The organism is Caballeronia sp. 11_S32, assembly GCF_056930355.1.
The window spans coordinates 397,015-451,977 of the sequence record NZ_JBXOWH010000003.1; the positions used below are offsets into that span (position 1 = coordinate 397,015).

Annotated in this window: 55 protein-coding genes (2 of these 55 cut by a window edge); 29 read left to right on the forward strand and 26 right to left on the reverse strand. The window is 64.0% G+C overall.

The annotated features are described in order from the left end of the window. The 3 genes in view from gspL to AC1Z32_RS13420 are tightly spaced (each overlapping or abutting the next) and all read left to right on the forward strand, a layout consistent with a single transcriptional unit that may run on beyond the window. A protein-coding gene (gspL, locus tag AC1Z32_RS13410) for a type II secretion system protein GspL (protein ID WP_483479125.1) crosses the window boundary here: on the forward strand, positions 1–591 show its final stretch. Its footprint begins 756 nt before the window's first position; 591 of the gene's 1,347 nt are visible here — the last part of the coding sequence; its start codon lies off the left edge, out of view; its stop codon occupies positions 589–591. Beyond that, positions 588–1,091, forward strand: a complete 504-nt coding sequence (gspM, locus tag AC1Z32_RS13415) for a type II secretion system protein GspM (protein WP_062601558.1) — start codon at positions 588–590, stop codon at positions 1,089–1,091. The genes gspL and gspM overlap by 4 nt, the downstream gene beginning before the upstream one ends. Continuing rightward, positions 1,088–1,867: a type II secretion system protein N gene (locus tag AC1Z32_RS13420; protein ID WP_483479126.1), complete on the forward strand. Its 780-nt coding sequence runs from the start codon at positions 1,088–1,090 to the stop codon at positions 1,865–1,867. Before gspM ends, AC1Z32_RS13420 begins: the two co-directional genes overlap by 4 nt. A gap of 4 nt (positions 1,868–1,871) precedes the next feature. On the opposite strand, the gene AC1Z32_RS13425 is transcribed toward AC1Z32_RS13420, so the two are convergent. Further along, positions 1,872–3,416, reverse strand: a complete 1,545-nt coding sequence (locus tag AC1Z32_RS13425) for an efflux transporter outer membrane subunit (RefSeq protein ID WP_483479127.1) — start codon at positions 3,414–3,416, stop codon at positions 1,872–1,874. Between the two features lie 194 nt (positions 3,417–3,610). Further along, positions 3,611–3,904 (reverse strand): hypothetical protein, encoded by a 294-nt coding sequence (locus tag AC1Z32_RS13430; protein ID WP_483479128.1) that lies wholly within the window; start codon positions 3,902–3,904, stop codon positions 3,611–3,613. Positions 3,905–4,111: 207 nt separating this feature from the next. Here AC1Z32_RS13430 and AC1Z32_RS13435 point away from each other — a divergent pair, with 207 nt between their 5' ends. Further along, entirely contained in the window at positions 4,112–4,606 is a 495-nt protein-coding gene (locus AC1Z32_RS13435; RefSeq protein WP_483479129.1) for a MarR family winged helix-turn-helix transcriptional regulator, read from the forward strand. Positions 4,607–4,727: 121 nt separating this feature from the next. Beyond that, positions 4,728–6,290, forward strand: coding sequence for a DHA2 family efflux MFS transporter permease subunit (locus AC1Z32_RS13440; RefSeq protein ID WP_483479130.1), 1,563 nt, complete (start codon positions 4,728–4,730; stop codon positions 6,288–6,290). On the opposite strand, the gene AC1Z32_RS13445 is transcribed toward AC1Z32_RS13440, so the two are convergent. The 12 genes from AC1Z32_RS13445 to AC1Z32_RS13500 all read right to left on the reverse strand — a co-directional run bounded on the left by AC1Z32_RS13445 (position 6,284) and on the right by AC1Z32_RS13500 (position 19,499). Further along, positions 6,284–6,853: a hypothetical protein gene (locus AC1Z32_RS13445; RefSeq protein WP_483479131.1), complete on the reverse strand. Its 570-nt coding sequence runs from the start codon at positions 6,851–6,853 to the stop codon at positions 6,284–6,286. The genes AC1Z32_RS13440 and AC1Z32_RS13445 overlap by 7 nt on opposite strands. 136 nt (positions 6,854–6,989) lie before the next feature. Further along, on the reverse strand, positions 6,990–8,609 hold the full coding sequence (gene gshA, locus AC1Z32_RS13450) for a glutamate--cysteine ligase (RefSeq protein ID WP_483479132.1): 1,620 nt from the start codon (positions 8,607–8,609) through the stop codon (positions 6,990–6,992). Between the two features lie 229 nt (positions 8,610–8,838). Next, positions 8,839–9,921: a bifunctional DNA-binding transcriptional regulator/O6-methylguanine-DNA methyltransferase Ada gene (ada, locus tag AC1Z32_RS13455; protein ID WP_483479133.1), complete on the reverse strand. Its 1,083-nt coding sequence runs from the start codon at positions 9,919–9,921 to the stop codon at positions 8,839–8,841. A gap of 367 nt (positions 9,922–10,288) precedes the next feature. After that, the gene (gene hslU, locus AC1Z32_RS13460; RefSeq protein WP_483479134.1) at positions 10,289–11,638 is read right to left on the reverse strand and encodes an ATP-dependent protease ATPase subunit HslU; all 1,350 of its coding nucleotides are present in this window, start codon (positions 11,636–11,638) and stop codon (positions 10,289–10,291) included. Positions 11,639–11,650: 12 nt separating this feature from the next. Continuing rightward, a complete protein-coding gene (gene hslV, locus AC1Z32_RS13465) occupies positions 11,651–12,187 on the reverse strand; it encodes an ATP-dependent protease subunit HslV (protein ID WP_483479135.1) in 537 nt (178 codons plus the stop codon). A 367-nt stretch (positions 12,188–12,554) separates the two neighbouring features. Next, the gene (gene dksA / locus AC1Z32_RS13470; protein ID WP_008352366.1) at positions 12,555–12,971 is read right to left on the reverse strand and encodes an RNA polymerase-binding protein DksA; all 417 of its coding nucleotides are present in this window, start codon (positions 12,969–12,971) and stop codon (positions 12,555–12,557) included. Positions 12,972–13,535: 564 nt separating this feature from the next. Beyond that, positions 13,536–14,618: a CobW family GTP-binding protein gene (locus AC1Z32_RS13475; protein WP_483479136.1), complete on the reverse strand. Its 1,083-nt coding sequence runs from the start codon at positions 14,616–14,618 to the stop codon at positions 13,536–13,538. A 117-nt stretch (positions 14,619–14,735) separates the two neighbouring features. Further along, the gene (locus AC1Z32_RS13480) at positions 14,736–15,935 is read right to left on the reverse strand and encodes a class I SAM-dependent rRNA methyltransferase (protein WP_483479137.1); all 1,200 of its coding nucleotides are present in this window, start codon (positions 15,933–15,935) and stop codon (positions 14,736–14,738) included. 36 nt (positions 15,936–15,971) lie between these two features. Further along, on the reverse strand, positions 15,972–16,859 hold the full coding sequence (gene xerC, locus AC1Z32_RS13485; RefSeq protein WP_483481623.1) for a tyrosine recombinase XerC: 888 nt from the start codon (positions 16,857–16,859) through the stop codon (positions 15,972–15,974). Between the two features lie 95 nt (positions 16,860–16,954). Continuing rightward, positions 16,955–17,674, reverse strand: coding sequence for a DUF484 family protein (locus AC1Z32_RS13490; RefSeq protein ID WP_483479138.1), 720 nt, complete (start codon positions 17,672–17,674; stop codon positions 16,955–16,957). 15 nt (positions 17,675–17,689) lie between these two features. Next, positions 17,690–18,562, reverse strand: a complete 873-nt coding sequence (gene dapF, locus AC1Z32_RS13495) for a diaminopimelate epimerase (RefSeq protein ID WP_483479139.1) — start codon at positions 18,560–18,562, stop codon at positions 17,690–17,692. A gap of 52 nt (positions 18,563–18,614) precedes the next feature. After that, entirely contained in the window at positions 18,615–19,499 is an 885-nt protein-coding gene (locus tag AC1Z32_RS13500) for a lipid A biosynthesis lauroyl acyltransferase (RefSeq protein WP_483479140.1), read from the reverse strand. A gap of 254 nt (positions 19,500–19,753) precedes the next feature. On the opposite strand from AC1Z32_RS13500, the gene metK reads away from it, so the two are divergent. Both metK and AC1Z32_RS13510 read left to right on the forward strand, forming a co-directional pair. After that, positions 19,754–20,941: a methionine adenosyltransferase gene (gene metK / locus AC1Z32_RS13505; RefSeq protein ID WP_062601542.1), complete on the forward strand. Its 1,188-nt coding sequence runs from the start codon at positions 19,754–19,756 to the stop codon at positions 20,939–20,941. Between the two features lie 134 nt (positions 20,942–21,075). Continuing rightward, positions 21,076–22,191 (forward strand): alkene reductase, encoded by a 1,116-nt coding sequence (locus AC1Z32_RS13510; RefSeq protein ID WP_483479141.1) that lies wholly within the window; start codon positions 21,076–21,078, stop codon positions 22,189–22,191. Positions 22,192–22,195: 4 nt separating this feature from the next. On the opposite strand, the gene AC1Z32_RS13515 is transcribed toward AC1Z32_RS13510, so the two are convergent. After that, entirely contained in the window at positions 22,196–22,546 is a 351-nt protein-coding gene (locus AC1Z32_RS13515) for a hypothetical protein (protein ID WP_483479142.1), read from the reverse strand. Positions 22,547–22,862: 316 nt separating this feature from the next. Here AC1Z32_RS13515 and AC1Z32_RS13520 point away from each other — a divergent pair, with 316 nt between their 5' ends. Then, entirely contained in the window at positions 22,863–23,639 is a 777-nt protein-coding gene (locus AC1Z32_RS13520; RefSeq protein ID WP_483479143.1) for a phytanoyl-CoA dioxygenase family protein, read from the forward strand. A gap of 3 nt (positions 23,640–23,642) precedes the next feature. Here AC1Z32_RS13520 and AC1Z32_RS13525 read toward each other — a convergent pair whose 3' ends face one another. Continuing rightward, positions 23,643–23,846: a DUF3185 family protein gene (locus tag AC1Z32_RS13525; RefSeq protein ID WP_483479144.1), complete on the reverse strand. Its 204-nt coding sequence runs from the start codon at positions 23,844–23,846 to the stop codon at positions 23,643–23,645. Between the two features lie 59 nt (positions 23,847–23,905). Beyond that, positions 23,906–24,703, reverse strand: a complete 798-nt coding sequence (locus tag AC1Z32_RS13530; protein WP_483479145.1) for a mechanosensitive ion channel family protein — start codon at positions 24,701–24,703, stop codon at positions 23,906–23,908. A gap of 247 nt (positions 24,704–24,950) precedes the next feature. On the opposite strand from AC1Z32_RS13530, the gene mgrA reads away from it, so the two are divergent. The 13 genes from mgrA (at position 24,951) to AC1Z32_RS13595 (ending at position 39,678) form a co-directional block, all read left to right on the forward strand. Continuing rightward, on the forward strand, positions 24,951–25,994 hold the full coding sequence (gene mgrA, locus AC1Z32_RS13535) for an L-glyceraldehyde 3-phosphate reductase (protein WP_483479146.1): 1,044 nt from the start codon (positions 24,951–24,953) through the stop codon (positions 25,992–25,994). A 473-nt stretch (positions 25,995–26,467) separates the two neighbouring features. Beyond that, positions 26,468–27,238, forward strand: a complete 771-nt coding sequence (locus AC1Z32_RS13540; RefSeq protein ID WP_062601536.1) for a ferredoxin--NADP reductase — start codon at positions 26,468–26,470, stop codon at positions 27,236–27,238. Positions 27,239–27,580: 342 nt separating this feature from the next. Next, positions 27,581–28,444, forward strand: coding sequence for a sensor histidine kinase (locus tag AC1Z32_RS13545; RefSeq protein ID WP_483479147.1), 864 nt, complete (start codon positions 27,581–27,583; stop codon positions 28,442–28,444). Between the two features lie 11 nt (positions 28,445–28,455). Beyond that, positions 28,456–29,109: a response regulator transcription factor RqpR gene (rqpR, locus tag AC1Z32_RS13550; protein ID WP_483479148.1), complete on the forward strand. Its 654-nt coding sequence runs from the start codon at positions 28,456–28,458 to the stop codon at positions 29,107–29,109. Positions 29,110–29,268: 159 nt separating this feature from the next. Beyond that, positions 29,269–30,726 (forward strand): branched-chain amino acid transporter BcaP, encoded by a 1,458-nt coding sequence (bcaP, locus tag AC1Z32_RS13555; protein WP_483479149.1) that lies wholly within the window; start codon positions 29,269–29,271, stop codon positions 30,724–30,726. A 228-nt stretch (positions 30,727–30,954) separates the two neighbouring features. Beyond that, positions 30,955–31,431 carry a (2Fe-2S)-binding protein gene (locus AC1Z32_RS13560; protein WP_483479150.1) on the forward strand — a complete coding sequence of 159 codons (477 nt, stop codon included), beginning with the start codon at positions 30,955–30,957 and terminating at the stop codon, positions 31,429–31,431. A 55-nt stretch (positions 31,432–31,486) separates the two neighbouring features. Further along, the gene (locus tag AC1Z32_RS13565; protein ID WP_483479151.1) at positions 31,487–33,868 is read left to right on the forward strand and encodes a xanthine dehydrogenase family protein molybdopterin-binding subunit; all 2,382 of its coding nucleotides are present in this window, start codon (positions 31,487–31,489) and stop codon (positions 33,866–33,868) included. A gap of 15 nt (positions 33,869–33,883) precedes the next feature. Further along, positions 33,884–34,690: an FAD binding domain-containing protein gene (locus tag AC1Z32_RS13570; RefSeq protein WP_483479152.1), complete on the forward strand. Its 807-nt coding sequence runs from the start codon at positions 33,884–33,886 to the stop codon at positions 34,688–34,690. Further along, positions 34,690–35,583, forward strand: coding sequence for an AAA family ATPase (locus tag AC1Z32_RS13575; RefSeq protein ID WP_483481624.1), 894 nt, complete (start codon positions 34,690–34,692; stop codon positions 35,581–35,583). The genes AC1Z32_RS13570 and AC1Z32_RS13575 overlap by 1 nt, the downstream gene beginning before the upstream one ends. Then, positions 35,562–36,773 carry a vWA domain-containing protein gene (locus AC1Z32_RS13580; protein WP_483479153.1) on the forward strand — a complete coding sequence of 404 codons (1,212 nt, stop codon included), beginning with the start codon at positions 35,562–35,564 and terminating at the stop codon, positions 36,771–36,773. The genes AC1Z32_RS13575 and AC1Z32_RS13580 overlap by 22 nt, the downstream gene beginning before the upstream one ends. Beyond that, complete coding sequence (locus AC1Z32_RS13585; RefSeq protein ID WP_483479154.1) at positions 36,764–37,336, forward strand: SRPBCC family protein; 573 nt, start codon at positions 36,764–36,766, stop codon at positions 37,334–37,336. The genes AC1Z32_RS13580 and AC1Z32_RS13585 overlap by 10 nt, the downstream gene beginning before the upstream one ends. After that, positions 37,309–38,328: an XdhC family protein gene (locus tag AC1Z32_RS13590; RefSeq protein ID WP_483479155.1), complete on the forward strand. Its 1,020-nt coding sequence runs from the start codon at positions 37,309–37,311 to the stop codon at positions 38,326–38,328. Before AC1Z32_RS13585 ends, AC1Z32_RS13590 begins: the two co-directional genes overlap by 28 nt. A gap of 135 nt (positions 38,329–38,463) precedes the next feature. Further along, positions 38,464–39,678: a PepSY-associated TM helix domain-containing protein gene (locus AC1Z32_RS13595; protein WP_483479156.1), complete on the forward strand. Its 1,215-nt coding sequence runs from the start codon at positions 38,464–38,466 to the stop codon at positions 39,676–39,678. 30 nt (positions 39,679–39,708) lie between these two features. Here AC1Z32_RS13595 and AC1Z32_RS13600 read toward each other — a convergent pair whose 3' ends face one another. From AC1Z32_RS13600 to AC1Z32_RS13610, 3 genes are all read right to left on the reverse strand, one after another. Then, on the reverse strand, positions 39,709–40,437 hold the full coding sequence (locus AC1Z32_RS13600; protein WP_483479157.1) for a PepSY-associated TM helix domain-containing protein: 729 nt from the start codon (positions 40,435–40,437) through the stop codon (positions 39,709–39,711). A gap of 176 nt (positions 40,438–40,613) precedes the next feature. Further along, entirely contained in the window at positions 40,614–41,645 is a 1,032-nt protein-coding gene (locus AC1Z32_RS13605) for a serine/threonine protein kinase (protein WP_483479158.1), read from the reverse strand. A gap of 82 nt (positions 41,646–41,727) precedes the next feature. Then, a complete protein-coding gene (locus AC1Z32_RS13610) occupies positions 41,728–41,940 on the reverse strand; it encodes a hypothetical protein (protein ID WP_008352308.1) in 213 nt (70 codons plus the stop codon). Between the two features lie 326 nt (positions 41,941–42,266). Between AC1Z32_RS13610 and AC1Z32_RS13615 the strand changes: the two genes are divergently transcribed. Next, on the forward strand, positions 42,267–43,529 hold the full coding sequence (locus AC1Z32_RS13615) for an MFS transporter (protein ID WP_483479159.1): 1,263 nt from the start codon (positions 42,267–42,269) through the stop codon (positions 43,527–43,529). Between the two features lie 227 nt (positions 43,530–43,756). Further along, entirely contained in the window at positions 43,757–43,939 is a 183-nt protein-coding gene (locus AC1Z32_RS13620; RefSeq protein ID WP_041730863.1) for a hypothetical protein, read from the forward strand. Positions 43,940–43,982: 43 nt separating this feature from the next. On the opposite strand, the gene AC1Z32_RS13625 is transcribed toward AC1Z32_RS13620, so the two are convergent. After that, on the reverse strand, positions 43,983–44,687 hold the full coding sequence (locus AC1Z32_RS13625; protein ID WP_483479160.1) for a dienelactone hydrolase family protein: 705 nt from the start codon (positions 44,685–44,687) through the stop codon (positions 43,983–43,985). Positions 44,688–45,227: 540 nt separating this feature from the next. Between AC1Z32_RS13625 and AC1Z32_RS13630 the strand changes: the two genes are divergently transcribed. Continuing rightward, positions 45,228–46,373 (forward strand): branched-chain amino acid ABC transporter substrate-binding protein, encoded by a 1,146-nt coding sequence (locus tag AC1Z32_RS13630; RefSeq protein WP_062601521.1) that lies wholly within the window; start codon positions 45,228–45,230, stop codon positions 46,371–46,373. Positions 46,374–46,434: 61 nt separating this feature from the next. Here AC1Z32_RS13630 and AC1Z32_RS13635 read toward each other — a convergent pair whose 3' ends face one another. Then, positions 46,435–47,658 carry an MFS transporter gene (locus tag AC1Z32_RS13635; protein ID WP_483479161.1) on the reverse strand — a complete coding sequence of 408 codons (1,224 nt, stop codon included), beginning with the start codon at positions 47,656–47,658 and terminating at the stop codon, positions 46,435–46,437. Between the two features lie 156 nt (positions 47,659–47,814). On the opposite strand from AC1Z32_RS13635, the gene AC1Z32_RS13640 reads away from it, so the two are divergent. From AC1Z32_RS13640 to AC1Z32_RS13650, 3 genes are all read left to right on the forward strand, one after another. Then, entirely contained in the window at positions 47,815–48,495 is a 681-nt protein-coding gene (locus tag AC1Z32_RS13640) for a HugZ family pyridoxamine 5'-phosphate oxidase (protein ID WP_483479162.1), read from the forward strand. A gap of 356 nt (positions 48,496–48,851) precedes the next feature. Next, positions 48,852–49,154: an H-NS histone family protein gene (locus tag AC1Z32_RS13645; RefSeq protein WP_062601518.1), complete on the forward strand. Its 303-nt coding sequence runs from the start codon at positions 48,852–48,854 to the stop codon at positions 49,152–49,154. 216 nt (positions 49,155–49,370) lie between these two features. Beyond that, positions 49,371–50,558, forward strand: a complete 1,188-nt coding sequence (locus AC1Z32_RS13650) for a cation diffusion facilitator family transporter (RefSeq protein ID WP_483479163.1) — start codon at positions 49,371–49,373, stop codon at positions 50,556–50,558. Between the two features lie 10 nt (positions 50,559–50,568). On the opposite strand, the gene AC1Z32_RS13655 is transcribed toward AC1Z32_RS13650, so the two are convergent. The 3 genes from AC1Z32_RS13655 to AC1Z32_RS13665 all read right to left on the reverse strand — a co-directional run bounded on the left by AC1Z32_RS13655 (position 50,569) and on the right by AC1Z32_RS13665 (position 52,400). Continuing rightward, positions 50,569–51,027, reverse strand: a complete 459-nt coding sequence (locus AC1Z32_RS13655) for an Lrp/AsnC family transcriptional regulator (protein WP_008352298.1) — start codon at positions 51,025–51,027, stop codon at positions 50,569–50,571. A 96-nt stretch (positions 51,028–51,123) separates the two neighbouring features. Further along, the gene (locus tag AC1Z32_RS13660; RefSeq protein ID WP_483479164.1) at positions 51,124–51,759 is read right to left on the reverse strand and encodes a 3'-5' exonuclease family protein; all 636 of its coding nucleotides are present in this window, start codon (positions 51,757–51,759) and stop codon (positions 51,124–51,126) included. Continuing rightward, positions 51,756–52,400: an MBL fold metallo-hydrolase gene (locus AC1Z32_RS13665; protein ID WP_483479165.1), complete on the reverse strand. Its 645-nt coding sequence runs from the start codon at positions 52,398–52,400 to the stop codon at positions 51,756–51,758. The genes AC1Z32_RS13660 and AC1Z32_RS13665 overlap by 4 nt, the downstream gene beginning before the upstream one ends. Positions 52,401–53,064: 664 nt before the next feature. On the opposite strand from AC1Z32_RS13665, the gene AC1Z32_RS13670 reads away from it, so the two are divergent. After that, positions 53,065–53,664: a septal ring lytic transglycosylase RlpA family protein gene (locus tag AC1Z32_RS13670; protein WP_483479166.1), complete on the forward strand. Its 600-nt coding sequence runs from the start codon at positions 53,065–53,067 to the stop codon at positions 53,662–53,664. Positions 53,665–53,719: 55 nt separating this feature from the next. Here AC1Z32_RS13670 and rsmI read toward each other — a convergent pair whose 3' ends face one another. Next, entirely contained in the window at positions 53,720–54,610 is an 891-nt protein-coding gene (gene rsmI / locus AC1Z32_RS13675) for a 16S rRNA (cytidine(1402)-2'-O)-methyltransferase (protein WP_483481625.1), read from the reverse strand. Positions 54,611–54,657: 47 nt separating this feature from the next. Between rsmI and AC1Z32_RS13680 the strand changes: the two genes are divergently transcribed. After that, on the forward strand, positions 54,658–54,963 hold the 5' portion of the coding sequence (locus AC1Z32_RS13680; protein ID WP_483479167.1) for a YraN family protein. The gene runs 81 nt beyond the window's last position; only the first 306 of its 387 coding nucleotides appear in the window; the start codon lies at positions 54,658–54,660; the stop codon falls past the right edge of the window.

The following is a 54,963-nucleotide window of genomic DNA, read 5'->3' on the forward strand; positions in this document are numbered from 1 at the left end:
GGCTCGCGCAATGCCGCGGCGGCCGTCGCGGGCGCGCAGCCGCTCGCCTTCGAGGCGCTCGCGCGCAATGCCGTCGCGAGCCGCTTCGATCTCTGCCAGTTCGAATTCGCCGCGCAGCCGTGGCGCCTCGACCGTGTAACGATGCGGCGGCTGCGCGTGCCGATCGCGCTCGTGGCGGCGTCGATCGTCGTGTCGATCATCGGCGTCAACGTGCAATGGCTGCAGCTCGCGCGCCAGCGCGACGCGATCAGCGCGCAGGAAACCGAGCTGCTGCTCAACGCATTCCCGAAGACGACCGTCGTGCTCGACGCGCCCGATCAGATGTCGCGCAATCTGGATCGCCTGCGCGTGGCGTCGGGCGAGCTGTCGCCTTCGGATTTCCTGTCGCTCGCGGACGGCCTCGCGCGCTCGCTCGGTCCCGTGCCGGTGAACGGTGTCGCGGGGCTCGACTATCGCGACCGTCATCTGGAAGTGACCTTCAAGCCGGAAACCAAGGTCGATCCCGACCTCACGAAGCGCCTCGCCGCGAACGGCCTGAACGGTTCGATCGATAGCAACACCGGCAAATGGACGATCAGGAGCGGCCAATGAAAGCGGAAATCGGACGTTCACTGTCGGAATTCTGGGAAGTGCGCACGCCGCGCGAGAAGACGCTGCTGATGTGGGGCGGCCTCGCGCTCGGTCTCGCGCTCGTGTATCTCGTGTTGTGGGCGCCCGCGTTCGAAGGCCGCGCGCGCCTGCGTGAAAGCTTGCCGACGATGCAGCGTCAGCTCGCGACGATGACCGCGCAAGCCAACGAAGCGCGTTCGCTCGCGGGCAGCGCCGAAGGCGTGACGCCGACGGGCGGCGCGCTGCGCGATGCGCTCGCCAAATCGCTCGCCGACAACGGCATGCAGCCGACGCAGGTTCAGGTGATCGGCGCGGCGGTGCAGATCCAGTTGAAGAACGCATCGTTCCCGAACTGGACGATGTGGCTCGACGACGCGCGCAAGCAGTTCAAGGTGCAGGTGTCGGAGGCGCACGTCACGGCGCTCAAGCCGGACGGCCAGGTGGATCTGACCGCGTCGCTGCAACCGGCCGGCGTGAAATGAGCTACTGGACGCGACGAATCCGGCAGACATTGCCGGCGATTTTCGTGATGGTCATTTCAGTCGCCAGCACGCTGCTCGTAATGATGCCGGCCGCGTGGATCGTGCCGCAGTTCTCGAAGGCGACGGGCGGCCACGTGAATCTGGTCGACCCCGCTGGTTCGCTGTGGCACGGCTCGGCCACGTTGATGCTCGCCGCCGGCAGCGATGGCGCGGGCGCGACGCTTCTGCCGGGGCGCATCGAATGGACGACGTCTTTCCTGCCGCTCTTCACGGGGCGCGTGCACATGACGATGCGCCAGACCGAAGCCATGCCCGATGCCGTGGTCGTCGACGCCAGCACGCGCGGCGCGACGGTGACCGCCGGCCAGATCGCGGTGCCCGCGGCGCTGCTCGCGGGCCTCGGCGCGCCGTTCAATACGCTGGATTTCGACGGTAGCGTGCGGCTCTCGTGGACCGAATTCCGCCTGCTGAGGCGCAACGCTTACGGGCAAGTGGTCGTCACGCTCGATGACATGGCTTCGCGCGTCTCGCGCGTGAAGCCGCTCGGCTCGTATCGCGTCGCGCTGCAAGCGCAGGGCGCAACGGCGACGATCGACCTCTCGACGAGCAAGGGGCCGCTGATGCTCACCGGCAACGGCTCGCTATCGCAGGAATCGACGTCATTCCAGGGCACGGCCACCGCCGCGCCCGAGCAGCGCGAAAACCTCGCGGGCCTGTTGAACCTGCTCGGCCGTCATACCGATCCGGATACGGTCGCGCTCACCTTCATGCGCTGAGCAATCAGCGGTTCGCGGTTTGCGTCGCGCTTGCAGCCGACGCAGCCGCGGCGGGCGCTTCCACCGCGCCCGTCTCGCGATCCATCTGCGCGGCATCCCAGCCGCCGCCGAGCGCTTTGACGAGTCCCACCGACGACACCATCCGCTGCCCCGCGATATTCGCGAGCTTCTGCTGCGCGGTGAAGGCGGTGGTCTGCGCGGTCAGCACGCTGATGTACGCGACGGTTCCCGCCTTGTACTGATTGTTTATGATCGCGAGCGCCTGCTGCGCCGATGCGACCGCCTGCTGCTGCACGACGATTTCCTTCTCCAGAATGCGCAGCGACGCGAGATTGTCTTCGACATCCTGGAAAGCCGTGAGCACCGTTTGCCGGTAGGTCGCGACGTTCTGATCGTAGGCGGCGCGCGCGGCTTCGGTGCGCGCGGAGCGCAGACCGCCGTCGAAGATGGTCGCGGCGATGTCCGGCCCGAGCGTCCAGAAACGCGACGGCGCGCGCAGCAATTGCGACAGCACCGAACTTTCGAAGCCGCCTTGCGCCGAGAGCGTGAGCGTCGGGAAATACGCGGCCATTTCGATGCCGATCTGCTCGTTCGCCGCGGCGGCCTTGCGTTCCGCCGATGCGATATCCGGACGCCGCTCGAGAATCGCGGACGGCATCTGCACGGGCACGGTGGGCGGCGTCGCGTCGAGGGGAATGGGCGGAATCGAAAAGGTGGACGCCGGTTCGCCGACGAGCACCGCGATCGCATGCTCGAACTGCGCGCGCGCGACGCCGTTGTCGATTGCGGATGCCTGTGCGGACTGCAACTGCGTCTGCGCCTGAATCACGTCCGAGCGCGCGACGATGCCCTGTGCGTACTGATTCTGCGTGAGCTTGAGCGATTGCTCGTAGGCAGCGACGGTTTCGTCGAGCAGCTTTTGCTGCGCGTCGAGCGAGCGCAGCTGGAAGTAGCTTTGGGCGAGCGTCGCCTGCGCGGACAGCCGCGCGTTGGCGAGATCGGCGGCGGCGCCTTGCTGACCCGCCTTCTGCGCGTTGACCGTGCGCGAGACGCTGCCCCAGAGGTCCGGTTCCCACGACGCGTCGAGCGCAAGGCTGAACTGGTTGTTGATCGAACCCTGCTGGCCGAGGCTGGAACTGCTGGTCGACCGGTTGCCCGCGCCGGTTCCCGACCGCGAGGCCGATGCCGACGCGCCGATCGTCGGGAAATACGCCGCGCGCGCCTCGCCCACGAGCGCGCGTGCCTGGCGGTAAGCCGCCGCAAACTGCGCGATGCTCTGATTCGACTGATTCAGGCGCGTTTGGAGATCATCGAGGCGGGCGTCGTTGTAGATGGTCCACCATGAGCCGCGGTCGATCTGATCGGCGGGCTGCGCGACCTTCCAGCCTTCGGGCGCTTCCTTGTAGCTGGCCGGGACCGTCGTCGACGGGCGCTGGTAGTCGGGGCCGACCGCGCACCCCGCGATGAACATCGCGAGTGTCGCGGCCAGTGCCGTGGCGGTCAGCCGGCGTGAGACGAAAGGGGCGGGAAAGGCGGGGCGATACGGCATCTGCTTGTCGGAATCCTGTCGGCGCCGCTCCGTTCGATGCGACGAACGCGGCAAGCCGAGATGGTAACGGAACGCGGCGCGCACTCGAAATGCGCGCGCCGGGCGTTGTTGGGCAGACGTTAGCGTAACGGGTTCGCCGTAAGGCGGGTGTTACGCGGAAGGGGGAATCGGTTACGACGCGTTACGCGTGCGGGTCATGCGCCGCCAGCGCCGCCGCTTCCGGGACAAGGCGAACATGGCGTGGGAAGCATCGGGCGCGTGGATGCCATTCTGGGCTTGGCCGAAGCCGCCGCTTTGCGTCGCTGCCGATTCTCGAACCATCCCATGCCGAGCACCACGAACGATCCGCCCGGCAGCAGGAAGACGATCAGATACAACGCGAGTTTCCAGGAACTCAGCTTCGGCGGGACGAAGTGGCGGGAAGCGTTGGCGATCGTGCTGCTGATGGGGCCGAAGCGTCGGCGGGCGGAGCGGGCAAAGCGGGTCATCGGATGGTCCTTCGGGCGTCGCGAACGACGCGGCTGGCGATCAGAACATGGTCTCGGGCGGCGCATCAAGCGCGTAACTCGTTGCATGTAATAATATTGACTGTGCAAGTAGTTTTCAAGACACTAGCGATTGCTTTTCCGCAGTTGTTGCCGCCGCGTGACGCGACGCAGTGTCGCAACCCGCGTCATCCGTTTTGACCGAAGTCGATGAACAGCGAACCGCTTTACGATCCGGCCACGATCCAGCTCGAAACGAGCCTTGGCTATTACCTCGCCAAGGCGCGCAACGTGCTCATCATGCGCACCGATGAGGCGCTCAAGCCGCTCGATCTCACGTCGCAGCAAATCGGCGTGATCCTGCTGCTCGCGTCGGGGCGGGCGCGCACGCCGCTGGAGCTGTCGCGCGAGATGTCCTACGACAGCGGCTCGATGACGCGCATGCTCGACAGGCTCGAAAAGAAAGGCTTCGTGAGCCGCGCGCGCAGCGAGGCGGATCGTAGAATCGTCGAGTTGAGTCTGACCGGGCGCGGGCGCGATGCGGCTGAGCGCTTGCCCGTCATCGGCGCGGGGGTGCTCAACGAGCAGTTGCAAGGTTTCAGCCGGGCGGAACTCGATCTGCTTCTCGGGATGCTCGGGCGCATCATCGGCAACACGCCCGTGGCGCATTGCGCGCCTTGCATCGACGACGAAGAATTACCCTGAATAATCGGATGAAACTGGCGAGTTGTTTCGCCTATTTCACTGTCTGGGCAGAGAATGCCTCGACAAGAAAAAGTTTGCGCGCGATGCGTGTTTAATGCACGGTCCGCGCCGGAGAACATAGATGTCCACATCCGCGACGAGCACGCCTTCCACGCCGCCCGCGCGCATGCCGCTCACCGGCGGCATCCTCGCCTTGCTGACCATGGGCCTCGCGCTCGGCACCTTCATGGAAGTGCTCGACACATCGATCGCGAACGTCGCCGTGCCGACGATTTCCGGCAGCCTCGGCGTCGCGACGAGCGAAGGCACGTGGGTGATTTCGTCATACTCGGTCGCGTCTGCGATCGCGGTGCCGCTGACCGGCTGGCTCGCGCGCCGCGTCGGCGAGGTTAAGCTGTTCACGATTTCCGTGCTGCTGTTTTCGATCGCGTCGGCGCTGTGCGGGCTCGCGCACAACTTCGAATCGCTGATCGCATTCCGGTTGCTGCAAGGCCTTGTCTCCGGCCCGATGGTCCCGCTGTCGCAAACCATCCTCATGCGCAGCTATCCGCCGGAAAAGCGCGGGCTCGCGCTCGGTCTCTGGGCGATGACCGTGATCGTCGCGCCGATCTTCGGTCCGGTGATGGGCGGCTATATCACCGATAACTACACGTGGCCGTGGATCTTCTATATCAACGTGCCGATCGGCGTGTTTTCGGCGGCCATCTCGTATTTCCTGCTGCGCGGCCACGAGACGAAGACGACGAATCAGCGCATCGATGGCGTCGGTCTCGCGCTGCTCGTGATCGGCGTCGGAAGCCTGCAGATGATGCTCGATCTCGGCCGCGACCACGACTGGTTCAGCTCGAACTTCATTGTGATGCTGGCGTTGGTTTCGGCGGTGTCGCTCGCGTTCATGCTCGCATGGGAACTGACCGAGAAGGAACCGGTGATCGACCTCTCGCTATTCCGCGACCGCAACTTCGCCATGGGCGTGCTCATTACGTCGCTCGGCTTTCTCGCCTTTTTCGGCTCGGTCGTGGTGTTGCCGCTCTGGCTTCAGACCGTGCTCGGCTATACGTCGTGGCTCGCGGGTCTCGCCGTCGCGCCGGTCGGCATCCTCGCGCTCGTGCTTTCGCCGCTCATCGGGCAGAACATGCATCGGCTGGATCTGCGCGTGGTCGCGAGCCTGGCCTTTATCACTTTCGCGTTCGTCTCGTACTGGAACTCGACCTTCACGCTCGACACGCCGTTCCACGAGATCATTTATCCGCGCCTGATTCAGGGCATCGGCGTCGCGTGCTTCTTCGTGCCGATGACGACGATCACGCTCTCCAGCGTCTCCGACGACCGGCTCGCGGGCGCGGCGGGTTTGTCGAACTTCCTGCGGGTCTTGTCGGGCGCGATCGGCACGGCGGTCAGCACGACGATGTGGGAAAACGGCATGATCCGCCATCACGCGCGGCTCACCGAATCGGTCACGCCGTATTCGGCCGGCACGTCGGCTTACTCGGATCTGCTTTCGGGGCTGGGCTTGTCGGGACAGGCGCTGACCGCGCAACTGGATCGCGTGGTGACGGCGCAGGCGTACATGATGTCGACCAACGATTTCTTCCGCATTTCGTTTTATGCGTTTCTCGCGCTGGCCGTGATGGTGTGGCTGACGCGGCCGAAGAAGGGCGCGTCAGCCATGATGGGTCACTGAAGCGGTGCCGCGGACTGGCCCGGCTGGCTCTCGAGATTGAGCGGGACGGGTTGATCGAGCGGGCTCACCTGTACGCCGCCCGGCGCGGGCGCCGGTGCGGGCGCGGCGGGCGACACGGCGTCTGCCTGCGCGGCTTGCGGCGTGGCGGTTTTCCGGAGCCCCGGACCGTTGCGGATGAACTGCTTGAAGTTCGCGCCCGCCTCCCACGGATTCGGCTGGCAGCCGAGCGGATTGTCGCAATGCGCGGCGAAGCCGATGGTCGCGGTGCCTTCGTTGGTCGGCGTCTTGGTGATCTGATACGCGAGCGCGCGCTTGCCGCTCGACGGTCCCGCCGTCTGGATGATGGAATCCGTGACCGTCTGCAGCTTGTATTCCGAGTGGTTCGTCACCCACACCTGGGCGCGCGCCCACCATGCGTCGCATTCAGCCTTGCTCATGCAGGTGAGCGGCTGCGTGGCCTGTTCCATGATCGTGCTGCTGACCTGGTCATCCACCGCGCAGCCGCTCAACAGCGCGAGCGACGCGGCCCCCAGCGCGGCCGCGCCGAAGAACTTCTTTTTCATTGCTCCCCCGAATCGTCGATAAATCGCCAAGACTTGGACCAGCCGAGTCGGATGATGTTGCGATGCGTTTCCGTCTGTTGCATAACCGGCAAGTCTTGCCGGTTATGCGAGCCGCGGCAACGGAAAAAACTGCGGCCTAAGCGCTTTCGGGATTCAGCTTGTAGGCCTGATACGCGGCGACGAACGCTTCGAACGATTCCGTGTCGCGGCTTTCGACCACGGCCTGCTCGACGAGCGATTTCGCCGCGAGTTCCTCCAGCATGCGCTCTTCGTCAGCGGGGAGCGGACGCGCGCGGAAGCCTTGCGCGTGGCGCGTGCTGAGATCGAGCGCGAAGTCGTCGAAGGATTGCTGCTTGTCGCGCATCGTCTGCAGCACGCGTGCGGACGGCGTGAGCGATGCATCGGCGATACGCGGACGCAGCGCCGTCAGCGTGCGCGTATGGTCGTCGTTGCCGTTGAGCGCATCGAGCGTCTTCGCAACGGGCGCGATCGCATCGAAAAGCTCTTCGGCCCATTGCTTCATCGGCACGCTCGCGCCGTCGCGTTGCAGCGTGAGGCCCGGCTTGCGCCCTTCCTTCGCCACGGCGCTGAAGTTGCCGTTCGCTTCGATGCTCGCGTCGCGCGGCAACGGCGGGCTGTCTTCCAGCGCGCAGTACAGCAGATATGCATCGAGGAAACGCGCGGTTTCGAGCGAGATGCCGGTCGGCTCGAAAGGATCGATGTCGAGGCAGCGCACTTCGATGTACTGCACGCCGCGCTCGGCCAATGCGTGCAACGGCCGCTCGCCGGAGTACGTGACGCGCTTCGGGCGGATCGTCGAGTAGAACTCGTTTTCGATCTGCAGGACGTTCGTGTTGATCTGCACCCACTCGCCGTCGCGCTGCGTGCCGATGGCTTCATACGGCGCATACGGCTGACTCACCGCGCGGGCGAGCACGTCGAGATAGGCATCGAGATCGTCGTAGCTCGGCAGAAGATCCGCCTGCGCGGGATTGTTCGTGTAGCCGAGATCGCTCATGCGCAGGCTGGTCGCGTGCGGCAGATAGAACGTGTCGGCGTCGAACGTTTCCAGGTGATGTGACTTGCCTTCGACGAAGCGCCGGTTCAACGCCGGTGAAGCGCCGAACAGGTACATCAGCAGCCAGTTCGTGCGGCGAAAGTTGCGGATGAGCGCGAAATAGCGCTCCGACTGGAAGTCCTTCGCGGACAGCGTGCTCGAATTATCGAGCGCCTGCCACGCGCGCCACACCGCTTCGTCGAGCGAATAGTTGTAGTGGATGCCCGCGATGCATTGCATCGTGCGCCCATAGCGCAGCGCGAGCCCGCGGCGATACACGGTCTTCAGCCTGCCGATGTTCGACGTGCCGTAGTAGCCGAAAGGAATCTCGTCCTCGGGCGGCAAGGAGTTGGGCATCGAGTCGTTCCACAGCAACTCGTCGCCCATGTGCGCGTACGCGAAACGATGCAGGGCGTCGAGCCGGTCGAGCGTGATGGCCGCGTCGGATTCGGCGGGCGTGATGAGCTCGACGAGCGCTTCGGAGTAATCCGTCGTGATGAGCGGATGCGTCAGCGCCGAGCCGAACGAACGCGGATGCGGCGTCATTGCGAGCTTGCCTTGCGGCGTCACGCGCAAGCTTTCTTTCTCGATGCCGCGCAAGCCTTGGCGCAACGCGTCGGCGTGCGGGCCGGACGCGAGCGCGGCAAGCCTGCGCTCGAAAGCGCCGGACTTGGGGTGAGCGGAATTCTTGTTTGCCATTGAAGCGTTCTGCGAGGAGCGCGAGCGGCATGCGCCCGGATCGTATTTTTAGGGTAGCGGGCACTTTAACATCTCGGTGTAAGGCGTGCTTGGACCCAGATCCGGCAAGGGTTTGCGGGTTTTTCGGGAGATTTGCGCGGCACTCGGCGGCGCGCTTTGGAGCCGTTTGGGGCGGCTCGCGAGGAGAACGAAGCGCTCGCGCGTCAGGCCGACGGCGAGCGCCCGTGTTTCATGCGACCTTGTTGGATTCGTTGCGCGCGCGCTCCGTGTCGAGCAACGCTTCCTTGCGCGGCTTGCCCCAGCGATAGCCCGCGATCGCGCCGTCCTTGCCGATCACGCGATGGCACGGAATCGCGAGCGCCACCGGATTCGACGCGCACGCATTCGCCACGGCCCGCACCGCGCGCGGCGAGCCGAGCGATTCGGCGATGTCGGTGTAGCTGCGCGTCTGGCCATACGGGATGCGCCGCAACGCATCCCATACTCGACGCTGAAACGCGGTCGCGCCGATATCGAGCGGCAAGTCGAAGCGCTCGCGCGTGCCTTGCAGATACGCGCGAATCTGCGCGATGAACGGCTCCATCTTCGCGGCGTCTTCGAGACGCTCGGCCCGCGCGAAATCGGCGCCGAGCTGCTCGATGAGCGTGTTCGCGTCGTCGCCGAATGCGATCTTGCAAACGCCCTTGTCCGTCGCGGCGACGAGCACCGTGCCGAGCGGCGTATCGGCGGTGGCGTAGCGCACTGTCAGTCCCGCGCCCTGTCGCCGGTACGCGGACGGCGTCATGCCCAGCTCGGCGGGCACGGCTTCATACATGCGCGACGGCGAACCGAAGCCGGCGTCGTGCGTCGCGCGCGTGACGTCGCGGCCGCGCTGCAACGCGTCGCGCAGCACGCCCGCGCGCTGCGCCGCCTGATACTGGCGCGGCGAGATGCCGACGATCCGCGAAAACAGCCGCTGCAAATGAAACGGGCTGACGTGCACGGCGTCGCTCAACTGCGCGAGCGTCATGCGCTGCTGCGGATCGGCGTCGAGCACCTTGCACGCGCGCTCGACGATCGCCAGCTCGCGCGGCAGGCTCGTCGGCTGGCAGCGCTTGCACGCGCGATATCCGGCTTGTTCGGCGGCGTCGGTCGTCGGGAAGAATTCGACATTCTCGCGACGCGGCGCGCGCGACGCGCACGACGGCCTGCAGAACACGCCGGTCGTGCGCACGGCGAAGAAAAAGGCGCCGTCGGCGCGCTCGTCGCGCTCGACGACTGCCTGCCAGCGGCTCGCTTCCGACGCGAAATTGGGGTCTGCTACGGTTTTCATGACGACCTCGATGGCTCATGGGTACGGGACCACTGTAGAGCCATGCAGATGAGGTTACGCGCCGTTTCTTGCGCTGTCATCGGCGGGCGAAATCCCAAAAGTGACTCGCAGATACCACAAATCGACGCTATAGGGGTTTTTACTAAAATTTCTATTGCGTCGCATCAAGCGGCTGTGTATGATTGGAACTGTCTCCTCCATGTCTCCTCCTGATATGGATTCAGCCCGCCCAACTAGGCGGGCTTTTTTTCGCCTATACCAAACGCGGCAAACGCGGCAAACGCGGCAAACGCAGGCAGCAAACGCAGCAGACACAAAAAAACCGAGCCTTTCGGCCCGGTTTCTTCGTTTCAATGCCGCGCTCCGGTCAGAGCACGTAGCGCGACAAATCCTCGTCCTGCGCCACATCGCCGAGCGCGCGGTCCACATACGCCGCGTCGATGTGCACCGGCTGGCCCGTGTGATTGCCCGCCGCGAACGACACTTCCTCCAGCAGCTTCTCGATCACGGTATAAAGCCGCCGCGCGCCGATGTTCTCCGTCTTCTCGTTCACCGAGTACGCGATTTCGGCCAGACGCCGGATGCCTTCCTGCGCGAAATCGAGCTCGACGCCTTCCGTCGCGAGCAGCGCCTTGTACTGCTTGACCAGGCTCGCGTCGGTCGCATTCAGGATCGATTCGAAATCTTCGACGGACAACGAATCCAGCTCGACGCGAATCGGGAAGCGGCCTTGCAACTCGGGAATCAGGTCGCTCGGTTTGGCGAGATGAAACGCGCCGCTCGCGATGAACAGGATGTGATCGGTCTTGATCATCCCGTACTTCGTGTTGATGGTCGTGCCTTCGACGAGCGGCAGCAGATCGCGCTGCACGCCCGCGCGCGACACTTCGGCGCCGCCCGCTTCGCTGCGCGACGCGATCTTGTCGATTTCATCGAGAAACACGATGCCGTTCTGCTCGACGTTCTGCACCGCCTTGCTCTTGACCTCTTCGTCGTTGAGCATCTTGCCGGCTTCCTCGTCGGTGAGCAGCTTCAGCGCTTCCTTCACCTTCACCTTGCGGCGCGTCTTCTTGCCGCCGCCGATGTTCGCGAACATCGAGCGGATCTGCTCGGTCATGTCTTCCATGCCCGGCGGCCCCATGATGTCCATGCCGACCTGCGGCATTTCCACGTCGAGCTCGATTTCCTTCTCGTCGAGCGCGCCTTCGCGCAGGCGCTTGCGGAAGGTCTGACGCGTGGCGTTGTCGCCGCCTTCGCCGCTCGACTCGATCGCGTTCGACGCGCCGAACCCGACCGGACGCGCGCTCGGCAGCAGGATGTCGAGGATGCGGTCTTCCGCGCGGTCCTCGGCCTTGGTGCGCACCTTCTTCATCTCGGATTCGCGCGTCTGCTTGACGGAAATCTCGATCAGATCGCGCACGATGCTGTCGACATCGCGGCCCACGTAGCCCACTTCGGTGAACTTGGTCGCTTCGATCTTGATGAACGGCGCGTCCGCGAGCTTCGCGAGACGGCGCGCGATTTCCGTCTTGCCGACGCCCGTCGGCCCGATCATCAGAATGTTCTTCGGCGTGATTTCCTGGCGCAGCGGCTCGGCGACCTGCTGACGGCGCCAGCGGTTGCGCAGCGCGACGGCCACGGCCTTCTTCGCGCGCTTCTGGCCGATGATGTGCTTGTCCAGCTCGGAGACGATTTCGGAGGGAGTCATGGTGGTCATCGCTTCAGTCCTTTACTCGATCGTCTCGATGACGCGATTGTGGTTGGTGTAAATGCACATGTCGCCGGCGATGGCGAGCGCCTTTTCGACGACCTCGCGCGGCGAGAGACTGGTGTTTTCGACGAGCGCCTGCGCCGCGGCTTGCGCGTAGGCACCGCCCGAGCCGATCGCAGCGATGCCGTGTTCGGGGTCGAGCACGTCGCCGTTGCCGGTGATAACGAGCGTCGCGCTCGCGTCGGCGGCGATCAGCATGGCTTCGAGACGGCGCAGCATGCGGTCGGTGCGCCAGTCCTTCGCGAGCTCGACTGCGGCGCGCGTCAGGTTGCCCTGATGTTTCTCGAGCTTCGCTTCGAAGCGGTCGAGCAGCGAGAACGCATCGGCCGTGCCGCCGGCAAAGCCGACGAGCACCTTGCCGCCATAGATGCGGCGCACTTTCTTCGCGCCCCCTTTCATGACGATGTTGCCGAGCGTCACCTGACCATCGCCGCCCAGCGCGACCTTGCCGTCGCGGCGCACGGAGACGATGGTCGTGCCGTGAAATTGTTCCATGTGCGTTCCTTGTGAAAACAGAAGGACGCGTGGCGGCTTCGTCTTTGTGCGACAGCCGCCGCGCAGTCGAGAATTCGATGGAGTGCACGGCGCGGGGTTCCGCCGGGCCAGTGGCCTCGGGCCGACGGCGCCGCGCGCGCGCCTGCCGCGATGATGCTCGTGCGGGGCGCGTCGGACTCATTTTAGGGCGACGGGAGATTTATCAAGGCGTGCGGCACGACGCGCCGCGTTTTTACCCGGCCGGAAGCAAAAAAGGCACACGATCGACGTGTGCCTTCTTCCTGTTGCAACTGCCCGTGCGCAGCTTTTCGCGGCGGCGTGCTCCCCGTGGCGGGCGGTCCCGCAACGCACGCAGCCGGCGGCAGTCTCAGTCGCCGAACAGCTTCTGACGCAGTTCGCGGCGCTCCTGAGCTTCGAGCGAGAGCGTGGCCGTCGGACGCGCGAGCAGGCGCGGGATGCCGATCGGTTCGCCGGTTTCCTCGCACCAGCCGTAATCGCCGGACTCGATGCGCGCGAGGGATTGCTGCACCTTCTTCAGAAGCTTGCGTTCGCGGTCACGCGTGCGCAGTTCCAGTGCATGTTCTTCCTCGATGGTCGCGCGGTCCGCCGGATCCGGCACGATCACCGTTTCCCGCAGATTCTCCGTCGTCTGGCCGGCATTCTTCAGAATGTCCGCTTGCAACTGCTCGAGCCGGTTCTTGAAGAAGGCGAGTTGATCCTCGTTCATGTAATCCTTCTCGCTCATCTTCAGGATTTCGGCTTCGGTCAAGAGTTTCGTTGTCATCTGCTTGCTTCTTCAATGTAAGGCGATGTCTTCGCAACGCCCGCACTTGCGTTACCCGCATGCAGCGCATCGGTACGCTTGGGGCTTGCGATACGCCGATGCGGGGCCGAACTCCTCTGGAAACCGATATTGGATGATGCTCCGGATGACCGGGCGCATTCGCATGGCCCGGGAAATCTCCGGCCCCGGTGCTTTGTCTTGATTTGCCTTCCCCCGGCAAATCGAGGCATCGTCCCGACGGGACATCCCTTTACTGACATCCGCTGGTCGAACGTTCTGACGAACATCCAGCGGAACTGCCCTTCTCCAGTGGGGCTGTATTGTAACTGAACCGCAATTTCCGACGATAACCGAGGAAAACCCTGTCAATTCGCGCCGGAATTTCAAAAATATAACGCTTGGACGTGCAAAAAGCGATGTCGGTTCGTGGTCGCGGCTACATACCCGCATCGAAAGTCGAAAACATGAAAAACGCCGCGCGCGACCCATCCGCGGCGGCGTTTCCGATTAGCGCCCGATTTCGCCCCGCATGAATGGCTCGATCCAAGCGAGATGCATGCCGGGTTACTTCACGAGGCAGGCGTCGAGGCCGTCGGTGATCAGATCTTTCGGCAGCTCGATGCCGATGAACACCATCTTGCTGTTCTTCTTCTCGACCGGCATCCACTTGCCGGCGAGGTCGCTGCCCATCATCTGGTGCACGCCCTGGAACACGACCTTGCGATCGACGCCCTTCATATAGAGCACGCCCTTGTAGCGCAGCAGGCGCTCGCCATAGATCTGCAGAATGCCGCCGAGGAAGTCTTCGAGGCGGTTCGGGTCGAACGGCTTTTCGCTGCGGTACACGAAGGACTTGATCTTGTCGTCGTGATGCGCGTGGTGGTGGTGGTGGTGATGCCCGTGCTCGTGATCGTGGCTGTGATCGTGGCCGCAGGTCGAATGATCGTGGTCGTGGTCGTGGTCGTGATCGTGATCATGCGCGTGGTCATGATCGTCTTCCGCCAGGAAGTCCGGATCGATCTCGAGCTTCGAATTCAGGTTGAAGCCGCGCAGGTCGAAGATTTCCTTGATGTCGGCATCGCCGAAATTCACGACCTTGATCGCCGCGCGCGGGTTCATGTGCACGAGACGATGCTTGAGCGAATCGAGTTCATCGGCGGAGACGAGATCGGACTTCGTGACGAACAGGCGGTCCGCGAAACCGACTTGCCGCTGCACGACTTCGTGCTGATCGAGCTGCGAATCGGCGTGCTTCGCGTCGACGAGCGTGATGATCGCGTCGAGCAGGAATTCGTCGGCGACGGTGTTATCCATGAAGAACGTCTGCGCGACCGGGCCCGGATTCGCGAGGCCGGTGGTTTCGATCACGACGCGGTCGAAATCGAGCGTGCCCGCCTTCTTGCGGTTCGCGAGGTCTTCGAGCGCGCGCGCCAGATCGCCGCGGATCGTGCAGCAGATGCAGCCGTTGCTCATCTGGATGATCTGCTCGTTCGTCTCCTGCACGAGGATTTCGTTGTCGATGTTCTCTTCGCCGAACTCGTTCTCGATCACGGCGATCTTCATGCCGTGCTGCTCGTTCAGGATGCGCTTGAGCAGCGTGGTTTTGCCGCTGCCCAGAAAGCCGGTCAGGATGGTTACGGGAATCATGGTGTCGCCTGTGTCCTTTTAAGTTCAGGAATCGCGCTGAATCGAATATTGAAACATATTTGTCAAGCCGATGCTTCTTGCGCCTTTCGCGCGCGAATTGCGCGTACTTTGGGCCGATCAGGCGATTTGCAACAGTAGCCCTTTCAGGTATTCGCCTTCGGGGAACGCCGTCAGCAGCGGGTGATCGACGCCTGCGCCCAGCCGCTTGAGAATGCGCGCGTCGACGCGCGCGTCCGCCGCCGCGCTCGCCACGATCTTCTGAAACAGGTCGGAATCGATCGCGCCCGAGCACGAATAGGTGAACAGCAAGCCGCCCGGACGCAGCAGTCTGAAGCCGCTCAGGTTGATGTCCTTGTAGGCGCGCGCGGCGCGATCGACCGTTTCCTTCGACGGCGCGAACTTCGGCGGATCGAGCACGATCAGGTCGAAGCGCTGGCCTTCGTCGTAGAGACGGCGCAGCGTCTTGAAGGCATCGGCGTCGAGCCATTCGGCCTTTTGCGCATCGAAACCGTTCGCGACGACGTTCTGCCGCGCGAGCGCGAGCGCCTCGCCGGACGAATCCACCGAGACGACACGCGTCGCGCCGCCTTTCAGCGCGGCCAGCGAGAAGCCGCCCGTATAGCAAAAGCAGTTGAGCACTTCGCGGCCGGCGGCGTTCTGCGCGACGAGCACGCGGTTATCGCGCTGATCGACGTAGAAGCCGGTCTTGTGGCCGTTGCGCACATCGACGTGATAGCGCACGCCGCATTCGTTCGTGATGAGCGTGTCGGGCGGCGCGTCGCCGGCGAGCACGCCGACCGTCTGCTCGAGCCCTTCCTTCTGGCGGATCGATACATCCGAGCGCTCGTAGACGTTCGGGCAATCGGTCGCGGCGATGAGCGCCTGCACGATCGCTTCCTTCCACGCCTCGACGCCCGTCGCCATGAACTGGCAGACGAGCTGCGCGCGTTTGCCGTCATCCGCGACGTAGTAGTCGACGATCAGCCCGGGCAAGCCGTCCGCCTCCCCGAAGACGAGACGCGTGGCGCCGGTGTCCTTCACCATCGTCTGCCGATGCGCGACCGCGCGCTGCACGCGGCGCTTGAAGAACGCGTGATCGACGGGCTCGTTTTCATCGAATGTCCACACGCGCGCGCGAATCTGCGAATGCGGGCTGTACGACGCGCGCGCGAGAAAACGTCCGTCTGCCGCGCGCACGATGACGGTGGCGCCCGGCGCGGGCGTGCCGTCGATGCGCGCGATGGCGTTGGCGTAAATCCACGGATGGCGGCGAACGAGCGACTTTTCCTTCGCCGGTTTGAGGGTGATGGTGTTCATTGCGATGCGAGTGAGGCGCGTGAGGCGCCGGGGGAATCAATCGCGCTTCTTTGCGCGCGGGTGCGCCTTATCGTAGACGCGGGCGAGATGCTGAAAATCGAGTGACGTGTACACCTGCGTGGCCGTGATGCTCGCGTGGCCCAGCAGTTCCTGCACCGCGCGCAGATCGCCGCTCGATTGCAGGACGTGCGTGGCGAACGAGTGACGCAGCACATGCGGATGCACGTTCGACGGAATGCCAGCCTGGAGCGCGAGCCGCTTCACGCGCTCGCGCACCACGCCGGGCGCCATGCGGTTGCCGCGCACGGACAGAAAAAGCGCGTGGGGATCGAGCTTGACGAACTGGCCGCGCACGTCGATCCACGCGCGCAGCGCATCGACCGCTTTCCTGCCGACTGGCACCTTGCGCATGCGCTTGCCTTTGCCGAGCACCGTGACTTCGGCGCTTTCCAGATCGATCCAGCCTTCCGACGTGTGTTCGCTCGTATCGACGTGGCGCACATCCAGCCCGACCAGTTCCGCGAGCCGCAAGCCCGACGAATAGAAGAGCTCGAGCATCGCGTGGTCGCGCAGTGCTTCGGGCGTGCCGGATTGCGGCGCGTCCATGAGCGCCATGGCGTCGTCGACGGAAAGCGCCTTCGGCAGCGTCTTTTCGCGCTTGGGCGCACGCACTGTCGCGACGGGATTCGCGGGCATTTCGACGCGCTCGGCGAGCCATCGATAGAACGCGCGCCACGCCGACAGCCGATGCGCGATCGAGCGCGACGACAGCCCCGCCGCGTGCGCCCGCACGACCGCGCCGCGCATATCGGCGGCGGTCAGCGATTCGAGCGGACGGCCCTTCGCGAGCGCGCGCAGCTCGCTCAACTCATGCGTGTAGCCGCGCAGCGTGTGTTCGGAGAGATGCCGCTGGTGTTCCAGCATCGCGAGATAGTCGGCGATTGCACCCCCCAAGGGGACTTCCTTCGGGGCATCCCCCAAGGGAGCTTCTTCCTTCGGGATGTCAGCGGCGGTCATGATCAGTTCGGCAGCAGGCGCGACAGCGCCGCGCTCGCCAGTGCGCCGATCTGTGTGAGGAAGTCCGTTGCCATGCCGTCGTGAAAGCGGCGCGGATCGGGCGAGCCCATCACGAGCAAGCCGAAGCTCGGCGCATCCGGGCCGGCTTGCGGATCGCGCAGCGCGATCAGCGAAACGGATTCGATGTTGCGGTCGATGTCGGACGGACCCTGGCTGGGCGCGACCGTCGCCGATGCCGAGTTCGCGGCGCCGAGCCACTGCGCGGCCGCGAAGCCGTTGTTCGTGCCGCAATACGGCGTGGCGAGACCGCTCGCGAAAATGCGCACTTCCTCGCCAACCTGACGCGCGAAATCGGCCTGCCGGAACGCTTCGTCGATATCCCACACGCGCAGCGCGGCGTGCGGCACGTCGAAGACTTCGCACAAGCCCTTGCTGATGGTCGCGGGCAGCGCGTACGGATCGCGCTGCGAGATCACGCGCACGGTCCAGCGGTTGAACTTGGTCGAGATGCTGTCGTTCTCATGGCCGTAACGCAGCAGCTCGGCGAGACGCCGCTCGAGCTGCTTGTTCTTGTCGCGCAGCATTTCCATCTGGCGTTCCTGCAGCGACACGGCCGCTTTGCCGTGCGGATTCGAAAGCCGGATGGTGCCGAGCAGTTCCGCGTGCTCGACGAAGAAATCGGGGTTGTCGAGCAGGTAGTCGGCGACTTCGCGTGGATTCATGATGACGTGTGTGCGTTAGACGATGCGATCGAGCTCGATTTCGCCTTCGAAAACCGTTGCGGCGGGGCCGGCCATGAAGAGCGCGGCGGCCTCGTCCCGCGCGCCGTCCCAACTGATCGTGAGCGAGCCGCCGTGCGTTTCGACCCGAACCGGCGAATCCAGCGCGCCGCGGCGGATGCCCGCGGCCACCGCCGCGCATGCGCCCGTGCCGCAGGCGAGCGTTTCGCCCGCGCCGCGTTCGTAGACGCGCAGCTTCACCGAATGACGATCGACGATCTGCATGAAGCCCGCGTTCACGCGTTTCGGAAAGCGCGCATGGCGCTCGATGAGCGGGCCTTCGGTCAGGACCGGATAGGCCTCGACGTCATCGACGATTTGCACCGCGTGCGGATTGCCCATCGACACGACGGAAATCCAGCGGGTTTCACCGTTCACGTCGAGCGGCCAGAGCGTGTCCTTGCCTTCGATGCGGCCTTCGAGACCTTGCGCGTCGAACGGCACTTCCGGCGGATAGAACACCGGGCTGCTCATATCGACGACGACCTCGCCGTTCTCCTGCATCGTCAGCGTGATGACGCCTTTCTGCACCTGCACGCGCACGCTCGCCGCGTCCGTCAGACGACGCTCGCGCACGAACTTCACGAAGCAGCGCGCGCCGTTGCCGCAATGCTCGACTTCGCCGCCATCGCAATTGAAGATGCGGTACTTGAAGTCCACGCCCTCGATGGTCGGCTTTTCCACGAGCAGCAACTGGTCCGCGCCCACACCGAAGTGACGGTTCGCGAGCGCGCGCACCTGCTCAGGCGAGAGATCGAGCGCCTGCGTGTAGCCGTCGAGCACGACGAAATCGTTGCCCGCGCCTTGCATTTTGGTGAATTTCAGTTTCATGGCCGCTATTGTATGTGACCCGCGCCGCGGCGTTTTTCGCGCCGCTCATGCTTCAATAAAAACCCGGCTCGCCCGGCGGCCGCGTCTTGAAGCGCTTGTGCACCCAATAATATTGCTCAGGCATGCGCGGAATCTGCTCTTCGAGGAACGCGTTCATGCGGCGCGCGTCGGCTTCGTCGTCGCCGGTCGGATAGTTGTCCCACGGCTCGAAGATCTTGAGCCGATAACCCTTGTAGTCCGGCAGCACTTCGCCGATGAACGGCACGACCTGCGCCTTGCCCGTCTTGGCAAGCCGGCCCACGGCCGTCAGCGTGCACGTCGGAATGCCGAAGAACGGCACGAACGTGGAATTGCGCATGCCGTAATCCATGTCCGCGCCGAGCATCACGGGTTTGCGCTCGCGCAGCCAGCGCAACACGACGCGCGCGCTGTCGGCGCGGCTCGCCATATCGGCGCCGAAGCGGGCGCGCTGCTTTTTCGCGAGCGCTTCGATCTGCGGGTTCGAAAACGGTTGATACAGCGACCCGCACCGCCGTTGCGACGCGTAGTTGAGGAAAATCGAGCCCGCCTCGATGCCGACGAAATGAAACCCGAGCATGAGCGAGGGCGGCATATCGGGATCGGTGAGATCGATAGCGCTGTCCACCTGGATCAGCTTCTCCAGCTTCTTCGCCGAGCCGAACCATTGCACGCTGCGCTCGACATAGCTGCGGATCGCGTGGCGGAAGTGCTTCTGCGCGATGTCCTCGCGTTTCTCGTCGGACCACTCGGGGAAGCACAGCTTCAGGTTCGTATGGACGATGCGCTTGCGGCGGCTCGGAATCTGATAGAGGAGCCAGCCGAGGCCGTCACCGAAACGGGCGGTGATGCCGTAAGGAATGAGCGCCAGAAACTTGAGAAAGCCGATGGCGAGCGCGATACCGACGCGCCCTAGCATGAGCGGCTCCGGCGTGCGGGTGAACAGAGCTGGACTGGGGAAGCCAAAAGGGTCAATTCTGTGAAAACAAGGGAAAACGGTATAATAGAACCTTCGCCGAGTTAATGGACAACTTGCGGGGCGAAGCAGCCGGAGTCTTCAGGTGGTACCGAAGGCGCCGGTCTGGAAATAGATATCCGCTAAAGCGTCGCCGCTTCAGACTCCAAAGAAGTCGGCTACGTGAATAACAACCGTAACCAACTGGAGTCTGAAGCGTGTCAAACGATTACCTCTTTACTTCCGAATCCGTTTCCGAAGGCCACCCGGACAAGGTCGCCGATCAAGTCTCCGACGCCATCCTCGACGCCATCCTGTCGCAGGACAAGTATTCGCGCGTCGCTGCGGAAACGCTCTGCAACACCGGTCTCGTCGTCCTCGCGGGCGAAATCACGACCACCGCCAACGTCGATTACATCCAGGTCGCGCGCGACACCATCAAGCGCATCGGCTATGACAACACCGACTTCGGCATCGACTATCGCGGCTGCGCGGTGCTCGTCGCTTACGACAAGCAATCGCCGGATATCGCGCAAGGCGTGAACAAGGCGCATGACGACAACCTCGATCAAGGCGCCGGCGACCAGGGCCTGATGTTCGGCTACGCGTGCGACGAAACGCCCGAACTCATGCCGCTGCCGATCCACCTCTCGCACCGTCTCGTCGAGCGTCAGGCGAACCTGCGCCGTGACGGCCGCCTGCCCTGGCTGCGCCCGGACGCGAAGTCGCAGGTCACCGTGCGCTATGTCGACGGCAAGGCGCACTCCATCGACACGGTCGTGCTCTCGACGCAGCACGCGCCGGACATCGACCTGCCGCAACTGCGCGAAGCGGTGATCGAAGAAGTCATCAAGCCGACGCTGCCGAAGGATCTCATCAAGGGCGACATCAAGTTCCTGGTGAACCCGACGGGCCGTTTCGTCATCGGCGGTCCGCAGGGCGACTGCGGTCTGACGGGCCGCAAGATCATCGTCGATACATACGGCGGCGCGGCTCCGCACGGCGGCGGCGCGTTCTCGGGCAAGGACCCGTCGAAGGTCGACCGCTCGGCGGCGTATGCCGGCCGTTATGTCGCGAAGAACATCGTCGCGGCGGGCCTGGCATCGCGCGCGCTGATTCAGGTCTCGTACGCGATCGGCGTCGCGCGCCCGACTTCCGTGATGGTCAACACGTTCGGCACGGGCCGCGTGTCGGATGCCGAAATCACGAAGCTCGTGCTCGAGCACTTCGATCTGCGTCCGAAGGGCATCATCCAGATGCTCGACCTGCTGCGCCCGATCTACGAAAAGACCGCGGCGTACGGCCACTTCGGCCGCGAAGAGCCGGAGTTCTCGTGGGAAGCCACGGACAAGGCCCTCGTGCTCGCCGAGGCGGCCGGCACGGAACCGGTCGCCAGCGTGGCGTAACGGCATCGGCTGAACGGGCGGGAATCAGAAATCAAGAACCGGCAAGCATCGCGCTTGCCGGTTTTTTTATGCGCGCGCGCGGCGCGATTTTTGCGTGATCGTCGGGCGATACCACCTCCGCCGGTCGAACCGCCATGCCGTACGACATGCTTCTTTCTCCAGTCACGATCGGCAATCTCGCCATGCCGAATCGCGTCGTGATGGCGCCGCTCACGCGCAACCGGGCGTCGCAGCCCGGTGATGTGCCGTCCGAAATGAACGCGCACTACTACGCGCAACGCGCGAGCGCGGGGCTCATCGTCACCGAGGCGACGCAGGTCTCGCGGCAAGGTCAGGGCTACTTCGCGACGCCGGGCATCTATTCGGATGCGCAGGAAGCTGGATGGAAGGCCGTCGTGGGCGCGGTTCACGCGCGGCATGGGCGCATCGCGGCGCAGTTGTGGCATGTCGGGCGCGTGTCGCACCGGTTGCTTCAGGAAGGCGGTGCGCCACCCGTCGCGCCTTCCGCGATCCGCGCGCGCGGCACGCAGGTGTTCGTGAAGCACGATGACGGCTCATTCGCGATGATCGACGCCGACGATCCCCGCGCGCTCGAAACCAGCGAGCTGCCGGGCATCGTGTTGCAGTTCGTCGATGCCGCGCATCGCGCGATGCGTGCCGGCTTCGACATGATCGAAGTGCACGCGGCCAACGGCTACCTGCTGCACCAATTCATGGCGACGGGCACGAACCACCGCACGGACGATCACGGCGGCGGCATCGGGAACCGCGTGCGGCTCGCCGTCGATGTGCTGGAGGCGGTGGCGGGCGTGATGGGCGCGAACCGAGTCGGCATCCGCATTTCGCCGAACTTCACGGGATTCGATTTGCAGGACGACGAAGGCGAGGCGTCATCGCTCCATCTGGCGCGAGAGCTGAAGCGCATCGGGATCGCGTATCTGCATGTGGCCGAGGGAGACTGGGCGGGCGGCGCGCCGCTTTCCGATGGCTATCGCCGCGCGCTGCGCGAGGCTTACCACGGCGCGATCATCGTCTGCGGCGAGTACACGGCGGAGGAGGCGAATGCGCGCATCGAGCGCGGCGACGCCGATGCCGTGGCGTTCGGACGCGCGTATATCGCAAATCCGGATCTGGTCGAACGCTTCAGGGAGGACGCGCCGCTCAACGAGCCTGATGAGGCGACGTTCTACGGCGGCGGCGAAAAGGGCTACACGGACTATCCGACGCGCGACGAGACGAAACGCGACTAGCCGCTCAGCGCGCGGCGAACGCGTACCAGCCCGCGCTGCTCGCCGACAGGCGGCGCGGACGACGGCTCGTGTGCGCGGCGGCTTTCGGCTTCGGCGCGGGGGCGCGCAACTGCACCGGACGGCGCAACAGGGCGCGCAGCGACACGCGGCGCGATGCCGCACGCACGCGCAGATTGAAGAAGAAACCGCGGAACCACGACCGGATGCCGTCGACCGGATGCACGTTCTTCAACTGCTCGGTGAGCAACTGCGTGCGGGTGGAGTGATGGCGCAACGCGCGGATCATGCCGCGCCGGGCAGGACGCGCCGCGCGCGAGGCGACGCGCGTAAGGCCGATAGCGATTCGGTGGTTCATGTCAGCGGGGGAGGTCGATTGCGTGGAAGCAGACTCGACGATAGTCGTCTCAAAAATAGCGATCAAGAATTCGATTCAACTTCATTCGGCAAGTTGCACCGAATTGATGCGAATCAATGTACAGGACCTTTATTACCCGGGTAAGTACGCGTTTTCCCTGCCGATTTATGAAGCGGCTGCTGATAAAAACCACGCGATGCTATGCGGCGCGGGCCTTCCGGCGCGGCGGGATTTACAATCGCCGTATTCGCCCCAATTCCGGATATAGCGTCGACGGCATGTATCGAATCGAAAGCCGCTGGATGCAAGAACTGAAATGTCTGATCAAAACTTGCTGAAATCGAAAAAAGAACAGGTGCACGAGCTGCGCGAAAAGGGCTACGTGATCGTCAAAGGGCTCGTATCGAAAGAACGATGCGATGCCATGCGCGAAGTGGCGCGCCAGCAGTTGGCCGAAGCCGCCGCGCCCGTGGAGTTCGAGGCAGACCTGAAATATCCCGGCGCGCCGGATTCGAAGGACGCGCCCGGCGGGCACACCGTGCGCCGCCTGCTCGATGCCTACGTGCGGCATCGGCTCTTCGCGGAGTTCGCGACCTCGCCCGAAGTGCGCGGCTGGATGGAGCTGTATTTCGGCGAAACGCCATATCTATCGCGGGCGCATCACAACTGCATGATGACGAAGCACCCGGCGTACGGCAGCCTGACAGGCTGGCATCGCGATGTGCGCTACTGGGCGTTCGAGCGTGACGACCTCGTTTCGGCGTGGGTCGCGCTCGGCAATGAGACCATCGATAACGGCGCGCTGTGGTTCGTGCCGACCTCGCACAAGCTGCCGTTCACGTCGGACCGCTTCGACGACGCGAAATTCTTCCGCTCCGATCTGCCCGAAAACGCCGCGCTGATCCGCACGGCGGTGTCGCCCGAACTGGAACCGGGCGATGTCGTTTTCTTCCACTGCAACACGCTGCATTCGGCGGGCAAGAATCTCACCGATCAGGTGAAGTTCTCGCTCGTCTTCACGTATCGCGGCGCGAGTAACGTGGCGCTGCCCGGCACGCGCTCGGCGTCGAAGCCGGAAGTGCCGCTCGTCTGACGCTCAGCGCTTGGAGGGCATCGCGAGGCCGATCAGCCCCGCGAGCGAAGCGACGATCCCGCCCGCGATCAGCCAGATGGTCTTGTTCGTGGGCGAGCCGGTGAAGAAGCGCGAGACGTCGTTGGAGAGCGAATGGAACGACTGGCCGCCGAAATACAGCAGCACGACGCCGCCGATAAGCAGCGCAACGGAAATCGCTCGGGTCATATCGTGTTCTCGTCTCGAAAAGGCGCGTCAGGATAGTCGGTCTGCGCGAGCGCGTCCAGTCAGGCGGCCTGCGCTTCGCGCGTGAACGGCTGAATCTTGCGCAGCAGATCGGCCTGCACGTTCTGATGATCGCTTCTGCTCACCCATGCGCCGAGGTTGAACTTGACGCCGGTGTCGGTGTAATCGGTCACCGCGACCCACGGCGCGGACGGCCCGTCCTGCACGATGCGCGGATCTTCGCTCGTCAGCCTGCGCAACTCCGCGAGCACGTGTTCGACCTGAAGCCCGTGCTGCGCCTGAAAATTGATGACCACTTTCCGGCGCTCGTTCGCGCTGTAATTGGTGATGGCGTTCGCCCAGATCAAACTGTTCGGCACGTACATGATGATGCCGTCGACCTTCGTGAGGCGCGTCGTGAACAGTCCGATCTCGTTCACGGTGCCGGCCGTCGTGCCGACCCCTTCGATGTAATCGCCCACGCGAAACGGCCGCAACAGCAGCAGCATCAGGCCGGCGGCGATGTTCTGAAGCGTGCCCTGCAGCGCCAGTCCGATGGCGAGGCCTGCGGCGCCGAGCACGGTCAGGATGCTGGCCGCGGCGATGCCGAATTTGCCGAGCGCCGCCACGATCGCGACGACGCGGATCGCCCACATCGCGAGGCTGGCGAGCACCGGCGTGAGCGTCGCGTCGACGTTGGTGCGGCTGAGCGTGCGGCGCAGCGCGTTCGCGACGGCGTTCGAGATCCACCAGCCGACCGCGAGAATCAGAATCGCCAGCAGGAGGTCGATGCCATACGTCACGGCGATGGCGGCGAAAGAGTCGTAGGCGGGTCGGAGTTTGTCGATCGGGTCCATCATTCAGATTCCTTCGTGCGAAATCTGCATTGGTCCGCGTTCGCGCTCGTTCGTTCCCCTTACGGCCGTTCGGTCGATTCTGGATATCGGGACGGGGTGCGTGCCGCGCGGACTGTGCGGGCTATGCGCGCTTCGCCCCGATTGGCTACCATTGACGCCCTCGGCAGGCAGCGTGCCCATGCACGCCGTCTCGCCTGCCATAGTCACTCCCGCAGTTTGTTCAATTCGCAATCCCCAGAGGAAATCCGTCATGGCTTACGAAGCAGCGTCCGAGCGATACACGCAGATGCAATACCGCACCTGCGGCAAGAGCGGCTTGAAGCTACCGGCCTTGTCGCTGGGTTTGTGGCACAACTTCGGCGATACCACGCCGATCTCCACGCAACGCGACATCCTGCGCACCGCGTTCGATCTCGGCATCACTCATTTCGATCTGGCGAACAATTACGGCCCGCCGTATGGCAGCGCCGAGACGAATTTCGGCCGCATCTTCAAGGACGATTTCCGGCCCTATCGCGACGAATTGCTGATCTCGTCGAAAGCCGGCTGGGACATGTGGCCCGGCCCGTACGGCCAGGGCGGCGGCTCGCGCAAGTACGTGCTCGCGAGCCTCGACCAGAGCCTGAAGCGCATGGGCCTGGATTACGTCGACATTTTCTATTCGCATCGTTTCGACGCCGACACGCCGCTCGAGGAAACCGCCGGCGCGCTCGCGACAGCCGTGCATTCGGGCAAGGCGCTGTACGTGGGCATCTCCTCGTATTCGGCGGCCAAGACGCGCGAAATGGCAAAACTGCTCGCCGAGCACAAGGTGCCGCTTCTGATCCATCAGCCGTCGTACAACATGCTGAACCGCTGGATCGAGACGGACCTGCTCGACACGCTCGATGATGTCGGCGCGGGCAGCATCGCGTTCACGCCGCTTGCGCAGGGCCTTCTGACGAGCAAGTACCTGAACGGTGTGCCGCAGGACGCGCGCGTGAACAAACCCGGCGGCGGCTCGCTCAAGCAGGAGCATCTGAGCGATGCGAACCTCGCGCACGTGCGCAAGCTCAACGAACTCGCCCAGAAGCGCGGCCAGAGCCTCGCGCAGATGGCGCTCGCGTGGGCGTTGCGCGGCGGGCGCGTGACTTCGGTGCTGATCGGCGCGAGCCGGGCGGAACAGGTCGCGGAGAACGTCGGCGCGCTGAAGAACCTCGATTTCACGAAGGAAGAACTCGCGGAAATCGATCAGCACGCGCAGGAAGGCGGCATCAATCTGTGGGAAAAGCCGTCCACCGATCAGCGCATCTGACGCGCGCGAGCCCTACGCCAGAAGGGTATTTCGGGATAAGCGCGGCATCCGTTGCTATCATGCGGGCTCGGCGGCTTTTCGTTTCGCGATTTCGATCGCAGCCCGCCGGGAACGCACTTCTTCCGCACGCGCGTTCGCCCACGAGGCGGGCGTGCGCGCCTTCGCCGCTGTTTCGACGTGCGGACCGCGAAACGACTATCGGGTTAAAATACTCGATTGCGCCGGGTTGTCTTGCGACTGCCTTTTTTGCGGCGCGGAGTTCACGCAAGGCGCGGCGTGAAACGCTGCCTTCGAATCGCGGCTCTTCGATCACATCGGCGGCCGTCTTCGTTCGATCGTCCTGTTCGCGCAGCACAGCGCCCTCGTAGCGCGCAGTTTTTTCGGCGCCGGCCCGGCGTGGCATCGGCCGCAGTTCCGCCGTGAGCGTCAGAGCGTCACCGCTTTCGCACAGTTAGAGCACAGTTCAAGAAGCCATGAGCAACCTTAATTCTCAAACCGTTCTGAGCGTCCATCACTGGACCGACACGCTTTTCAGTTTCACCTGCACGCGCGACGCCTCGTTCCGCTTCGAAAACGGCCAGTTCACGATGGTGGGCCTCGAAGTCGACGGCAAGCCGCTCCTGCGCGCCTACAGCCTCGCGAGCGCGAACTACGAAGAGCATCTCGAATTCCTGAGCATCAAGGTTCCGGACGGCCCGCTCACGTCGCGCCTGCAGCACTTGAAGGTCGGCGATTCCGTGCTGATCGGCAAGAAGCCGACGGGCACGCTCGTCGCCGACAACCTGCTGCCCGGCAAGACGCTGTGGCTCCTCTCGACCGGCACGGGCCTCGCGCCTTTCATGTCGATCATCAAGGACCCGGAAGTGTACGACCGCTACGAGAAGATCGTGCTGACGCACACCTGCCGTTTCGTCGACGAGCTCGCGTACAAGGACTTCATCACGGAGCACCTGCCGGCGCACGAGCACCTCGGCGAAATCGTCTCCGAGAAACTCGTGTACTACCCGACCGTCACGCGCGAGGAATTCGCGAACCGCGGCCGCATCACCGATCTGATCGAGACGAAGAAGCTGTTCGCCGATTTGTCGGTCGAGCCGTTCTCGATCGAAAACGACCGCGTCATGCTCTGCGGCAGCCCGCACATGCTGCGCGACACCCGCGAACTGCTCGACTCGATGGGCTTCCAGGAAGGCAGCAACAACCATCCTGGCCACTATGTCGTGGAAAAGGCGTTCGTCGGCTGAGCCTGCAAGTCGTCGCGTTCGCAAAGACCGGAGCCGCGCGCTCCGGTTTTTTTTCGCCTTGCCGATACGTCGACGCGCGCGGCCTTGTTACAAATTGGGCAGCGCCAGTAGGTGTTTTTCCTACGAATTATGCGCAGCGAACTTGGCAAAGAACATGAAGTTCGTCCGTTCCGGCCTTGTCCGACATCGATTTATAATATTTTTGAGATATGATTCAGCCACGTTGAGGCGGTGACGAGACCGCGCGGTCCGTCACCGATGTTACAGAGTGTAAATTCAGTTACGCCGCTCGTGGGTGCGCCGAGGACGTAGCTCCAGTTGCGCTCAAAACGAGGACAGTGAATGAACCCGTCGGCCACGATCACGCTCGATGAGAGCCCGGTTCGCCGCGCCCCGCTGCGCGGGGTTCCGTCACCGGCGCCGGAATGCTCCGGCGCGTCGTTTGCCTCCCCCTATTCCGCGCTGATCGACGCCAAACTCAAGGGCGATCGGCAAATCCAGCGTCTCACTGCCCGCGTCCAGGAACTCGCGTCACTGCTCGCCGCCGCTGAAGAGCGCGCGCGCCAGGCGCTCGCGCAGGATCTCCACGACGAAACCGGCGCGGCGCTTACCGTCGCCAATCTCGCGCTCGCGCGCGCCGAGCACTGGCTCGCCGCCGACGCGCCCGCCGCGCTCGGCGATGCGCTGCATCAGGCGCGGTCCGCGCTCGCCGATGTCTGCGAGACGAGCCACCGGATCGTCGAGGGATGGCAGACGCCGACGTTCGACGCCAACCTCGCCGCCACGCTCGCCGACTGGATCGCGAGCTTCGGCGCGCGCACGGCGATCGCCGTCGATTTCGCCTGTCCGGGCGATGCGCGGCTGGACCGTCTGTCGCACGACATGTCGCTCGCGATCTTTCGCGTGATGCAGGAAGCGCTCGGCAACGTCGCGCGTCATGCGCGCGCCACGCGTGCGAGCGTGACGCTCTCGTTCGACGGACACGGCGTGATGCTGACCGTCGAAGACGATGGCGTTGGCATTAGCGCGGCGGCGCGCCGCAAGCGCGGGCGTTTCGGTTTGTCCGGCATGCGCGCGCGCTGCGAAGCGCTCGGCGGCAGTCTGCGCGTCGCGGGCGCGAAGCCCGACGGAACCTGCGTGCGCGCGCGTCTGCCGTGGACGGCGGCGCGTCCCGGACTCTTCGCGCTCAGCGTGGTCAACGCCTGAGGCCGCCCGCGATGCTCAAGATTCTGCTCGCCGACGATCACGCCATCGTGCGCCGGGGTGTCGCGCAATTGCTGCTGGAACGCGGCGTCGCGTCGGACGTATCGGAGGCCGAAACCGGCATGCAGGCGCTCGCGCTGGCCGCGCGCAGTTCGCTCGACGTCGCGATGCTCGATATCTCGCTGCCCGACGTCAACGGCATCGATCTGCTGAAGCGCATCAAGCGCGAGAACCCGCGCCTCCCCGTCCTGATGTTCTCGATGTATCGCGAGGATCAATACGCGGTGCGCGCGCTGAAGGCGGGCGCGTCGGGCTATCTGTCGAAGACGGCGGACCCGGCGCTGATGATCGGCGCGATTCAGCAGGTTGCCGCGGGCCGCAAGTACGTGAGCCCCGAAATGGCCGAAGCGCTCGCGACCTACGTCTCGCTCGACACCGACCGCATGCCGCACGAGAAGCTTTCGGATCGCGAATATCAGACGCTTTGCATGCTGGCGTCCGGCAAGCGCCTGACGGACATCGCCCATGCTTTATCTCTTTCAGTTAAAACCGTGAGTGTTTATCGCGCGCGGTTGTTGGAGAAGATGAAGCTCGCGAACAACGCCGAGCTGACGTTCTATGTAATGAGCAACCGTCTCGTGGATATGAACCCGGCAATCGCTGGCTAGATATTTATCTTGTACAAGATAAATAACGGGTGAAAAGTAATAATTCGCCGCAATAGTGCGCCGCGTGCCTGATTCATGGGCAATCTCTGAGTCTCCGATAAAATGCCGGGTTTTCCCGCAGCAGGGGTGCCCGCGCGCACCAGAAGGAGACTCATCGCAATGTCGTTGTTCCGTAAGAAAAACATCGAGCACATGCTGGCCGGCGCGCACAGCACGTCGCTCAAGAAGACGCTCGGCGCCCTCGATCTGACCTTTCTCGGCATCGGGGCCATCATCGGCACGGGGATTTTCGTGCTGACCGGAACCGGCGCCGTGCAGGCCGGCCCGGCGCTCATGGTTTCGTTCATCGTCGCGGCGATCGCGTGCTGCTTCGCCGCCCTCGCCTATGCCGAGTTCTCGTCGACGATTCCCGTCGCGGGCTCCATCTACACCTATTCGTACGCGACGCTCGGCGAGCTCGCCGCGTGGATCATCGGCTGGGACCTGATGCTCGAATACGGACTCGCGACGTCCGCGGTGTCGGTCGGATGGTCGGGGTATCTGCAATCGCTGCTGGCCGGCTTCGGCATCTCGCTGCCGACCGCGCTCACCGCCGCGCCCGGCGCCCTGCCCGGCCATGCCACCTTCTTCAACCTGCCCGCGTTCCTGGTGATGATGGCCATCACCGCGCTGCTGTCGGTCGGCATCAAGGAATCGACGCGCGTGAACAACATCATGGTCGCGATCAAGGTGACCGTCGTGGCGCTGGTGATCGCGGTCGGCGTGTTCCACGTCAAGCCGGCGAACTGGACGCCGTTCATGCCGAACGGCTGGTCCGGCGTGTTCGGCGCGGCGGCCGTGATGTTCTTCGCGTTCATCGGCTTCGATTCGGTGTCGTCGGCGGCGGAGGAAGTGAAGAACCCGAAGCGCGATCTGCCGATCGGCATCATCTCGTCGCTCGCGGTGTGCGCGGTGCTGTACGTGGCGGTCGCGGCGGTCGTGACGGGCATCGTGCCGTCGGCGCAGTTCGCGAACAATCCGCATCCGGTTTCGTTCGCGCTGCAGGTTGCGGGACAGAACTGGGTCGCGGGCTTCATCGATCTCGGCGCGGTGCTCGGCATGCTCACCGTGATCCTCGTGATGAGCTACGGCCAGACGCGCATCATCTACGCGATGTCGCGCGACGGCCTCTTGCCCGCGCGGCTCTCGAAGGTGCATCCGCGTTTCGCGACGCCCTTCTTCACGACCTGGCTCGTCGGCATCTTCTTCGGATTGATCGGCGCGCTCGTGCCGCTCAATGTGCTCGCTGAGCTCATCAACATCGGCACGCTGGCCGCGTTCTCGATGGTCTCCATCGCCGTGCTGATCCTGCGCCGCACGCATCCGGATCTGCCGCGCGCGTTCCGCTGCCCGGGCGTGCCGGTCGTGCCGGTTCTCGCGGTCGCGTCGTGTCTCTTCCTGATGGCCAATCTTCAGGCGATGACGTGGATCGCGTTCGCGGTGTGGCTCGTGATCGGGCTTGTGATCTACTTCTTGTATTCGCGCCGCAATTCGGTGCTCGGCCGCGCGCCTCTCGAAGCGCCGCGTGCCGTTGCATCGGCGGACAAGGCGAAGAAGCGCGAAACCGTGACGCACTGAGCGCCGTCGTCGTTCCGTCCAAAAGCGCCGCCCGAGAGGCGGCGCTTTGCATTTGCAGCCCCGGCTTAGTGAATTTGGGACGGACGTTCGAGCGGATAGCGACGCCCGCCGATTTGTGTTTTACTCGTCGCTAAATACTCATAACACCCATTCCGGCTGAACGCTCACGGCGGCAGTAGGCAGGTGCAACGGCGTGAAGCTGGTCCGTCCTTGCAAGGAGACAGTGAAATGGCGCTCAGCATCAGTCTGACGATCAACGGGAAACCCGTGACCGCCACCGTCGAACCGCATCTTCTGCTCGTCCAGTTTCTCCGCGAACAACTCAGGCTCACCGGTACGCACGTCGGCTGCGATACCGCGCAGTGCGGCGCATGCACCGTTCATCTCGACGGGCGCGCGATCAAGTCGTGCAACATCCTCGCCGTGCAGGCTGACGGCATGGACGTGACGACGATCGAAGGCATGGCGAAAGACGGCCAGCTTCATCCGATGCAGGCAGCCTTCAAGGAATGCCACGGCTTGCAATGCGGCTTCTGCACGCCGGGCATGGTGATGAGCGCGAGCGCGCTCGCCGCGCAATCGCCGAATCTTTCCGAAGAAGAAGTGCGCGAGCAGCTCGACGGCAACCTGTGCCGCTGCACGGGCTATCACAACATCGTCAAAGCGGTTCTCCAGGGCGCGCAGGCCATGAAAGCCGGCGCCTGACGCCACGCGAATCCTTCTCTCGACACGATGAATCGCGCCTACAAAGGAGACCGCGATGAATGCCCCTGAGCAACAGAAAATGATCGGCGCTGGCGTCAAGCGCAAGGAAGACTATCGCTTCCTGACGGGCGCGGGCCAGTACACCGACGACGTCGTCCTGCCGCAGCAAAGCTATGGCGTGTTCCTGCGTTCGCCGCACGCGCACGCGAAGATCAAGCGTGTGGATATCGAGGCGGCGATGAAGTCGCCCGGCGTGATCGGCATCTTTACCGGCAAGGATCTGGCGGGCGAGAACGTCGGCGGCCTGCCGTGCGGCTGGCTGATCCACAGCATCGACGGCTCGCCGATGCACGAGCCGCCGCATCCCGTCATCGCGCATGACAAGGTGCTGCATGTGGGCGATCAGGTCGCGCTGGTCGTCGCGGAATCGATCAAGGAAGCGAAGGACGCGCTCGAGCTGATCGAGGTCGATTACGACGAGCTGCCGCCCGTGGTCGCGACCGCGACCGCCGCCGATGCCGGCCAGCCGCTCGTGCACGACAGCGTGCCGAACAACGTCTGCTTCAACTGGGGTCACGGCGACAAGGCCAAGACCGATGCCGCGTTCGCGCAGGCCGCGCATGTGACGACGCTCGATATCGTGAACCAGCGCATGGTGCCGAACGCGATCGAGCCGCGCGCCGTGAACGCGAGCTACTCGAAGCACGACGAAAGCTATACGGTCTACGTCGCGAATCAGAATCCGCACGTCGAGCGTCTGCTGATGGCGGCGTTCGTGCTGTCGCTGCCGGAATCGAAGCTGCGCGTGATCGCGCCGGACGTGGGCGGCGGCTTCGGCTCGAAGATTTTCCTGTATCCCGAAGATGTCGCGCTGACTTGGGCATCGAAGAAAGTGGGGCGGCCGATCAAGTGGACGGCCGAGCGCTCCGAAGCGTTCCTCTCCGACGCGCACGGCCGCGATCACGTCACGAAGGCGGAACTCGCGCTGGATAAAGACGGCAAGTTCATCGGCATGCGCGTGCATACGACGGCGAACATGGGCGCGTATCTGTCGACGTTCGCATCGTCGATACCGACCGTGCTCTACGCGACGCTGCTCGCCGGCCAGTACACGACGCCCGCGATCTACGCGGAAGTCAAAGCCGTGTTCACGAACACGGTGCCCGTGGATGCGTATCGCGGCGCGGGCCGCCCGGAAGCGACGTATGTGGTCGAACGTCTCGTGGAGACGGCGGCACGCGAGATGAACATCGATCCGGTCGAATTGCGCCGGCGCAACTTCATTCGCGAATTTCCGTACGCGACGCCGGTCGGCCTGACATACGACGTCGGCGATTACGACACGATCCTGAATCGCGCGCTCGAACTCGCGGATGTCAAAGGCTTTGCCGCGCGCAGAGACGAATCGAAGAAGAGCGGCAAGCTGCGCGGCATCGGTTACTCGTGCTACATCGAGGCGTGCGGCCTCGCGCCGTCGAATGTCGCGGGGGCGCTGGGCGCGCGCGCCGGCTTGTTCGAAGCGGGCGAAGTGCGCGTGCATCCGACCGGCTCCGTCACGGTCTTCACCGGCTCGCACAGTCACGGGCAAGGTCACGAGACGACCTTCGCGCAGGTGGTCGCGGACCGGCTCGGCGTCGCGATCGAGAACGTCGAGATCATTCACGGCGATACCGGCCGCATTCCGTTCGGCATGGGCACGTACGGCTCGCGTTCGATTTCGGTCGGCGGCTCGGCGATCATGAAAGCGCTCGACAAAGTGGAAGCGAAGGCGAAGAAGATCGCCGCGCATCTGCTCGAAGCGGCAGTGGAAGATATCGAGTTCAAGAACGGCGTGTTCCGCGTCGCGGGCACGGACCGCACGAAAACCTTCGTCGATGTCTCGCTCGCCGCATATGTCCCGCACAACTTCCCGCTCGATCAGATGGAGCCGGGCCTCAACGAAAACGCGTTCTACGATCCGACCAACTTCACGTATCCGTCGGGCGCGTATGTGTGCGAAGTCGAAGTCGATCAGGACACGGGCGAGACGCGCATCCAGAAGTTCACCGCCGTCGATGACTTCGGCAACGTGATCAATCCGATGATCGTTGAAGGGCAGGTGCATGGCGGGCTCGGGCAGGGCATCGGCCAGGCGATGCTCGAACGCTGCGTCTACGACGACAGCACCGGCCAGCTGCTTTCCGGCTCGTACATGGACTACGCGATGCCGCATGCGATCGACCTGCCGAGCTTCAACGTCGAGACCGCGAAGGGCACGCCGTGCACGCACAATCCGCTCGGCGTGAAGGGCTGCGGCGAAGCAGGCGCGATCGGCTCGCCGCCGGCCGTCATCAACGCGATTCTCGATGCGCTGAGCTCCCTCGGCGTGAAGGACTTGCAGATGCCCGCGACGCCGCATCGGGTCTGGACCGCGATGCATAACGCCCAACACGCCTGAGCCCCGGAGACCGATATGTACTCATTCGACTATCAACGCCTGGGCGAAGCGAAGGCGGCCGTCGCCGCGCTGTCCGGCAACGACGACGCCAAATTTCTCGCGGGCGGCCAGAGCCTCTTGCCGACGATGCGCCTGCGGCTCGCGCAGCCATCGGTGCTGATCGACGTGACGCGCGTCGCATCGATGAAGAACATCACGCTCGATGGCGACAAGCTCACCATAGGCGGGGCGGTGTGCCATGCGCAGGTCGCATCGAACGCCGATGTGAAGAAGGCGCTGCCAGGACTCGCGGATCTCGCGGGCCGCATCGGCGACATGCAGGTGCGCGAGCGCGGCACGATTGGCGGCTCGCTCGCCAACGACGATCCCGCCGCGTGCTATCCGTCCGCCGTGCTCGCGCTGAACGCGACGGTCGTGACGGACAGAAGGCGCATCGCGGCGGACGATTTCTTCATCGACATGTATCAGACCGCGCTCGAACCCGATGAGCTGATCACCGCCGTCGAGTTTCCGCTCGCCGAGCGCGCGGGCTACGAGAAGTTTCGCAATCCGGCTTCGCACTTCGCGCTCGTCGGCGTGTTCGTCGCGAAGTTCAAGGATGGCGTGCGCGTCGGCGTGACGGGCGCGGCGTCTTCGGTGTTTCGTCCGGCCGAACTGGAAGCGGCGTTGTCGAAGGACTTTTCGGTGGCATCGGCGCGCAGCGTGAAGATTCTGCCCGACGAGCTGAACAACGACATGCACGCGAGCGCCGAATACCGCGCGCATCTGATTCCGGTGCTCGCGGGCCGCGCGATCGAGCGCGCGCTGTCGTTCCCGGCGTGATGCACGGCGAGCCCGCTTCCATCGACGAGACGCTCGCGCGCCTGCGCGAGCATCAGTACTTCGCGAACCGCGAGCTCGCGACGGCGCTCTTTCTCGCGCTCAGGATGCAGCGGCCGCTGTTTCTCGAAGGCGAGCCGGGCGTCGGCAAGACGGAGCTCGCGAAGGCGGCGGCGGGCTTGTGCGGCACCACGCTGCTGCGCCTGCAATGCTACGAAGGACTCGACACGGCGAGCGCGCTGTACGAGTGGGACTATCCGCGGCAGATCATGGCGCTGCGGCTCGCGGAGGCATCGGGCGAAACGCCGTCGAACGATTCGCTGTATCGCGGCGAGTTTCTGCTGAAGCGTCCGCTGCTTCAGGCGCTGCTGCCCGATCCCGTGAATCCTGACGCGCGCCGCGTGTTGCTGATCGACGAAATCGATCGCGCCGATGAGCCGTTCGAAGCGTTCCTGCTCGAACTGCTGTCGGATTTTCAGGTGTCGATTCCCGAGTACGGCACGGTGCGCGCCGCGCAGCCGCCGCTCGTCGTGATGACATCGAACCGCACGCGCGAAGTGCACGACGCATTGAAGCGCCGCTGTCTTTACCAGTGGATCGGCTATCCCGAGCGCGATGTCGAGCTCGCGATCGTCGCGGCGCGCGCGCCGGAAGCGGGGCAGGCGTTGCAAAAGCGCGCCGTCGCGTTCGTGCATGAACTGCGCACGCTGGATCTGTTCAAGGCGCCGGGCGTCGCGGAAACCATAGACTGGTGCCGCGCGCTCGCGGCGTTGTCGGTGTCGGAGCTCGATCCGCAATCGGTGCAGGACACGCTCGGCGTGCTGCTCAAGTATCAGGACGATCTCGCGCGCATGGACGCCGCCACGCTCGCACAATGCCTCTCCGCCAAGCAATGACGATGGAACCGTTCGCGCGCAACGTCGTGCATTTCGTCCGGCTCTTGCGAGGCGCGGGCCTCGGCATGTCGCCGGCGCATGCGGTCGATGCGCTCGACGCGCTGCGCTTCATCGATCTGAACCGCCGCGACGATGTGCGCGCGACGCTCGCATGCCTGCTCGTCCACGCGAGCGACGAGCGCGAGATCTTCGACGCCGCGTTCGATCTCTTCTGGCGCGATCCCGATTGGGAAGGCAAGCTGCGCGCGCTGCTTCTGCCGAAGGTGAAGAGCGGAATGCCGCCGCCGAAGCGCAACAACCGCCTCGCCGATGCATTGGCGACGCGCGCCGCGGCTTCATCGAAGGCGCCGGCGCCGGAATCGAAGCCCGAGGAAGCGCATGCGCGCATCACGTTCAGTTCGCAGGAACGGCTGAGCCATCGCGACTTCGACACGCTCACCGCCGACGAATGGCGCACGCTGCGGCATCAGATTCGCGCGCATCGGCTGCCGCTCGCGACCGAGCCGACGCGCAGGCTGAAGGCGGCATCGCGCGGCACGCACGCCGATCTGAAAGCGAGCGCGCGTCATGCCGTGCGTTCGGGCGGAGACTGGACCGTGTGGAAATATCGCGCGGCGGTGGAGCGCAGGCCGCCGCTCGTCTTGCTGCTCGATATTTCCGGCTCGATGAGCGCGTACTCGCGCGCCGTGCTCTATTTCTGCCACGCGCTGTTGCAGTCGCGCGAGCGCTTGCAGGTGTTTCTCTTCGGCACGCGTCTCACGAACGCGACGCGCGCATTGCGCGAACGCGATCCCGATGTCGCCATCGCGTCGCTTGGGGCATACGTCGCCGACTGGTCGGGCGGCACGCGCATCGGCGCCGCGCTCGCGGAGTTCAATCGACGCTGGGCGCGCCGCGTGCTTGCAGGACGTGCGACGGTGCTGCTCGTCACCGATGGCCTGGACCACGAAGCCATCGACGTGCTCGATGCCGAGATGCAAAGGCTCAGGCGCTTCGCGCATCGGCTGGTGTGGCTCAATCCGCTGTTGCGCTTCGCTGATTTCACACCGCGCGCGCGTGGCGTGCGCGCGATCTTGCCGCACGTCGATGCAATGCTCGCGGCGCATAACCTCGACAGCCTCGGCGCTGTCGGACGCGAACTCGCCGCTTTGTCGAAACACACGCCCATTGGAGGCACGCGATGGAACTGACCGAAACACACACGCTGCCGGTGCCGCAGGAGCGCGCGTGGGAAGCGCTCAACGACACATCGATTCTGAAAGTCTGCATCCCCGGATGCGATAGCATCGACGCCGACGGCGAGAATGCCTACAACGTCGCGATGACGGCGGCGGTCGGCCCGGTGAAGGCGCGCTTCAAGGGAAGAATGGAACTCACGAATATCGACGCGCCGCACACTTACACGATCGTGTTCGAAGGGCAGGGCGGCGCGGCCGGTTTCAGCAAGGGCACCGCGACGGTGAACCTCGAGCCCGGCGACGAAGCCGAGACGACGAAGCTCATTTACAGTGCGAACGCGCAGGTGGGCGGCAAGCTGGCGCAGATCGGCTCGCGGCTCGTCGACGGCGCGGCGCGCAAGATTGCGGGAGAATTCTTCAAGCGATTCAGCGCCCAGCTTCAGGGCGGGCAGGAATCACAGGATGCAGCCGCCGGCGACGAAAGCAATAACGGCGGCGATAACGGCGGCGATAACGGCGGCGAAGGGCAGCAGAAAGGAAAGAAATCATGGACAGCGTGGATCTCGAAGTCCTGAAGAACAGCGCGCGATGGCTCGAACAAGGGCATCGCGTATTGCTCGTGACGGTGGTGAAGACGTGGGGCTCGTCGCCGAGGCCGGAGGGCGCGATGCTCGCCGTGCGCGACGATGGCCACGTCGCCGGCTCGGTGTCGGGCGGTTGCATCGAGGACGATCTCATCGACCGCGTGCGGCAGCGCGGCATCGAGCAGACGAAGCCGGAAGCGGTGAAGTACGGCATCAGCGCGGAAGAGGCGCATCGGTTCGGCTTGCCGTGCGGCGGCACGATCCAGCTCGTGCTGGAGCCTTTGACGATGACGAGCGGCATCGCGGAACTGTGCGCGGCCGTGGAAAGCGGGCGGCTCGTTGCGCGCACGCTCGACATGGCGACGGGCGAAGCGCGCCTCGAACCCGCGCAAGCGACAGACGGCGTGCATTTCGACGACGAGCGGCTTCTCACGATTCACGGCCCGCGCTATCGGATGCTGGTGATCGGCGCGGGGCAGTTGTCGCGGTATCTGTGCAGCATCGCGGTCGGGCTCGACTATCAGGTGACCGTGTGCGATCCGCGCGAGGAATACACGGAAGAGTGGAATGTGCCGGGCACGACGATCGTGCGCACCATGCCCGACGACACCGTCATGGACATGAAGCTCGACGAGCGCTGCGCGGTGATCGCGCTCACGCACGATCCGAAGCTCGACGATCTCGCGCTGATGGAAGCGTTGAAGACGCCGGCGTTCTATGTCGGCGCGCTCGGTTCGCGGCGCAATAACGCGGCGCGTCGCGAGCGCCTGAAGGAATTCGATCTGAACGAGGCCGAGCTCGCGCGGCTGCATGGGCCGGTGGGCATCTATATCGGCAGCAGGACGCCGCCGGAGATTGCCGTGTCGATTCTCGCCGAAGTGACGGCGGCGAAGAACGGCGTTTCATTGCCCGAGTTGTTGCGGGTAGAAGGGGCGAAGGCGGCGAGAGAAATCGCCGGGAAAGGCGAAATCTGCGGCGTTTGAGCGCGCCGGACGCATTACAAAAGGATGACGAAGCGCGATCCGCGCCGAGCGTCTGGCTATATAATAATCGTTCTCATTTGCGCGGCCATTGCGGCTGACGCGAAGCCTTTCCCCTTCAGCTCAAAATCTCATCGAATGCCCGGCAAGTTTTTGACCGGCGATGACCGGCGCGCGGCTCCGCGCGCCGATGCATCGCCCGACTCGCGCTCGTCCGCGGACAAACGCCATATGAGCCAGCGCGCGCTGCGCGTGTGGTCGATCGTGCATCGCTGGACGAGCCTCGTCTGCACGGCGTTCATGTTGCTGCTTTGCCTGACGGGCTTGCCGCTCGTGTTCGGCCACGAGCTCGACATCCTCACCGGCGATGCGATCGAAGCGCCCGAACTGCCCGCGGCGCAGGCGAACGCGCGCGCGAGCTATGACGCGGTGTTGCAAGCTGCATTGAAGAACCACGCGGGCCATGTGCCGCAATACATGATCTGGGAGCCGGACGAACCGCTGCTGCCGATCATCGTGACCGCGCCGCACGCCGACACGCCGCCCGACGATACGCTCAGCACCACTGTCGACGCGCGCACCGCGCATCCGCTCGGCATGCCGCCCGGCAAAGGCTCGCTCAAATTCGTGCTGCTGAAGCTGCACGTCGACATGTTCGCTGGACTCTTCGGCAAGCTCTTTCTCGGCGCGATGGGCGTGATGTTTCTCGCGGCGATCGTGTCGGGCGTGGTCGTGTATCTGCCGTTCTGGCGCAAGGTCAGGCTCGGGCGCGTGCGCCTGAAAAAGAAGCGGCGAATCGTGTGGCTCGACTGGCACAACGCGCTCGGCATGTTGACGCTCGCGTGGGCGCTGCTCGTCGGCGCGACGGGGTCGATCAACACGCTCGCCGATCTGATGCTGGAAGCGTGGCGCAACGATCAGCTCGCGCAGATGGTCGCGCCGTATCGGGGGCAGCCGCCGGTGGCCGTGCGCGCCTCTGTCGACGATGCCGTGAGCACCGCGCACGGCGCGGCGCCCGGCATGATTCCGTCATTCGTCGCGTTTCCGGGGACACGCTTCGCGAGCCCGCACCACTATGCCGTTTGGATGCGCGGCGACGGTATCCTCACGACGCGGATCATGCGGCCGGTACTCGTCGATGCATCGACGGGCGCGCTCACGGATTCGCGCGAATTACCCTGGTATCTGAAGGTTCTGCTCGGCTCGCAGCCGTTGCACTTCGGGGATTTTGGCGGGATGCCGCTCAAGATTTTCTGGGCGGCCTTCGATGTGCTGACGATCGTCGTGCTGGGGAGCGGGCTTTATCTCTGGCTCACGCGGCATAACCCGAGGAAGGGGAAGCGGGCCGCATGAGCGGCCGCCAGGCGCGTATTGCCCGGGAAATCAGATCAACCCGCAGACAATCGCCGCGATCAGCGACGCAGCCACGATCACCACGCCCGCCGTGCGCTTCTTGTTGAGCTCGGTCCACAGCAGCACGCCCGTCAGCGACAGCAGCACGATGCTGCCCGCGAACGTATCGATGAGCAGCACCCATCCCACGCTCAAACCGACGCCCTTGTGGAGATTGGTCATCATCGCGAGGAAGGTGTTTTCGGTGCGCTTCACCGACACGAAATTGTTGCCGACCCAGTACTCCGCCATCACGCCGCCGCCGGGCGACGCCACCATCACCGACCATTGTTCCGGCTGCATTGTGCTCTTGTCGCCCCAGCCGACCGGATGCGCCGGCTCTTTTCGCGCGCGACCGAGATTGCCCTCGATCTTCAGTTCCTTCTTGAGCCACAGGCCCATGTCGCGCGGCGTCTTGAAGCCTTCGGCCGGCAGCGGTATCTGCATTTGCGAAACCTGCGGCTCGCCCGTGGAAATGCGCAGCGGCGGCGCGCGGTGATTCAGCAGGAAGCCCGTCACACCGAAGAGGAGGCCGAGCAGCGCGCCCCACAAGCCGATCCACCCATGCACCTTGCGCAGCCACTTCAGGAACGTCGAGCGGCGCGAGCGGTTCTTGCGCACGAACTGCTCGGCGTCGTCGATGAGCCGACCATGCGGACGGTAATGCGTCGGGCCGCTCGTCGCGGGCGGCTGTGGATTGAGGGTGTCGGGCGCGTTCACGCGTCTCTCCAGAATCGGGCGTTGGCAGGCAAAGCCGCGCCCCGACCGGCTAGACGCGAACGGACGCGCGGCGATCGACGAAAGGCGGGCAAATGAGAATTGTTATCATTACACGCGGCAAAGCGCTTTTCAATGCTTTGCGATTGCCTGACAGTGCGTGAATGTGACGAAAAATTTCAGATGGGCCAGAGCGGGCCTTCCTGCATCGCGCCGACTTGCTCGCGCAATTCGAGGATGCGGTCTTCCCAGTAGCGCTGGGAGTTGAACCACGGAAACGCGGCGGGGAACGCGGGATCGTTCCAGCGGCGCGCGAGCCACGCCGAATAATGGATCAGCCGCAACGTGCGCAACGCTTCGATCAGGTACAGCTCGCGCGGATCGAACTCGCAAAAATCCTCGTAACCCGCGAGCAGGTCCGTCAGCGCGCGCGATGCGTCCGCGCGGCCGGCGGGCAGCAGCAGCCACAGATCCTGAATCGCCGGGCCCATGCGGCTGTCGTCGAAATCGACGAAATGCGGGCCCGCGTCGGTCCATAGCACGTTGCTCGGATGACAGTCGCCGTGCAGGCGCAGATGGCGCACGTCGCCGGCGCGCTCGAAGCATTGCGCGACGCCTTCGAGCGCCATCGAAACGACCGTTTCCCAGGCTTCGCGCACATCGGCGGGAATGAAGCCGTGCGTCAGCAGATAGTCGCGCGGCTCGTAGCCGAATGTATCGATGTCGAGCGTCGGCCGCTCGCGATACGGCTCGATCGCGCCCACCGCGTGAATCCGTCCGATGAAGCGCCCGAGCCATTCGAGCGTGTCGCTGCGGTCGAGATCGGGCGCGCGTCCGCCGCGCCGCTCGAAAATGGAAAAACGAAAGCCTTCGAATTCGTGCAGCGTTTTCCCTTCGTAAGCGCGCGCCGGAACCGCCGGAATCTCGCGCGCGGTGAGGCTCGCGACGAACGCGTGCTCTTCGAGAATCGCCGCATTCGACCAGCGTTTCGGCCGATAAAACTTCGCGACGACCGGTGCGCCGTCTTCGACGCCGACCTGATAAACGCGGTTCTCGTAGCTGTTGAGCGGCAGGAGGCGGCCGTCGGTGCGCTCGCCTGCGGGAAGCAACACGCTGTCGAGCGCGTCGAGCACGCGCTCGGGCGTGAGGCCGGAGAAGGGCGGCGCGTCGTCGGCGGGCGCGCCCTGGGAGTCGGGATGGATCGTGTTCATCCCGGCATTGTGCCGCGCCTTCGCGCGGACGGCATCAGCGCATCGATGCGGCGCGCTGCTTATCGCTGCTTTTCGCTGCTGCTCAATGTACGACCGTATTCGAAGGACGCACGACGTCGCCCGTATCGATCAGATCTTCGAGAAAGAAGGGCTCCGTATTGAGCAACTTAGTTACGCCGGGCTCGCCCGCGTACCAGGCGACCATCGCCATGTCGCCGAGAATGCGCATGACGATGCCGCGCGCGCCTTGAGGCACGGCAATATGCACGGAGCGGACAATCGAACCGATTTGCATGATGAATCCCCGTTTCAACGCCGGCTGAGGATGTGACGCCGGTCAAATATATTTCACCAAGCACAGGCTTTTCACGGCTCGTGCACCAGACTTTTCGCCGCATTTTTATTGCGGGAAGCGCGACATACGCGGCTTTCATGAACGATTGTGCTCTTACTTTAGCGCATCGCGGCGCGTCGGCGCGATGCCAATCGCCGAGTTATGTTGCCGATCGCCGACGCATGGCAGTAATTACTCGGCGATCGTCGTGCAAAAGCGCCTGTCGCATTAGGCAAAACCCTTAGGAACGGCGTATCGTTGAGGGTTTTTCAGCGGAGACTTCATTCGTGAACGCATCATCGGCGCCGCAGCCGCCGAACTCCGAAGGTAACGCAAACCGCGCCGCCGATGCCGCGCCGTATCTCGAACGCGGCTCGCGCGCTTACTGGCGCGCCTCGCTCGCGCTGCTGTTCGCCGGTTATGCGACCTTTTCGCTGCTGTATTGCGTGCAACCGCTGCTTCCCGAGTTCACGAAGGCATTCGGCGTCAGTCCGGCGGTCAGCGCGCTCACGGTGTCCGTGAGCACGGCGGCGCTTGCGATCGCCATTTTCATCGCCGGCTTCGTCTCGGAAAGCTGGAGCCGCCATCGGCTGATGACGATGTCGCTGCTCGCGTCTTCGGTGCTGACGGTCGTCGCCGCCGCGCTGCCGGACTGGCACGCGCTGCTCGTCGTACGCGCGCTCGAAGGTTTCGCGCTCGGCGGCGTGCCTGCCGTTGCGATGGCTTATCTCGCCGAAGAAGTGCATCCCGAAGGCCTCGGTCTCGCGATGGGTCTTTACGTCGGCGGTACGGCCATCGGCGGCATGGCGGGGCGCGTGATCAGCGGCATCCTCGCTGATCTGTTCGGCTGGCGCATCGCGATCGCCGGAATCGGATTGCTGGGCCTGCTCGCCACACTCGCGTTTCGCTCGCTACTGCCGCCGTCGCGGCGCTTCAAGCCTCGGCGCGGCGTCGGATTCGCGCATCATCGGCGCTCGCTCGGCGGGCATTTGCGGCATGGCGGCTTGCCGTTTCTGTTCCTCATCGGCTTCGTGTTGATGGGCAGTTTCGTCACGCTCTATAACTACGTCGGCTACCGGCTGCTCGGTGCTCCGTTCCGGCTGAACCAGACGCAGATCGGCGCGATTTTCACGGTGTATCTGACGGGCGTCGTCGCGTCGCCGTGGTCCGGCAAGATGGCCGATGCCTTCGGGCGCGGCCGAGTGCTCATAGCGAGCCTTGTCCTGATGATGCTCGGCATCGCGCTGACCCTGTCGAACTCGCTGGCGGTGATCATCGCGGGTATCGCGTGCCTGACTTTCGGCTTCTTCGCCGGGCATTCGGTCGCGAGCGGCTGGGTTGGACGGCTCGCCGCGCAGGCGAAAGGGCAGGCCGCCGCGCTTTATCTGCTCGCGTATTACATCGGGTCCAGCCTGATCGGGTCCTACGGCGGCCACTTCTGGACCGCGTTCGGATGGCCGGGCGTGGCGGGATTGATCGGCGCGCTGCTGCTCGTCGGACTGGCGGGCGCTGCGTGGCTCGATCGGCGTGAGCGCGCTGCGATCGCCTGATAATAGAAAGCGAATTGAAATACGACGAATCTAAGGGTTTTTACGTGCTCGCTTAATAGCGGGCGCGTCCAAGCCCTTGTTGCGCAACGATTTCGTACGTCGAGTCAGTCTCCCATCGCACGAAGATGCGCCGACGCCTCGCACCGAGCGGCCTATACTCGAATTGTCGATGCCGCGTTTCAGCGCACGACGATCGCAGCCAGAAGCAGGACGATGGGAGACGCACTATGACGTACTTCACGATCGGCGACTTCATTCTGATCATCCCGATGGCGCTTGCTGGCGCACTGTTTCTCGGGGCCATTCCCTGCGCAACGCACTTCAAGAACAACGTGCTGCGTGTATTCGGCGCGCTCCTGGGCGTGCTCGCCGCTTTCCTGCTCGTCGAAGGGCTGCCTGCATTGATATAGCGAGCGCGGCACTCGACGCGCGCTCGCCTGGCGGGTTCTTCTATTACAGATGCTCACCGAGGAAGGTCAGCGTTCGCCCGTGCGCGAGCGCCGATGCCTTCGCGTTGTACGACGCGCGATCGCCGCAGTTGAAGCCGTGATCGGCCTGAGCGTAGACGTATAGCTCGGCATTCTTGCGGCCCGAGAATTTCTGACGCACGGCATCGACCGCATCGGCGGGGATATGCGCGTCGAGTTCGCCGTAGTGGAACTGCATCGGCACCTTGACCTGGTCGGCCTTGTCGAGCGCGTTCTGAATGCCGCCGCCGTAGTAAGCCACCCCGACATCCACCGAACCTTGCGCCGCCGCGAGATACGCGAGCCGGCCGCCGAAGCAATACCCGATGGCAGCGACCTTGCCCGTCACCTCCGGCAGCGCGCGCAGCGCCTTGGCCGCCGCGCCGACATCCGCGACTGCGGCATCCAGTTGGGTCTTTTGCAGCAGCTCCATCGCCTTCTCGCGATCCGCGCCTTCGTATCCCAGCTCGACGCGCGGCTGCGTGCGCCAGAAGACGTCCGGCGCGAGCGCGACGTAGCCATCGGCGGCGTATTGATCGGCGACGCTGCGGATGTGGCCATTCACCCCGAAGATCTCCTGCAGGATGATCACGGCGGGCCCGGTTCCCGTCTTCGGCAACGCGAGATAGCCCTGGAAGCTGCCGCCATCGGCGGGAATGTCGATCCAGCGGGAAGTCACGGATACGGTCACGGCGAAACTCCTTGTGTTTGTGCGAAGGTTGGCCGGTGAGTGTGCCAGCTTTCCCTTTCAGTCGCCCTGAACGCCTGCACCTGGCGTGGCACGCCGTTTGACGCGCGGCGCGATTTTAGAGGCGCCAATCTAAACGCGAGCTAAAAACAGGCTTTAAAAAACAGGCTAATGATGCCGGAGGCAGAGATTATCGGCGCGTGTCCGTCAAACTTGAACGATGGCCAAACCTTTGCGCGCCGATGTCGCGCAAACCCGCATGTACAGGGCGTCTTCGGGGAACGCCACCACAAACGGCCGCGCGTCACAACTGGCCGTTAATTGGTAGTGACACCAGTATCTTAAAAAACTTCCCTAAATTAATTTGACAACCCTACACTTGCGCGCAGTGCGGACGGCGGCCGTCACAAATGGCCTGCCGGAAGGACTTGCCAAGTGCATGACGATGCATCCGGCGTGGTCGTCCACGGGACTGAGCGATCGTGATGAAAGACGGGGCACAGGGCGATTACGTTGTTTTTGGGACCGAAACTGGAGACTTACATGAACACCAAGCTTCACAAACTGTTGCCGATCAGCGCCGCAGCCGTGCTGTTCGCTACGTTGGCAACGACCGCAGCAGCCGACCAGGTCGTCAAGATCGGTCACGTCGCTCCGCTGACCGGCGGCATTGCTCACCTGGGCAAGGATAACGAAAACGGCGCGCGGCTCGCAGTCGAAGAGATCAACGCGAAGGGTCTCACGATCGGCGGCGAGAAGATCACGCTGCAACTGGACCCGCAAGACGACGCCGCTGACCCGCGTACCGCCACCCAGGTCGCGCAGAAGCTCGTCGACGACAAGGTCGTCGCGGTCGTCGGTCACCTGAACTCCGGCACGTCGATCCCGGCATCGAAGATCTACAGCGATGCAGGCATCGTTCAGATCTCCCCGTCGGCAACGAACCCGGCCTACACGCAGCAAGGCTTCAAGACGACGTACCGCGTCGTCGCGACCGATGCGCAGCAAGGCCCGGCGCTCGCCAACTACGCAGCGAAAAGCCTGAAGGTGAAGACCGTCGCCGTCGTCGACGACTCGACCGCTTACGGCCAGGGTCTCGCGAACGAGTTCGAGAAGACCGCCAAGGCGCTCGGCCTGAAGGTGATCTCGCATGACGCGACGAACGACAAGGCTGTCGATTTCCGCGCGATTCTGACGAAGATCAAGGGCGAAAACCCCGACGCCGTGATGTACGGCGGCATGGACGCAACGGGCGGCCCGTTCGCGAAGCAGGCGAAGCAGCTCGGCCTGCGCGCGAAGGTTCTCGCGGGTGACGGCGTTTGCACGGAAAAGCTGGCTGATCTCGCCGGCGACGCGACCGACAACGTCGTGTGCTCGGAAGCGGGCATGGCGCTCGAGAAGATGGAAGGCGGCGCGGCGTTCGGTGCCAAGTTCCAGAAGCGCTTCGGCCAGCCGATCCAGATCTACGCGCCGTTCACGTATGACGCGGTGTACATCATCGTCGACGCGATGAAGCGTGCGAACTCGGTCGATCCGGCCAAGATCCTCGCCGCGATGCCGAACACGGACTACAAGGGTGTGATCGGCCAGACCTCCTTCGATTCGAAGGGCGATCTGAAGCACGGCGTGATCTCGCTGTACGACTACAAGAAGGGCAAGAAGACCCTGCTCGACGTCGTGAAGATGTAATTTCCTTCGGACTTTCCGAAGTCCAGAAAAGCGCGCGGTTCCGAAAGGGCCGCGCGCTTTTTCATATCTTCAGGCGCCTGAGAATTTTCGGTCCGATGAGCGTGATGACTGCGCAGCACGCCGCCACGACGCACAGGCCGATCGGCAGATTGCTGATCTGCGCGACACCGCCGATCAGCACCGGCCCGAACAGCAAACCGAAGTACGCGAGCCCCGCAACCTGCGCGAGCCCTTCGGCCGCCGTCACGCCTTCGACGCGTGCCGCCGCCGCGAACAGCACCGGCATCATGTTCGCGAGGCCGAGGCCCATCAGCGTGAAGCCGGTCATCGTGACGATGGTGTTCGGCAGCACGAGCGCCATCACCATGCCGACGAACGCGAGCCCCGCGCTGCCGAAGATCAGCTGAGGCGCGCCAAAGCGCGCCCGCACCGCGTCGCCGCCGAAGCGCCCGGCTGCCATGCCGCCGGAGAAAGCCGCGTAGGCCGCGCTCGATACCGAAGGCGTGGCCTCCACGACATCGCGCATATAAACAGTCGCCCAGTCATACATGGCGCCTTCCGCGATCAGCGCGACGAGCGCGAGGCCGCCGAGCGCCCATAGCGCGCCCGAACGCCAGCGGTTCGACGACGATGCCTTCGCGTGCTCGTCGTGATGCGGCACGTGCGGCAATACCGAGGGCATCGAAACCAGAAGCACGAGCAGACTCACGCCCGAGGCGAGCGCGAGATGCGCGGCGGGCGCGAGCCCGTGCGCGAGCAGCGCGCCGCCTGCCGCCGCGCCCGCCATCCCGCCGATGCTGAACATGCCGTGCAGCGACGACATGATCGGCCGCGCCAACGCCTGCTCGACCGCGCTTGCCTCGGCGTTCATGGCGACATCGAGCGTTGCCATGCCGAAGCCGAAAATCGCGAGCACGATCAGCAGCAGCCAGTACGACGGCGTCACGAGAATCAGCGAGCCGCAGAGCATCATCGTGATGCCGCCCGCCATGCATGCGGTACGCGTGCCGGCGCGCGCGATCCACGAACCGGTGGTGAGCATGGCGAAGATCGAGCCGCCCGCGACCGCGAGCAGTGCGAATGAGAGCATGCCCGGGCTCAGGGCGAACTTGTCGCGCACGGTTGGCACGTGCACGCCCCACGACGCGTACATCATGCCCGCGATGAAGAACACGGCCATGGTCGCGTAACGGGCGCGGGCCCGCGTGGCGGGCGGAAGGCTGCGATGCAGCGCGAGCGTCGGATTGGACTCGCGGGCGGAGGGGGCGGTAGTCGAGTCGGACACGGAAGGGACGGTCGTTGATAAGTTGCGTGAAATGCGAGGAAACCGGAGATGATGCCATCGGGCGCGAAGGCTTTCGATTCTATCGAACGGCCAGGAGACACGCTCGGACACGCTGCATTACCATCGATCGATCATTCACGAACGCACGAGGCCCGGATGCACATTCCGTCGCAAGCGCCGCTTCATCTGCTGCATCGCGTGTCCGAAGGCACGCTCGCCACGCATTCGCGCGAGCCGCGCGGCTTTCCGTATCCGACAGCGTTGCCGTTCGCGCTCACCGCGCGCCATATGCCGATGCTGCTCATCAGCCATCTCGCCGAGCACACGCGCAATCTTCACGCCGATGCGCGGGCCGGTTTCCTGGTTTCGCATGCCACGGAGGGCGGCGTGCTGGAAGGACAGCGCCTGACGATGCTCGGCAGTTTCTTGCCGGCCACGCCGGACGAAAGCGGCGACCTCGCGCGGCGCTACTTGCGCTATCACCCGGACGCGGAGCGCTATCTGGAACTCGGCGATTTCTCTTTCTGGGTGATGTCGCTCGAACGCATGCGATATATAGGCGGTTTCGGGGCGATGGGCTGGCTTGCCGGCGCTGAGCTCGATTCGCTCGAGCCGCTTTCCGCCGCGGACGAGTCCGAGCTTTGCGAATATTCCGATGCTTATCTGGAGCGTCCCGAAAATCTCAGGTTATTGGGGATAGACCGTTACGGTTGCGATTTGATGCTTGGCGGCACCCGCAATCGTTTTACGTTCGATTACCCCAAACTGACGATCGAGGAATTGCGGGCCGCGCTTATCGATTGTTTTGAGCGGGAGGGCGGAATTTCCCCCCAATAGACCGCGGCTGTTACGGCCCGAATTCGCTTCCGGCGCGCGGATTGCGAATCGAACCCCGCGAAGTTGCCATCGGATGAAACTTTCCGGGCAAGGTTTATTGCGGTGTTTTCATCCCGTGCCATCGCGTTTTGGTGCAATCGATTGATCCGCGTCTTTATGTCCGCTCAGCGTCGACCGCAAACTTCGGAATATTCGGCAATTGTTACGAAGAAAGATGCGAAACTTTTATTGAGTGACTATTCGCACATGCCGCGATAATCCGATTTGTGTTAATCTGCGTGCCAGTCCGAGGCTATACTCATAACTGAAAGCGAGCGCATCGATTCGCAAGTCAGCAAACCACTTAGGGAATTGCCATGCCTTCATACAAGGAACTCCTCGCGCAGCGCGAGTCTCTCGAACGTCAGATCGAAGAAGCAAAGTCGCGCGAATACGCCGAAGTACTTAATGAGATCAAGCAGAAAATGTCGGATTATGGGATCACGCTTCAGGAACTGGCGGGTGGCCGGAGCGCGAAAGGCGCGAAGGCGTCGCGCAGCCGTTCTGGCGTAGCGCCGAAATATCGCGACCCGGAAAGCGGCAGCACCTGGTCGGGCCGTGGCAAGCCCCCGAAGTGGATTGCTGGGCAAGATCGGGACAATTTCCTGATCGGCAAGTAATTCCGAAAACATCTCGGGCATATTAAAAGGCCGCGTCGGTTCGACGCGGCTTTCTTCATTTGGGCGGGCATTTTGCAGGGCGCACGGCAGCGGCTCGCGCGGACTTATCGTCAGGCGCAAGTGCCTGATTCTTAAGAAATGCTTTCGGGCATCCGCAAATGTGCGGCAGCTTAACGGCTGATAAAATCTGGAAATGCCGGGCTCAAGTCAAATTACATGTCGCTTTCAACAGCACAGGCCGCCGAAAAGCAGGAAGTCGCGCGAAGAACCACCTGGACAAGCATTGCGCTAAATAGCGGACTTACCACGGCGCAACTGATCGTGGGCTTTGCCGCGCACTCACAGGCGTTGATTGCGGACGGCGTTCATTCGCTGGCCGACCTCGTCTCCGATTTTATCGTTCTGATTGCCAATCGACAGGCTGCCGCCGCACCCGATGTCGATCACAACTACGGCCATAGCCGTTATGAAACGGTCGCTTCCTTATTCCTCGGCGGATTGTTGATCGCGGTCGGCGCCGGAATGTTGTGGCGCGCAGGGGAGCGAATCGTCAACCTTCAGGATATTCCGCCGGTAAAAGTGGGCGCGCTCGCCGTCGCGATAATTGTCCTCGTTTCGAAGGAAGCGCTCTTTCGTTATATGCTGCGCGCAGCCGAACGAGTCCGTTCCGCCATGCTCGTCGCAAACGCATGGCATGCACGCTCGGACGCGGCATCGTCACTCGTGGTCACACTCGGAATTATCGGCAGTCTGGCTGGCTTCCGAATTCTGGATCCGATTGCCGCCGCGCTGGTCGGATTTTTGATCGGAAAGATGGGATGGACGTTCGCGTGGGACGCATTACAAGATCTTTCCGATCGCGCGCTCGATCAGGCGACAACGGACGATTTGCGCGGCATTTTGCTGAGCACGCCCGGAGTGCGCGAAGTTCACGAGTTGCGCACGCGGAAAATGGGAGATCTCGCCATCGTCGACGCGCATATTCTCGTCGACCCGCTCATTTCGGTTTCGGAAGGTCATTACATCGCCGAATCGGCGCGCGCGAACGTGCTGGCTGATACGCGCGTCATCGATGCGCTCATTCACGTCGATCCTGAAAGCGATGCGCTCAATCCGCTGCCGGGCAACTTCCCTTTGCGCTCGACCGTAAGCGACGCGGTGCGCGCCGCGTTCGCGCAACAGGGCTTGGCGGTCGACACGTTGAATCTCCATTACCTGAGCAGCGGTTTCAATGTCGATGTCGTGTTGCCCGCCGCGAGCGCAGCCGACTCCGCCGCCAGGCTGAAGGCGATCGATTTCGATGCGCTCAGGCAGCAGATTGGCGCGCGTCAGATTCACGTGACGCAGGAAATCGGCCTCGCGCCCTCTGCGGCATCGAGGCCCGTGATCGACACGCCCCGCTGAAAGCCGCTGTTCAGAGCGGCAATTGCGTATCGAACTTGATTTCGCGCAGCACGACGCTCGTTCTTACCTGCGCGACGGCAGGAATCTTGAAGATGCGGTCGTGCAGAAACGCGTCGTACGCCTTGATATCCGGCGCGACGATCTTGAGGATATAGTCCGATTCGCCCGTGGTGCTATAGCACTCGGTCACTTCAGGGCACGTGGCGATCTCGCGCTCGAACTGCTCGACGCCGCCTTCGGTATGCCGCGTCAGATGAATATGCGCGAGCGCGCAAACGTGAAGGCCGAGCTTTTCGCGGTCGAGCAGCGCGGTATAGCGCTGAATGACGCCCGATTGCTCCATGTCCTTGATGCGGCGCCAGCACGGCGTGCTCGACAAGCCGACCTGATCAGAGATTTCCTGAACGGAGCGCCGTGCGTCCAGTTGCAGAAGACGCAGGATTTTTTGTGAGAATGTATCGAGAGTCAACTGCGCCTCCGTTCGGTCGCGATTTGACTCTAATGGTAGAGGCGCCGAAAAAGAAAGGCAATGCAATGCGCCCCACACTGAGGGAGTTTCCCTAACTCACTGGCCTGGCTGCGCGGTTTTACCTTCAGTGTTGCCGTTCAGCTCGGCCGATGCCTGTGCCAGCGCGGCTTGCGAGGCGCGCAGCTCCGCGAGCATGTTGCAAAAGAGCGCGCCTTGCTCGATCGCGTCGTCGAGTGCGACATGCGTATGCGGGTGCTCGTCGAACCAGTGTTTCGGCAGACGCGGCTTGATCGCCTTGCGATACGGCAGGCCGGTCATCGCGAAGGCGAGCGTCTTGATGTCGAGCGCCGACCAGGAAAACGGGCAGCGCTCGGCGAAGCGCATCATGTACCAGAACATATAGGTGAAGTCGAAGCCCGCCGGATACGCGACGAAGACCGGCTTGCCAGGCAGTGCCTCGACCCATTCGACATAGGCCGGGAGCGCGATCTCCGGCTTCTGCAGATCTTTGCGGCACGCGGCCCAGGCGTCGGGTTGCGTCTTCCACCAGGCGGCCTGCACCGGATGCGGCGCCGCGCCTTCCAGCGTTTCGAGATTCGCGGAGAACGTGCCGATGAGCTGCTTGTCCGCCGTGTAAGCCGCCGACGCGAAGCTCAGCATCGAATGCGGGCCGGGGATCGGGCCATCGGCTTCGACGTCCGTGCTGACGTAGATTTCGGGAATCGCGTTCACGCTGCCACTCCGTCGCGTACGAACGGGTTGCTGCGCCGTTCTTCGCCAAAGGTCGACGCCGGGCCGTGGCCGGGGACGAACGTGACATCGTCGCCGAGCGGCCACAGCTTTTCGCGGATCGAGCGGATGAGCTCCGCGTGATTGCCGCGCGGAAAATCGGTGCGGCCGATCGAGCCGGCGAACAGCACGTCGCCGACGAACGCCAACTCGTGCTCGCGGCTGAAGAACACGACGTGACCCGGCGTGTGACCGGGGCAAAAGTAGACTTCCATCGATTCGTTGCCGAACTGCACGGTGTCGCCGTCGTCCAGCCAGCGCTCCGGCGTGAACGCTTCTGCGTTCGAGAAACCGAAGCGCTGGGTCTGTGCCGGCAACTGGTCGATCCAGAACGCGTCTTCGCGATGCGGTCCTTCTATTTGTATGCCGTAATGGTCGGCAAGCGCCCTGGCGCCGCCGCAGTGATCGAGATGACCATGCGTCAGGAGAATTTTTTCGACAGTCACGCCCTGACGCTCGGCCTCCGCGATGATGCGATCGATGTCGCCGCCCGGGTCGACGATGGCAGCGCGCATCGTCGCCTCGCAGATCACGATGGAGCAGCTCTGTTGAAAGGGCGTCACGGGAACGAGAATGACTTTCATATGACTGTCGTCGATGCAGCTGGGCCTGTAAAAACGTTCATTGTACCGGTGCCACAACACGGGCGACGGCAACCGCCGCATTGTCCGAAAAGCACGAAAACCCGGCAATTCTTACGGTCATAGCGAAAATCAATGACGATTCGTTGGGTCCGGCGAGCCAGACCACGGTTTTTTTGTATAATGGCACTACTTGTGCATGGGTCTAACCATGCCGTCAATAGGCGAATGCTGAAACGCTAGTGCGTTTTTACAATCGCCGTCAGTACGCTGTTGGGGGCCAAAAGCCTCGCAATTGCAACTCAAGCACCATCAGTAGGTGCACACGTCTTGTCCGGCCAGACGCCGCGCGTCTGTGAGATGGCCTTAGCTGCCGTCATGCCGGATGGGGCCTACGCCGCCGTTCCTGCGCTCACTTGGTTTTTACAGCGCACGAACGTGATGCCACGTTCGATGGCGGCATGTGGGGTCTGGTCAGGCTGCCGGGGACAGGTTGCGCCAGACGTGAACAATAACCGGGCGTTTGCGGCACGAGTACGCCGCGTCCGAGCACAGTTCGCCGTTCGCTTGACCGAGCGGCGTTCTGCTTTGCGCGGAAAAGCCTCGAGCAGCCTTGCGCGCGCCGACCAGCGCAGCGCGGCCGCTCCTTTATCGTTGAAACACGTCTATGAATGCTCGATTTATTCGACATGTCGGGAGCCTGCTAGCAGTTGGTGTGCTGGCCGGTTGCGCCGCGCCGGGTTCGGGCGATGTCGCATCCAATCCTCAGACGCCTGGCTCCCTCAGCACGAGCGGTGCCCGCTCGATGGCGCCGCTCGCCTTCGATTCGCACCTCTCCTCCGTGCCGGCCGACAAGCCGGCGCAGTCGCTCTCGGACGCCGAGCCGATCACGTCCGGTCCGAACGTCGGCGAGTTCGAACAGAAGGGCAAGGCGTCGTGGTACGGCCGCATGTTCCATGGCCGCAAGACCGCGAGCGGCGAGAAGTTCAACATGAACGCGATGACCGCCGCGCATCGCACGCTGCCGCTGGCGTCGTGGGTGCGCGTGACGAACGAGTCCAACCACAAGACGGTGGTCGTGAAGATCAACGACCGCGGTCCGTATGTGCGCGGCCGCGTGATCGACTTGTCGTACGCTGCCGCGGCGGCGCTCGGCATGCGCGGCGCCGGCACGCAGAAGGTGAAGATCGAAGGGCTCACGCAGCAGGAAGCGCGTGCGGCGCGTGAAGAGCAGGCTCAGTCGCTCGCCGATGACAACGTGAACTGATTGCGCCTCGCGCTTCGCAGCACCAAGACGGGCCGTCCTCGCGACGGCCCGTTTTTCATTCTTCTTCGCCTTCGTCCCGCTTGGCGAGCTTCAGCGCGCGCTCGTAGAGCGCGTTGCGCGACGCGCCCGTCAACGTCGCGGCGATGCGCGCCGCGCTCTTCACCGACAACTCTTCCAGCAGCGTCGAGAGCAGCGCGTCATGCGCATCCTCGGTGTCCTGTGTCTCGGGCGCGCCTTCCACCACCAGAACGAATTCGCCGCGCTGGCGATTCGCATCGCCTTCGAGCCACGTTGGCCCTTCGGCCAGGGTGCAGCGATGGAGGCTCTCATGTAACTTCGTCAACTCGCGGGCGATCAGCATTTGCCGGTCGCCGCCGAAAGCGTCGGCAAGCGCGCGCGCGGTGTCGACGATGCGATGCGGCGCTTCATAGAACACCAGCGCCATCGGATGATTCGCGAGCGTGCGCAGTTGCGCGGCGCGCTGTTTCGGCTTCGTCGGCAGGAAGCCGACGAACGAGAACCCGCTCACCCATGCGCCCGCCGCGCTCAGTGCTGTTGTGAGCGCGCTCGCGCCCGGCAGCGGAATGACGGGCAATCCTGCTTCGCGCACGGCATCGACGAGACGCGCGCCGGGATCTGAAATGCCGGGCGTGCCCGCATCCGATACACACGCGATGCGCTCGCCGTTTTTCAGATGCTCGATCACGCGCTCGGCGGCGCTGCGTTCGTTGTGCTCGTGCACCGCAATCGACGGCTTCGAGATGCCGTAGCGCGCGAGCAGTTGCGCGGTGTTGCGCGTGTCCTCGGCGGCGATGCGATCCGCGAGTTCGAGCACATGCAGCGCGCGCACGGTGATGTCGGCCGCATTGCCGATGGGCGTCGCGACCACATAGAGTGCGCCCGTCGGATAGTTCTGCCCGGCGGCGAGTTCGGAGATCTGAAGCATGAGCGCGGGCGTCGAAGGAAAGGACGTCATTTTGCCATGCGCGATCCTTGCTGCCAGTCGACAACTTTTATGGAGGAGTCTTGTCCAAAACGCTCGGCGATGCATTTGAGTCGCACGCGCTCGAGTTCCTGCAGCGGCAACGCATGCGCCTCGTTGCGCGTAACGTGACGTGTCGCGGCGGCGAGATCGATCTCGTCATGCTCGATGAACGCGGCGCGCTCGTGTTCGTCGAAGTGCGGGCGAGAAGAAGCGGGCGTTTCGCGAACGCCGCCGCGAGCGTCGATGCGAGAAAGCGCGCGCGCCTCGTGCACGCCGCGCAGCACTTTCTTGCGACATGGCGCGGCGCGCTGCCC

What these genes read in the sequence shown, in the direction of transcription:
- gspM (WP_062601558.1), top strand. Translation starts at nt 588, where the DNA reads ATGAAAGCGGAAATCGGACGTTCACTGTCGGAATTCTGGGAAGTGCGC.
- AC1Z32_RS13420 (WP_483479126.1), top strand. Translation starts at nt 1,088, where the DNA reads ATGAGCTACTGGACGCGACGAATCCGGCAGACATTGCCGGCGATTTTC.
- AC1Z32_RS13425 (WP_483479127.1), bottom strand. Translation starts at nt 3,416, where the DNA reads ATGCCGTATCGCCCCGCCTTTCCCGCCCCTTTCGTCTCACGCCGGCTG.
- AC1Z32_RS13430 (WP_483479128.1), bottom strand. Translation starts at nt 3,904, where the DNA reads ATGACCCGCTTTGCCCGCTCCGCCCGCCGACGCTTCGGCCCCATCAGC.
- AC1Z32_RS13435 (WP_483479129.1), top strand. Translation starts at nt 4,112, where the DNA reads ATGAACAGCGAACCGCTTTACGATCCGGCCACGATCCAGCTCGAAACG.
- AC1Z32_RS13440 (WP_483479130.1), top strand. Translation starts at nt 4,728, where the DNA reads ATGTCCACATCCGCGACGAGCACGCCTTCCACGCCGCCCGCGCGCATG.
- AC1Z32_RS13445 (WP_483479131.1), bottom strand. Translation starts at nt 6,853, where the DNA reads ATGAAAAAGAAGTTCTTCGGCGCGGCCGCGCTGGGGGCCGCGTCGCTC.
- gshA (WP_483479132.1), bottom strand. Translation starts at nt 8,609, where the DNA reads ATGGCAAACAAGAATTCCGCTCACCCCAAGTCCGGCGCTTTCGAGCGC.
- ada (WP_483479133.1), bottom strand. Translation starts at nt 9,921, where the DNA reads ATGAAAACCGTAGCAGACCCCAATTTCGCGTCGGAAGCGAGCCGCTGG.
- hslU (WP_483479134.1), bottom strand. Translation starts at nt 11,638, where the DNA reads ATGACCACCATGACTCCCTCCGAAATCGTCTCCGAGCTGGACAAGCAC.
- hslV (WP_483479135.1), bottom strand. Translation starts at nt 12,187, where the DNA reads ATGGAACAATTTCACGGCACGACCATCGTCTCCGTGCGCCGCGACGGC.
- dksA (WP_008352366.1), bottom strand. Translation starts at nt 12,971, where the DNA reads ATGACAACGAAACTCTTGACCGAAGCCGAAATCCTGAAGATGAGCGAG.
- AC1Z32_RS13475 (WP_483479136.1), bottom strand. Translation starts at nt 14,618, where the DNA reads ATGATTCCCGTAACCATCCTGACCGGCTTTCTGGGCAGCGGCAAAACC.
- AC1Z32_RS13480 (WP_483479137.1), bottom strand. Translation starts at nt 15,935, where the DNA reads ATGAACACCATCACCCTCAAACCGGCGAAGGAAAAGTCGCTCGTTCGC.
- xerC (WP_483481623.1), bottom strand. Translation starts at nt 16,859, where the DNA reads ATGCTGGAACACCAGCGGCATCTCTCCGAACACACGCTGCGCGGCTAC.
- AC1Z32_RS13490 (WP_483479138.1), bottom strand. Translation starts at nt 17,674, where the DNA reads ATGAATCCACGCGAAGTCGCCGACTACCTGCTCGACAACCCCGATTTC.
- dapF (WP_483479139.1), bottom strand. Translation starts at nt 18,562, where the DNA reads ATGAAACTGAAATTCACCAAAATGCAAGGCGCGGGCAACGATTTCGTC.
- AC1Z32_RS13500 (WP_483479140.1), bottom strand. Translation starts at nt 19,499, where the DNA reads ATGCTAGGGCGCGTCGGTATCGCGCTCGCCATCGGCTTTCTCAAGTTT.
- AC1Z32_RS13510 (WP_483479141.1), top strand. Translation starts at nt 21,076, where the DNA reads ATGCCGTACGACATGCTTCTTTCTCCAGTCACGATCGGCAATCTCGCC.
- AC1Z32_RS13515 (WP_483479142.1), bottom strand. Translation starts at nt 22,546, where the DNA reads ATGAACCACCGAATCGCTATCGGCCTTACGCGCGTCGCCTCGCGCGCG.
- AC1Z32_RS13520 (WP_483479143.1), top strand. Translation starts at nt 22,863, where the DNA reads ATGTCTGATCAAAACTTGCTGAAATCGAAAAAAGAACAGGTGCACGAG.
- AC1Z32_RS13525 (WP_483479144.1), bottom strand. Translation starts at nt 23,846, where the DNA reads ATGACCCGAGCGATTTCCGTTGCGCTGCTTATCGGCGGCGTCGTGCTG.
- AC1Z32_RS13530 (WP_483479145.1), bottom strand. Translation starts at nt 24,703, where the DNA reads ATGATGGACCCGATCGACAAACTCCGACCCGCCTACGACTCTTTCGCC.
- mgrA (WP_483479146.1), top strand. Translation starts at nt 24,951, where the DNA reads ATGGCTTACGAAGCAGCGTCCGAGCGATACACGCAGATGCAATACCGC.
- AC1Z32_RS13540 (WP_062601536.1), top strand. Translation starts at nt 26,468, where the DNA reads ATGAGCAACCTTAATTCTCAAACCGTTCTGAGCGTCCATCACTGGACC.
- AC1Z32_RS13545 (WP_483479147.1), top strand. Translation starts at nt 27,581, where the DNA reads ATGAACCCGTCGGCCACGATCACGCTCGATGAGAGCCCGGTTCGCCGC.
- rqpR (WP_483479148.1), top strand. Translation starts at nt 28,456, where the DNA reads ATGCTCAAGATTCTGCTCGCCGACGATCACGCCATCGTGCGCCGGGGT.
- bcaP (WP_483479149.1), top strand. Translation starts at nt 29,269, where the DNA reads ATGTCGTTGTTCCGTAAGAAAAACATCGAGCACATGCTGGCCGGCGCG.
- AC1Z32_RS13560 (WP_483479150.1), top strand. Translation starts at nt 30,955, where the DNA reads ATGGCGCTCAGCATCAGTCTGACGATCAACGGGAAACCCGTGACCGCC.
- AC1Z32_RS13565 (WP_483479151.1), top strand. Translation starts at nt 31,487, where the DNA reads ATGAATGCCCCTGAGCAACAGAAAATGATCGGCGCTGGCGTCAAGCGC.
- AC1Z32_RS13570 (WP_483479152.1), top strand. Translation starts at nt 33,884, where the DNA reads ATGTACTCATTCGACTATCAACGCCTGGGCGAAGCGAAGGCGGCCGTC.
- AC1Z32_RS13575 (WP_483481624.1), top strand. Translation starts at nt 34,690, where the DNA reads ATGCACGGCGAGCCCGCTTCCATCGACGAGACGCTCGCGCGCCTGCGC.
- AC1Z32_RS13580 (WP_483479153.1), top strand. Translation starts at nt 35,562, where the DNA reads ATGCCTCTCCGCCAAGCAATGACGATGGAACCGTTCGCGCGCAACGTC.
- AC1Z32_RS13585 (WP_483479154.1), top strand. Translation starts at nt 36,764, where the DNA reads ATGGAACTGACCGAAACACACACGCTGCCGGTGCCGCAGGAGCGCGCG.
- AC1Z32_RS13590 (WP_483479155.1), top strand. Translation starts at nt 37,309, where the DNA reads ATGGACAGCGTGGATCTCGAAGTCCTGAAGAACAGCGCGCGATGGCTC.
- AC1Z32_RS13595 (WP_483479156.1), top strand. Translation starts at nt 38,464, where the DNA reads ATGCCCGGCAAGTTTTTGACCGGCGATGACCGGCGCGCGGCTCCGCGC.
- AC1Z32_RS13605 (WP_483479158.1), bottom strand. Translation starts at nt 41,645, where the DNA reads ATGAACACGATCCATCCCGACTCCCAGGGCGCGCCCGCCGACGACGCG.
- AC1Z32_RS13610 (WP_008352308.1), bottom strand. Translation starts at nt 41,940, where the DNA reads ATGCAAATCGGTTCGATTGTCCGCTCCGTGCATATTGCCGTGCCTCAA.
- AC1Z32_RS13620 (WP_041730863.1), top strand. Translation starts at nt 43,757, where the DNA reads ATGACGTACTTCACGATCGGCGACTTCATTCTGATCATCCCGATGGCG.
- AC1Z32_RS13630 (WP_062601521.1), top strand. Translation starts at nt 45,228, where the DNA reads ATGAACACCAAGCTTCACAAACTGTTGCCGATCAGCGCCGCAGCCGTG.
- AC1Z32_RS13640 (WP_483479162.1), top strand. Translation starts at nt 47,815, where the DNA reads ATGCACATTCCGTCGCAAGCGCCGCTTCATCTGCTGCATCGCGTGTCC.
- AC1Z32_RS13645 (WP_062601518.1), top strand. Translation starts at nt 48,852, where the DNA reads ATGCCTTCATACAAGGAACTCCTCGCGCAGCGCGAGTCTCTCGAACGT.
- AC1Z32_RS13650 (WP_483479163.1), top strand. Translation starts at nt 49,371, where the DNA reads ATGTCGCTTTCAACAGCACAGGCCGCCGAAAAGCAGGAAGTCGCGCGA.
- AC1Z32_RS13665 (WP_483479165.1), bottom strand. Translation starts at nt 52,400, where the DNA reads ATGAAAGTCATTCTCGTTCCCGTGACGCCCTTTCAACAGAGCTGCTCC.
- AC1Z32_RS13670 (WP_483479166.1), top strand. Translation starts at nt 53,065, where the DNA reads ATGAATGCTCGATTTATTCGACATGTCGGGAGCCTGCTAGCAGTTGGT.
- rsmI (WP_483481625.1), bottom strand. Translation starts at nt 54,610, where the DNA reads ATGCTTCAGATCTCCGAACTCGCCGCCGGGCAGAACTATCCGACGGGC.